Here is a 57,671-nt window from a genome sequence, read left to right on the forward strand (position 1 = left end):
AGCACACCACCCCCCCCCCCCCGGGGGGGGGGGGGGGGGCGGGGGGGCCGCCCCGCCCCCCCCCCCCGCCACCCCAGCTCTCGTTTGCCGCTGACAAGCCGGTCCCGGAGCAGGTCACGTCGCCCGCCGGCCAGCCTGCCGACCGTCAGCGTGGCGGACAAGGCGCGAGACTAGGAGCCGATCGAAACCCGGCTTGGCTGGTTTCCGGCGGGGGGGCGGCCGGCAGGTGTGGCACCGAAGCGGCACCGGGTGCAACATGACGGATTGCGGGCATGTGGTGTAACTCACCCACGGTTCGACCCGCCTGGAGGCGCCGGTGCGGCGAAGGCTGTCGAGGGGGTTGTGCATGGTGGCGACGAGAGTGGCCGCGGCGACCGGAAGCAGCCTGGCGTTGCTGGCGGAGCTCGCACGCGAGCGGGTGGGCGACAGCTCGCTGCTGGTGTTCGAGGACCAGCGCTGGACGGGCTCGGTGCTGGCGAGCCGGTCCAACCGGCTCGCCAGCGGGCTGATCAGCGCCGGCCTGCGGCCCGGCGACCGGGTGGTCGTGTGCATGGCGAACTGCCCCGAGGTGGGGATCTCCTACAACGCGGTCTGGCGGGCGGGCGGCGTCGTCGCCCCGGTGCTGTTCCTGATCGGTGAACCGGAGCTGCGGCATGTGCTCGCCGACAGCGGCGCCCGGCTCGTCATCACGACACCGGAGTTCCTGGCGAAGGTGCTCGGCGCGGCCAGGGGCATCCCCACAGTGACGGCGGTCGTGCTCGCTGGCGGTACCTCTGACGGCGCCAAGGACGACGGTGGCGGCAGCGACGGGGAGCCCGGCCCGGTGCCGCCGGTGCTCGACTTCGCCCAGCTCGAGGCAGGCGACGAGGCACCGCTGGTGGACACCTCGTCCGCCGAGATGGCCGCGCTGCTCTACACCGGGGGCACCACCGGGCGCTCCAAGGGCGTCGTGCTCAGCCATGACGCGCTGTCGGCCGCCGCCTGGGCCGCCCACCTCTCCCGGCAGCAGGACTCCCCGGATGACGGCCTGCCCCGGGTGGGCCTGTCGCCGCTCCCGCTCTCGCACGTCTACGGGCTCACCATCAGCGTCATGGGGCTGCACGCGGCCGGGCCATCCACGTCGGTGCTGATGCGCTGGTTCGACCCGGTCGGCTGGCTGACGCTCGTCGCCCGGCACGGCGTCCAGTCGAGCGCGCTGGTGCCGTCGATGGTCCGGATGCTGCTCGAGGTGCCGGTCGAGGAGTACGAGACCGGCAGTCTGCGCAAGGTCGTCAGCGGCAGCGCCCCGCTGCCCCGCGAGACCTCGCTGGAGTGGGCGCGACGGCTGCCGCACGCCACGCTGGCCGAGGGCTACGGCTGCACGGAGGTCGCGGCGATCGCCACGTCGACGCCGGGCAGCGCCGTGCGGCCGGGCAGCGTCGGGCGGCCGGCGGCCGGCGTCGAGGTGCGCGTCGAGCTGGCGGACGGGACGGAGGCTGCGACGGGCGGGACCGGCGAGATCTGCCTGCGCGGGCCGTCGCTGATGACCGGCTACTGGCATGCGCCGGAGGAGACCGCACGCGCCCTGCGCGGCGGCTGGCTGCACACCGGCGACGTCGGCCGGCTCGACGAGGACGGCTACCTCTACGTCGTCGACCGGATCAAGGATGTGATCATCCGCAACGGCTTCAACATCTACCCGCGCGACATCGAGGACGCGCTGCTCACGCACCCGGACGTGGTCGCCTGCGGCGTCGTCGGCCGGCCGGACCCGGCGCACGGCGAGGAGGCCGTGGCGTTCGTCCAGCTCGCGCCCGGCGCGACCGTGACGCCGGCGGACCTGGTGGCGTACGCGCGCGAGCGTATCTCGGCGGTCAAGTACCCGCGCGAGATCAGGATCGTCGACTCGCTGCCGCTCACGGGCGTCCTCAAGACCGACCGCAAGGCGCTGCGCGAGCTGCTCGACAACTGACGTCGAGGAGCGCCGGGGTCAATTCGGCACGGCCCTGACCAGGCACTTCCGTCAGGGTTCACGCGGGCCCTTACCAGGCACTTCCGTCAGGTTCACGCAGGCCCTTACCAGGCACTTCCGTCAGGGTTCACGCGGGCCAAAATCCTGGCCCGCCGCTGTCGACTAACCGACTGCCCGCTTTCGGCGCGCAATCCAGTCAGCCTACGATCGAATGTGAATTGTCGGATCGGCGCGGCGACTGGTGATCTTATGGATGATTATCGGGGTCAGACGGCTCTGATCACGGGCGCCTCGTCGGGGATCGGGCTCGCGCTCGCGGCCGGGTTCGCCCGCCGCGGGGCGGACATCGTGATCGCCGCGCTGCCGAACGAGAAGCTGGCCGCCGCGGCGGCCTGGCTGCGCGCGCGCCACCCGGTCACCGTCCACGAGATCGGGGTCGACCTCGCCTTCGAGGAGGGGCCGGACAAGCTGGCCGCGCAGGTCGCCGAGCTCGACCTCACGATCGACGTGCTGGTCAACAACGCCGGCTTCGGCGTCCACGGCAACTACCACACGCTCGACATGGAGCAGAACCATCGCGAGGTGATGCTTCTGTGCTCCGCCGTCGAGCGGATGACCCACCTGTTCCTGCCCGGCATGCTCGAGCGCGGGCGCGGCACGCTGATCAACCTCAGCTCGGTGCAGGGGTTCCAGGCCGTGCCGCACATGGCCGTCTACGGCGCGGCGAAGGCGTTCGTGCTGTCGTTCACCACCGCGCTGTGGGCGGAGTATCGCCGCAGCGGCGTGCGGATCCTGGCACTGTGCCCGGCGCAGACCGAGACGGACTTCTTCGAGGACCTCGGCTACCAGGTGGCCACCGGCGGGCGGATGCGCACGCCGGAGGAGGTCGTCGCCACCGCCTTCCGCGGCCTGCGGCGCGGCACGCCCTACGTGATCGACGGCTGGCAGTACCGGCTGTCGGCCAACGCCCCGCGCTTCCTGCCCCGGGGCCTCGTAGCCCGGATCACCGAGCGCGTCCTGCACCCGTCGAAGATGACCCGCCCCGCGCGCCCGCCCCGAGCGCGTCCCCTCGGCGATGTCGAGCGCGACGCCGCCTGAGCGGAGGCAGCCTCAGTCAACCCGGTGAGGGGCGAGGCGCTGTCAGCGGGAAGCGGCGGCGACCGAGGGGCGCGACGGGGGGGTCAGGTCTTTGGCGAGCTCGGCGAGCAGCTCGTAGGAACGGACGCGGTCGGCGTGGCCGTGGACGTTCGTCGTGACCATCAGCTCGTCGGCGCCGGTCGCGTCGAGCAGCCGCTGAAGCCCGGCGCGGACGGTCTCCGGCGAGCCGACGACGTGCGACGCGGTCGCCTGCCGGGCCGCGGACCGCTCCAGGTCGGTCCACGGGTAGGCGGCGGCCTCCTCAGGCGTCGGGTAGGCCGCCGGGCGGCCGGTACGCAGCCGCATCATCGTCAGCCGGATCGGTCCAGCGAGCCAGTCGGCCCGCTCGTCGGTGTCGGCGACCAGCACGGCGGTGGCGACCATCGCGTACGGCCGCTCCCGCCCCGGCGACGGGCGGAACGACGACCGGTAGAGGTCGAGCGCCGGAACCGTGTTCTGCGAGCTGAAGTGGTGCGCGAACGAGAACGGTAGCGACAGGATCCCGGCGACCTGGGCGCTGTAGCCGCTCGACCCGAGCAGCCAGATCGGCGGCACCTCGGCGCGTGGGAAGGCGCTCACCCCGTGCAGCCGGTGGCCGGCGGGGAACTCCGCGCCGGCGAGGAAGGTGGTCAGCTCGGCGAGCTGGTCGGGGAACTCGTCCTCGGTGAGGGCTCGACCCGTAAGGCGCCGTAGTGCCCGGGCGGTCGCCGGGTCGGTGCCGGGGGCGCGGCCGAGGCCGAGGTCGATCCGGCCGGGGAACATCGCGCCGAGGGTGCCGAACTGCTCGGCGACGACCAGCGGAGAGTGGTTGGGCAGCATGACGCCGCCGGAGCCGACCCGGATCGTCGACGTCGCCGCCGCGACCTGGCCGATCAGCAGCGCGGTCGCGGAGCTCGCGATCCCCGGCATGCCATGGTGCTCCGCCAGCCAGTAGCGGACGAAGCCCAGCTGCTCGGTATGCCGGGCCAGGTCGAGCGAGTTGTGAATGGCCTCGCCGGCCGTCACCCCGCTGCCCACAGGGACAAGGTCGAGCACGGACAGTGGCACCGGGAACGGCCCGGAAGACTGCGACGTCACGTCTGTCCCCAACCGCCAACCCGCCCCGGCCTCTTCCCGCGCCGGTCAGGTCGACAGGGCACGGCCGAGGAAGGCCAGCTGGGCGGGGAGCTGGCGGCGCCAGAAACCGAAGTCGTGACAGCCGGCGGGGAAGCCACGCTCGGCGGCGGCCAGCTCGTCGGCGAGCTCGTGGTCGACGCGGCTGAACGGGTCCGCGTGGCCGCAGTCGATCCGGTAGGCGACGCCGCGCGCGGGGCCGGCGCCGAGCACGCGGTGGTCGTCGAAGTCCGCCGCCGAGTCGAACGCGCCGGAAGCCGCGGCGCCGTAGGAGTGCCACACCGCCGGGCTGCTCGCGGCGACGGCCACCACCCGGGTCGGATGGCGCCGGGCGAGCAGCAGCGCGCCATACCCGCCCATCGACCAGCCGTACGCGGCGAACCGGTCCGTGCTCAGCCCCTGGGCGGCGAGCCTGGGCAGCACCTCGCCGAGCAGCATCGTCTCCGGGTCGTCGCCGTCCGCCCGCCGATGCCAGTAGGTCTCGCCGCCGTCGACCGCGGCGAGCGCGAACGGCGCCACGCCGGTGGCGGCCGCGGCCGCGAGAAAGGCCTGAGCCGAGAGCGGCCCGACGAGGGCTCGCGCCGCGTCACCTCGCCCGTGCAGCACCAGGCACACCGGCAGCGCGAGGCCGGCATCCTCGCCTGTCGCGTCGCCTCCGCCCGGCGTCTCGCCCCCGCCCGGCGTCTCACCCTCGCCGGCGGCGCGCGGCTCGTACCCGGGTGGGTAGGCGACGACCAGGTCGACCTCGCGGCGGCGGGCGGCGCTCCTGAACGACGTGACGCTGACCGGGCCCGGCTCGACCGCCGGCACGGCGCCCGGCTCGCCACAGCCCTCGACCGCCCGCACCAGCCGTTCCCGCCCCGGCAGCCAGCCCGCGTACACCGCGCCGCCGGCGGCCGCCGCCACCCCGGCCACGCCGGCGACCGCCCCGATCCCCGCGAGCACCACCCGCCGCCGGCTCGGCCGCCCGGCGGCCAGCCCGCGCCGCCGTTGCTCCAGGCTCGGCCGCGCCCGTGGGCCGTCCACCACACTCGGCCGCGCCCCAGGCCCGTCCGCCGGACCCGGCCGCGCCCCAGACCCATCCTCCAGACCCGGCCGCGCCCCAGACCCGTCCGCCGGATCCGGCCGCGCCCCAGACCCATCCTCCAGACCCGGCCGCGCCTCCGACCCGGCCGCCTCGCCCTCCACTTCCCCGGAAGCCATGTCCCGAATGTTCTCAGTCGCGCGCCCCAAAAACGCGGTTCTGGGCCGGTCATCCGTTCTGGATCGCCTCGCCGGGTCTGGCGGGCTACCGTGCCGACGTGGAGATCGGCGATGTTCAGCTGGTCTGGCTGGCGATCGGGGCCGTGGTCGGCGGCGGGGCGGCGCTCGGCGTCCTGTTCCTGCTGCGGACGGTCCGCACCCCCGCGGGGCTCGGGACCACCGCCGAGCGGGCCACGTTCGCCACCCTGCACACGGCGTCGCTCGCCGCGCCGCACCTGCGGGAGGGGCTCGGCCCGGCCGGCGCCGCGCGCGCCGTCCGCCACCTGCGCGCGCTGCTTGGCACATCGGCCGTCGCGATCACGGACTCGGCCAGGACGCTGGCCTGGGACGGCCCGGGCGAGTCGCGCCACCGCGCGGACGCCGTCCGTCATGCCGCGCCGGCACTCACCGCCGGCCGCGTCGCCGTCCTCACCGCGGGCCACATCCAGGCCGCCGCGGACGGCGCGGACGCCGGCGAGAGCGGGCCGGCCGGCGCGGCCCGTGGGAGCGGGCACTGCGACGATCCCGAGTGCCCGATCGGAGCGGCCGTGGTCGCGCCGATCACCAGCGGCGACGAGGTGGTCGGGGCGCTGCTCGCCTACGCGCCGGCGGTCGGCGCGGGGCTCGCGCGGGCGGTCGAGGAACTCGCCCGCTGGGTCTCCACCCAGGTCGAGCTCGCCGAGCTGGAGGCGTCCCGCACCAGGGCGGTCGAGGCGGAGCTGCGCGCGCTGCGGGCGCAGATCAGCCCGCACTTCATCTACAACTCGCTGGCCGCGATCGCGTCGTTCGTCCGCACCGACCCGGAGCGGGCGCGCGAGCTGCTGCTCGAGTTCGCCGACTTCACCCGCTACGCGTTCCGGCGCAGCGGCGAGTTCACGACGCTCGCCGACGAGCTGCGCAACGTCGAGCGCTACCTGGCGCTGGAGAAGGCCCGGTTCGGTGACCGGCTGGCCGTGCAGATCCTGGTCGCGCCCGAGGTGCTGCCGGTCGTCATCCCGTTCCTGGCGGTGCAGCCGCTGGTGGAGAACGCCGTCCGGCACGGCATCGAGGGGCGTCCCGGGGTCGGGCACGTCTCCCTCGGCGCGACGGACGACGGCGCGGCCGCGCACATCTGGGTCGAGGACGACGGCGCGGGCAGCGACCCGGAGGTCGTGCGCCGCGTACTCGCCGGAGCGCACGTGGGCGACTCGGTGGGCCTCGGCAACGTCGACGCCCGGCTGCGCTCGGTCTTCGGCGACGAATGCGGCCTGGTCGTCGAGACGGCCCTCGGCGCCGGCACCAAGGTCAGCTTCCGCGTCCCCAAGTTCGCGCCCGGAGTCCAGGTCCCCTAGCCGCGGCCGCGAGGCGGATCCGGCTATGGCTACCGGGCGCCCTGGCGGCTACTATTCGCGATCATGGGTGCGGGTGTCGCTTCCGCCCGGCCGGCGCCGCCGGACCCGGCCGCCGCCTTATCGGCCGCCGGGCCATCGGCCGCGTCGCCGCCGGCTCCGGGGCCGGGTGCGCTCGCGGTGCTGGTGGTGGACGACGAGGCGCCGGCCCGTGATGAGCTCGACTGGCTGCTGACCGCCGACCCACGGGTCCGGCTGGTGCGCACCGTCGACGACGGCGCCGAGGCGCTGCGGGCACTGGACGCCGAGGCGTTCGACGCGGTGTTCTGCGATGTCCGGATGCCCGGGCTCGACGGCCTGGACCTCGCCCGCGTGCTGGGCCGGTTCGCCGCTCCGCCGCAGGTCGTCTTCGTCACCGCGCACGAGGGGCACGCCGTCGACGCGTTCGACCTGCGCGCGACCGACTACCTGCTCAAGCCCGTGCGCCCCGACCGGCTGGCCGAGGCCGTGCGCCGGGTCGTCGAGACGATCCGCGCCGCCCGCCAGACGCCCGGAACGCTCGCCGCCATGACGCCCGCCCGGCCCGGCATCGCCCGCGCAGCCGGTTCTGTCGGCCCGTCGATCGAGGCACCGGCCGTGGCGGCCGGCCCGGCCGGTGGGCGAGCGGACGGCGGGACGACGGCCGCCGAGGACGAGACGTTCCCGGTCGAGCTCGGCGGCGTCACCCGGTTCGTCCACCGGTCCGAGGTGCGCTACGCCGTCGCCCAGGGCGACTACGTCCGGCTGCACACGGCCACCGGCGGCCACCTCGTCCGGGTGTCGCTTTCCACGCTGGAGGAACGCTGGGCGGCGGCGGGCTTCGTCCGGATCCACCGCAGCACCCTGGTCGCGCTAGCCCACGTGGACGAGCTGCGGATGGATGACGGCCACTGCACCGTCCGGCTCGGCGACCGGGTGCTGCCCGTCAGCCGCCGGCACACCCGCGCGCTGCGCGACCGGCTGGTCCGAGCGGCGAGCCTCACCCGTGCCCCCGGACGCCTCACCTGACCTGCCGGCCCCGAAGTCGGCGGCAGCGCCGCCGCGTCGGGTGCGGGTGACCAGTCCGCGGACCGCCTCCGCGCCGGGGTCCCCGGCGGATCGGCGAGGCCCGGGGGCCGTGCCGGATCGGCGACAGGGTTCCTGGCCGATCGGCGGCAGGGTTCCTGCCGGATCGGCGAAGCCGATCTGGGAGGTCGGCGATCGGGGAGGTCGGCGCTCGGGCTGGTCCGCTGGCAGATCCAGAGTGGCGGTGCGGGCGACGCGCGGCGCGGCCAGCCGGGACCTCGACGAGCAGACGGTCCTCGGTGACATCTACCTGCGTGGCCTGCTGCGCGACCAGCGGCGGCTCGCGATCGGCGTCCTCGTGGCGCTCGGGGTGGGGCTGGGCCTGCTGCCCGCGCTGTTCGCGTTCGTGCCCGACCTCGCCGGGACGCACGTCCCGAGGCTCGGAGTGGGCCTGCCGTGGCTGGTCCTCGGCGTCGTCGTCTACCCGGCGCTCGTCCTCGTCGCCAGGGCCTACGTGCGCGGCGCCGAGCGCACCGAGAGCGACTTCATCGACCTGCTGTCCGGGCGGCCGGTCGGCGGCGACCGGCCGCCGCCGCTGGCGCGCGTCCGCCGCTCGCCGCGCCGGCGGCGAACAGCCCGTCTGCTCAGGCTCCTCCGAGAGGCACGCGCGGGCCAGGAAGGCCGCGCGGGCGAGGAAGGCCACACGAGCCAGGAAGAGCACACGGGCCAGGAAGAGCATGTCGGCGAGGAGGTACCCGGGCGTAACAAGGTGCCCGGGGGCGGGGAGGCAGGCGGCGGCGCGGCCGGCGGCGGGCGGCCGTGACGGCGCCCGCCTGGCCGGCGGCGCTCGCCGTCGCCATGGTCTGCGTCGCCACCCTCGCCGTCGGCGCGCTCGGCCTGCGGCTGTCCCGGACGACGAGCGACTTCTACGTGGCCAGCCGTGTGGTCAGCCCGCGCTGGAACGCGTCGGCGATCGGCGGCGAGTACCTGTCGGCGGCGAGCTTCCTCGGCGTGGCCGGGCTCGTGCTCGCGGCCGGCGCCGACATGCTCTGGTACCCGATCGGCTACACCGCCGGCTACGTGGTGCTGCTGGTGCTGGTCGCGGCCCCGCTGCGCCGTTCCGGCGCGTTCACGCTGCCGGACTTCGCGGAGATCCGGATGGGTTCGGCGAGGCTGCGCCGGGTCGCCTCGGTGCTGGTCGTCGGGATCGGCTGGCTCTACCTGCTCCCACAGTTCCAGGGCGCCGGCCTCGCGCTGCGCGCCGCCACCGGCGCCCCGGCCTGGCTGGGCGCCGTGATCGTCGCCGGGGTCGTCGTGCTCAACGTGCTGGCCGGCGGGATGCGCTCGATCACCATCGTGCAGGCGTTCCAGTACTGGCTGAAGCTCACCGCGATCGCGGTCCCGGTGTTCTTCCTGCTGGCGGTGTGGTGGCGCGACGGTGCCCCGGCGGCGCCCGCCGACGGCCACCCGGTGACGGTCCGGCCGGTCACCGTCCGCCTCGTCGACACGGTCCGGGTCCGCGTCGACACCCCCACGACGTTCACGATGTACGGCGTCCTCAACGGACATCCGGTCGCGGGCCCCGTCCGGCTCGCCCCGGACGGGGTGCGGGACGGCTCCGGCCCCGCCGGCACCTCTGCCGAGGCAGACGCCACCGTGCGCGCCTCCGGAGGCGCGGGGCGGCTGCCTGCCCAGGCCGGGGAGACGGTCCGGCTGGGGACGGCGGGGACGGCGGTGCTCTCGGCTGGCAGCACGGTGACCCTGCCGGCCGGGACGCCGGTGCCGCGGGCCGAGGCGATCCTCAGCCGCGGCGGCACCGGCGCCGTACCGGCCGGTGCCGCCCGCCGCGACCACGCCCTCTACCGGACGTACTCGTTGCTGGTCGCGCTGCTGCTCGGCACGATGGGCCTGCCGCACGTGATCGTCCGCTTCTACACGAACCCCGACGGCGGCGGTGCCCGCCGCACGGCCGCGGCCGTCATCGGGCTGCTCGGCGCGTTCTACCTGTTCCCGCCGGTGTACGCGGCACTCGGCCGGGTCTACGCCCCGGACCTGCTGCTGACGGGGCGCACCGACACGGTGGTACTCGCGCTGCCGGCGCGGGTGCTGCCAGGGGCCGCGGGCGAGGCGCTGGCCGCGCTGGTGATGGGCGGCGCGTTCGCGGCATTCCTCTCGACCTCCAGCGGACTGACGGTCTCGGTCGCCGGGGTACTGAGCCAGGACCTGCTGCGCCGCCGCACCCGCACCGGCGTCGCCGGCTTCCGGGCCGGCGCGGTGCTCGCCGTCGCCGTGCCGGCGGCGGGCACGCTGCTGGCGACCCGGGTCGGCCTCGCCGACACGGTCGGCCTCGCGTTCGCGGTCGCAGCCTCCACGTTCTGCCCGCTGCTGGTGCTGGGCATCTGGTGGCGCCGGCTGAGTGTGGCCGGGGCGCTGTGCGGCCTCGGGATCGGCGGGCTGACAGCGACCTCCGCGGCGATGGTGACCATGCTCGGCTGGGCGCCCGCGGGGCTCGCGGGCGCGCTGCTGGCCCAGCCGGCCGCGTGGACGGTGCCGCTGTCGTTCGCGGTGATGCTGCTGGTCTCGCTGCGCACGCCCGCCACCGTGCCCGCGGGCGTCGGGCGGGTGCTGACCCGCCTGCACGTCCCCGAGGCGGTCCGCGCCGCCCGCGCCGCGCCGCCCGACAGCACGCCGGCCTTCGGCCTGTCGAGTCCGGCCGTCCAGCACGACCAGTCGGACGCCGCCCGTCACCCGTGAAGGCCGGCCGGCCCTGGAGGGCCGCTCGTCGGGGCGCCGCTCGTCGCGCGGAATCGACCGCTCGTCGCCCGGCCCGGCCGGCCGACCGCTCGTCGCGCCGCGCCGGCCCGCCGGGCGCCGGGTTCGCGCCGCCGACAGCAAGGTCCGCGCGGCGGGCTCCACCACGTCCGCACGTAGCCCTACGGTGACGCCCGTCACACCGATTGCCCGGCGTACCCCCAACGTCCGGGCCACACCGGGCCAGGGGCCGCGTGACCGCGAGGCGGAGACGTGGCCGGTGGCCTCCAGCGGAGTGGAGGCAGCCGCGTGAGCACCATCCAGTCATCCCCCGGCGAGGCCGCCCCTGGCGCGTCCGCCAGCGGGCCGGAGAGCTATCTCGACCTTCAGCGCAGTCCCGAGTTCGGCGAGCTGCGCCGCGGCTTCCGGCGGTTCGTGTTCCCGATGACCGCGCTCTTCCTGGCCTGGTACTTCCTCTACGTGCTGCTGGCCGCCTTCGCGTCCAGCTTCATGTCGCACAAGGTGGGCGGGAACATCAACGTCGGCCTGCTGTTCGGGCTCGGCCAGTTCCTGTCGACGTTCGTGATCACGGCGGTCTATGTCCGCTGGGCCGACCGCCGGCTGGACCCGGCGGCGTCCGCGCTGCGCGCTCGATTTGAGGGCACGCAGCTCGAGGGCACGCAGGCCGGGGGTGAGGCACGGTGAACCTTGCGGCTGACACGGTCGGCAGGCCGGCCGTCAACATCTCGATCTTCGCCCTGTTCGTCGTCGTCACCCTCGCGATCGTCATCCGATTCTCGCGGGCCAACCGCACCGCCACCGACTTCTACGCGGGCGGGCGCGCGTTCTCCGGCCGGCAGAACGGCATCGCGATCTCCGGTGACTACCTCTCGGCGGCGTCCTTCCTCGGCATCGCCGGCGCCATCGCCCTGCAGGGCTACGACGGGTTCCTCTACTCGATCGGGTTCCTCGTCGCCTGGCTGGTGGCGCTGCTGCTGGTCGCCGAGCTGCTGCGCAACACCGGCCGCTACACGATGGCGGACGTGCTGAGCTTCCGGCTGCGCCAGGGCCCGGTACGCACCGCCGCCGCCATCTCGACGCTCACCGTCAGCCTGTTCTACCTGCTCGCCCAGATGACCGGCGCCGGCGGACTGGTGAACCTGCTGCTCGGGGTCAAGGGCACGGCCTGGCAGGACCTGACGATCGCCATCGTCGGCGTCCTGATGATCGTCTACGTGCTCGTCGGCGGAATGAAGGGCACCACCTGGGTTCAGATCATCAAGGCCGTCCTGCTGGTGCTCGGCGCCGCGCTGATGACCTTCTGGGTGCTCGGCAAGGCCGGCTTCAACCTGTCGTCTGTCCTCGGCGACGCGGCCGCGGCCAGCCCCAAGAAGGACGCCGTGCTCAACCCCGGCGTCAAGTACGGCCTCACCACCACGACGAAGATCGACTTCATCTCGCTCGCGATGGCGCTGGTGCTCGGCACGGCCGGGCTGCCGCACGTCCTGATGCGGTTCTACACCGTGCCGAGCGCGATCCAGGCCCGCCGCAGCGTCGCCTGGGCGATCGGGATCATCGGGGTCTTCTACCTGTTCACGCTGGTGCTCGGCTACGGCGCGATGTACCTGGTCGGCGCGGACAAGATCAACGCGGCGCCAGGGAAGGTGAACTCGGCGGCGCCCCTGCTGGCCTTCGAGCTCGGCGGGACGCTGCTGCTCGGCATCATCGCCGCGGTCGCGTTCGCGACGATCCTCGCCGTCGTCGCCGGCCTCACCATCACGGCGAGCGCGTCGTTCGCGCACGACGTCTACAACAGCGTCGTGAAGAAGGGCGCGGCCGCGCCCGAGCAGGAGGTGCGGGTGGCCCGGATCACGGCGGTCGTCATCGGCCTGGTGGCGATCGTCGGCGGCATTCTCGCGAAGGACCAGAACGTCGCCTTCCTGGTGGCGCTGGCGTTCGCGGTCGCCGCGTCGGCGAACCTGCCGACGATCCTCTACTCGCTGTTCTGGAAGCGCTTCAACACCCGCGGCGCGCTCTGGAGCATCTACGGCGGCCTGATCTCCGCCATCGTGCTGATCGTCTTCTCCCCGGTGGTCTCCGGAAAGGCCGCCAACGCATCCATGATCAAGGACTCGTCGGTGGACTTCCACTGGTTCCCGCTGGACAACCCGGGGATCGTCTCGATCCCGCTCGCGTTCTTCCTCGGCTGGCTCGGCACAGTCACCAGCCGTGAACGGGTCGACGAGGCGAAGTACGCCGAGATGGAGGTCCGGTCGCTGACCGGCGCGGGCGCGGAGCGCGCGACCGTCCCGCCGCCCCGGTCCGAGGAGGACGCCCTACCCGAGCCGGTCTGACACCCCACGACCGCTCGGAGCCCGCGAACGCCGTAGACGTGAATGGGTGACGTGCAGCGGCGGGTGACCGTGCGGGCGCGGAGGCGCGCCTCGCGGAGGCCCGGCCCACGAGCGAAGCGAAGTGGGCCGGGCCGCAGCGAGGTCGCCGGAGCGCCCGTGAGCGGAGGAGGCGGACCTCCCAGATCGACTCCGCAAGCTCCGTCGATCCGGCAGGAACCCCGCGGCGCGGAGGTCCCTTGGGAGCGAAGCGAGTAAGGGGCCGGAGTGCCGTGCCCGCACGGAGCGAACCAGAAATACAGCTGTCGCGATCCGGACGATGCGCCGGAAGGTCCGGTCATGCGAACGTGACGGGCGCCACGGATCGCCGCCCGGTACCGGGACGGGTGGGTGAGCCGCGGCTACCGCACGACGGGCGGTGCGGACTCAAGGAGGAGCGCGGGATGGGCGACTACCAGCGGATCTACGAGCAGAGCATCGCCCGGCCCGAGGAGTTCTGGGCCGAGGCCGCACGCGCGATCGACTGGGCCCGCCCGCCGGAACAGATCCTCGACGCCAGCCGGCCGCCGTTCTACCGCTGGTTCCCCGACGCCGAGCTGAACACCTGCTTCAACGCGGTGGACCGGCACGTGGCGAACGGCCGGGGCGACGCGGTGGCCGTCGTCTACGACTCGCCCGTGACCGGCGCCCTGCGCCGCTACACCTACCGCGAGCTGCGTGATGAGGTCGCGCGCGCCGCCGGCGCCTTCGCCGCGCTCGGCGTCGGCCGCGGCGACCGGGTCATCGTCTACCTGCCGATGATCCCCGAGGCGGTCATCACGATGCTGGCCTGCGCCCGGCTCGGCGCGGTCCACTCGGTCGTCTTCGGCGGCTTCGCCCCCTCCGAGCTCGCCGCCCGGATCGACGACGCGCGCCCGACCCTCGTCGTCAGTGCCTCCTGCGGCATCGAGCCGACCCGGCTGGTCCCCTACAAGCCGATGCTCGACGAGGCGCTGCGCCTCGCAGCCCACCCGCCGGCGCGGTGCGTGATCGTCCAGCGGGAGCAGCAGCGGTGCGACCTGGTCGCCGGCCGCGACCACGACTGGGCGGACGTCGTCCCCGGTGCCGCCCCGGCGGACCCAGTCACCGTCGCCGCCACCGACCCGCTGTACATCCTCTACACGTCCGGAACGACCGGCCGCCCGAAGGGGATCGTCCGCGACAACGGCGGGCACGCCGTCGCGATGACCTGGTCCATGGCCAACGTCTACGACGTCGGCCCCGGCGAGACCATGTTCACCGCCTCCGACATCGGCTGGGCGGTCGGCCACTCGTACACCGTCTACGGCCCGCTGCTCGTCGGCGCGACGTCCGTCCTCTACGAGGGCAAGCCGGTCGGCACACCGGACGCCGGCGCGTTCTGGCGAGTGGTCGCCGAGCACGGGGCGAAGGTCGTCTTCACCGCCCCGACGGCGATCCGGGCGATCAAGAAGGAGGACTCGGCCGGCACGCACCTCGCCAAGTACGACGTGGGCGCGTCGCTGCGGGCGCTCTACCTGGCCGGCGAGCGGCTCGACCCGGCCACCTACGAGTGGGCGACGAGCATGCTCGGCGTGCCGGTCGTCGACAACTGGTGGCAGACCGAAACCGGCTGGCCGATCGCCGCGAACCCGCTGGGCCTCGAGCGGCTCCCGGTGAAGGCCGGCTCGCCGTCGGTCCCGATGCCGGGCTACGACGTCCGCGTCCTCGACCCGGCCCAGGCCCCCGCCGATCCGGGCCCGACTCCCGCGGCCGGCGTGGAGCTCCCGGCCCACACCGAGGGCGCGATCGCCATCCGGCTGCCGCTGCCGCCGGGCACCCTGCCGACGCTGTGGGGCGACGACGACCGCTACGTCTCGTCGTACCTGTCGACGTTCGACGGCTACTACCTGACCGGCGACGGCGGCTATGTCGACGAGGACGGCTACCTGTACGTCCTCGGCCGCACGGACGACGTCATCAACGTCGCCGGGCACCGGCTCTCGACCGGGCAGCTGGAGGCGGTGCTCGCGGCACACCCGGCGGTCGCCGAGTGCGCGGTCGTCGGGGTCGCCGACTCGTTCAAGGGCCAGGTCCCGCGCGGGCTGGTGGTCGTGAAGAGCGGCATGGACATCGACCCGGCGGTCCTCGCGGGCGAACTCGTTGCCCGGGTACGCGCCGAGATCGGCCCGGTCGCGTCCTTCAAGCGGGTCGACGTCGTCGCCGCGCTGCCGAAGACCCGCTCGGGCAAGATCCTGCGCCGCACCATGCGCGAGATCGCCGACGGCCGCTCACCGGCCATCCCGTCGACCATCGAAGACCCGGCGGTCCTCGACGCCCTGCGTCCCGTCTTGGCCCCCGACCCGGCCACCTGACCCCGACCACGGTTCTGTGTCAGCTCAGCCTGCCTATAGGCAGGCTGAGCTGACACACTTCGGGGCACCGCTGTCTGTGTGTGTTGGATGAGCAAGCCTATAGGCATGGTCATCTGACGCACTTCGCGCGTGGAGGGCGCCGGGCCTGTGACGGGCTCCAGGACGGGCTCCAGGACGGGCCAGGGCATTACCCCGGCCGCTCACGTTCGCCGGCCAGCGTCCGACTCAGCCGTGTGGGCATGGCTACCAGCTGTGACCTCGACGAAGCGGTCTGCCCGGGCTACTCGCCGACGGCGGCGAGGTAGTCGTCGGCCAGCTCGTCGAGGTCGTCCATCGGGTGGCCGAGCTCGACGCGGACGCGGCGGCGGCCGACGAGCAGAAGATCGATCATGAACTCGGGGACGTCGGCGTTCTCGCAGCGGTGGTAGCCCATGGTGAACCAGGTGTGCGCGTCGGCGAGCATCCCGCCCGCCTCCAGCGACTCGGCGACCGCGGAGTAGAGATCCGGGTCCTTACTGCGGCTGGCCTTCAGCTCGCGCAGCAGAGCCGCGGCGTCATCCTGCCGGCCGGCGCGCAGAAACGCGTCGTGCAGCCAGACCCGGGGATCGATCCCCTGGCAGCCGCCGTCGGCGATGGCTTCCTGGTAGCACCGGATCGCCGCGTCCCACTCGCCGGCGAGCCCGTGCTGGCTGCCTGCCTCGACGAGCAGCGCCGCACGGTTGACCTCCTCGCCGTGGCGCTCCGGCTGGCCGGCCAGTTCCTCGAACCGCGCCGCCGCGGCCCCATGCCGCCCGTCCCGCGCCGCCCTGGTCATGATCTCGTCAACATCGTCGTGACTGAGCATGCCCCATTCTCGCGACCGCCCCGCCACCACCGCACCGCAACCCCACGAGCCCGCACGGGAGCACTGTCCGATCCGGCCTCGTCCCTCATCCATGAGGACGCGAGCGTGCGCCCGGGCCGCCGTACGCGCATCTCAGAACGCGCGGTCAGAGCGCACGCGGCGGTCAGAGCGCACGAGTCAGAAGGCGCGGCTCAGAAGGCGCGGCCTTCGCCGCGGTAGGTCGGAACGGCCTGGATGGAGCCGTCGGCGTCGACGAGATGCAGCGCGTTGACGTGCTCGCACAGCTCGCCCGCCTTGGCGTGGCGGAACCAGACCCGGTCGCCGATCCGCAGGGTGTCGGCGGCCGGGCCGCGCAGCGGGGTCTGCACCTCGCCCGCCCCCTCCGTCCCGATCATCCGCAGGCCGGCCGGGTGGACCGGGCGGGGCACGCGGTCCGGACCGGCCGGGCCGGAGGCGATCCAGCCACCGCCGGCGACGGTGACGATGCCGGGCGCCGGGCGGCGCACCACCGGCAGCGCGAAAAACGCCGCCGGGGCGGGCGTGAACGCCTGGTAGATGTCGAACAGCGTCGGCCCGTACAGGCCGGAGCCGGCGGCGATCTCGGTGACGGCCGCCTCGGCAGTCGTCAGGTGCACGCTTCCGGTGCCGCCGCCGTTGACGAACTCCAACCCGGGCGCGACTTCCCGCACGGCCGCCACGGCCGCCGCCCGCCGCGCGGCGAGCTCGGCCATCGAACGTGCCTGCATCCGCCGGACCACCTCGGCCCGCGCCGACGCCGCCGCCCGCCGCGCGGGCTCGAGGCGGGGCGCCGAGCCGGAGCCGGAGCCGTCGGCGGGCTCGGCCGGCGGCAGGGGCGGGGGCGGTGCGTCGCCCATGCCGGCGATCTGCGCCTCGTACCCCATCAGGCCGACGAGCGCGAAACCCGGCCGGGTGGCGATGGCCTTGGCGAGCTCGCCCGCCTGCTCAGCGGTGTGCACCGGCGAGCGGCGCACACCGAGGTGCACCCGGCCGGCCGCCAGCCGTAGCGAGGCGTCCAGGTCTATGCAGACCCGCAGCGGCGGACGGGCCGCGCCGAGGACCGCGTCGATCAGGTCGAGCTGTTCCACGGAGTCGATCATCAGCGTCACCCGGCTCGCCGCGAGTGGGTGATCGGCGAGCGTGCGCAGCGCGGCCCGGTCGGCCGTCGGGTAGCCGACGACGACGTCGTGGAACTCCTCGGCGAGCCAGATCGCCTCGGGGAGGGTGTACGCGAGGATGCCGGCGAATCCGTCGGTCGCCAGCACAGCGCGCAGCACCGCCCGCGACCGTACCGACTTGCTGGCCACCCGGATCGGCTTGCCGGCCGCCCGCCGGACCAGGTCGGCCGCGTTCGCCCGCAGCGCCGGTAGGTCGACGACGGCGAACGGCGGGTCGAGCGCGGCGGTCGCCGCCGCGAGCCGGTCCCAGTCGGGCTGTGGCGGCTGTGGCGGCGGCTCCGCCTGGCCGGCTCGCGCCGGGACGGCCGGCCGCGTAAAGATCCCCACCAGGTTCTCCAGCGCTACCACATCCCTATCGTGTCCGCTGTCGGGCACGTTCGCCATACCCGCCCGACGGGAGCCGGATCACCCCACATCCGCCCAAGGGCGGGCAACTGATCGCGCGCACCCACCCCCGCGTCGCGCCGCGCGCGGGGTACGGGGAAGCTGGGGGCGGACATTCGGAGGTGGTCCGTGGGCTCTTCCGCCGGCTGGCGGCATACGCGGTCCGACGCGTCGGCGTCGTGGTCGAACTGGGCGGGTAACCAGGTGGCGACACCGATCGCGGTGGCGCACCCGACGGATGCCGACGAGGTCGCCGCGCTGGTGCGCAAGGCGCTCGACGACGGCACCAGGGTGCGCCCGATCGGCAGCGGGCATTCGTTCACGCCGGTCGGGCGGCCGGACGAGCGGACCATCCAGCTGGTCATGGACCGCTGCGCCGACCTGCTCGCGCTGGACGCGGGCAGCGGGCTGGTGACGGTCGGCGCCGGGATGACGTTGCGCCGTCTCAATCGGCTGCTCGCCGAGGCGGGGCTGGCGTTGACCAACCTGGGCGACATCGATCAGCAGACGATCTCCGGTGCGCTCGCGACCGGCACGCACGGCACGGGCGCCAGGTTCGGAGGCCTGGCCACCCAGGTGCGCGCGTTCGAGCTGGTGCGCGGCGACGGCACGATCGTGCTCTGCTCGGCGCACGAACACGCCGACCTGTTCACCGCCGCGCGTGTGGGCCTGGGTGCGGTCGGCGTGGTGACGTCGGTGACGCTGCAGGCGGTGCCGCTGTTCGCGCTGCGCGCCGAGGAGGGCTCGGCACGCCTGGACGACCTGCTCGACGGCTTCGACGAGTTCCTCGGCGGCGCCGACCACGCCGAGTTCTACTGGTTCCCGCACACCGACCGGACACTGACCAAACGCAACACCCGCGCGCCGCTGTCCGACGGGCTCGATCCGCTGCCCCGGCTGCGTGGCTGGTTCGACGACGAGTTCCTGTCCAACCGGGTGTTCGGCATGGTCGTCGCCACCGGCCGCCGCCTGCCGCGCACGATTCAGCCCGCGGCGAAGGTCAGCTCCCGCGCGCTCGGCTCCCGCACCTTTACGGACGTGTCATACAAGGTGTTCACCTCGGAGCGGCGAGTGCGGTTCAAGGAGATGGAGTACGCCGTTCCGAGAGCGGAGCTGGTCGGTGTCGTCCGTGAGCTGACGAGCGCGTTGGAGACATCTGGCCTGAACATTTCATTCCCGGTGGAGGTCAGAGTCGCGGCGGCCGACGAGATCTGGCTGTCGACGGCGCAGGGGCGCGAGACCGGATATGTCGCGGTCCATGTCGACCACCGTACGCCGCACGAGGAGTACTTCGCGCTCGCCGAAAAGATCATGATGAGTGTGGGTGGCCGGCCGCACTGGGGGAAGCTGCACACCCAGGATGCCGAGACGCTACGTCCCCGCTATCCGAAGTTCGACGAGTTCCTCGCCGTCCGGGCCGCCGCGGACCCCAGGGGCGTTCTGACCAACGACTACCTGGACCGGGTCCTCGGCCCGGTCCAGCCGTAGGCCAGCACCCGGCCCGGTTCAGCCGTAGGCCAGGACCGAGCCGCGCGCCCTGTAGCCGGGCCGGGTCGCCGGGTCAGTGTGCGCCGTGTCGCCAGGCGCGCTGTCACCCGGACCACTGTCACCCGGACCAGTCGTCGGTGGCCCAGTCGTCAGCCTGCCAGGGGGCGATGGCATCGGCGAGCTCGAGTTCCAGCCGGAGTGTGTAGCTCGGCCCGCGTGTCCAGCCGGACGGGGACCAGCCCTCGCCATGGGCCGACGCCGAGGCACGCGCCGACCGGTCGCCGGCCCTTCCGGTCATCGAGCGCTTTTCCCGGCTTACTCGCATTGCCCACTCACCGACCTTGAGAAAGGGTGGGAGATCAACGGCCCTCGGCAGCCTATCGTGATCAAACGAATGCGATCCCGCATTGTCCGGCGACGGACACCGCCCACCCGGCGGGCCGCGGCACCGACTACCGGGGCTCGACGCCGCCCTCGCCGCACCTGCCTACCTGCCTGTCTGGGTCCCTCTCAGCGACGGCAATCCAGGCGGGCCTGTCAGCCCTGAGGCCCCCCGGGACGCCCCGAGTGACCGGGCAGACCGGTGGTCAGCGCCACGACCACGAGCGTCACCAGTACGCCGATCAGAAGCGGCGCCGAGCAGATCTCGAGCGTGCGCCATGCTTTCGACGCTCGGTACAGCCACATGACACGCTCGCCGTTCTCAGATGTTCCCCGACAGCGGCATGTCGGTGTAACGCCGCCCGACGGATACGACGAAGATATAATGAAGAATGGTCCTCCGCGCGGCAGGCGAAACCCGCCGCGCGGCCAAGGCGCCGCCAGGACGGTCGCGTCGGATAGCCCTCGACCAAGCCGCCGGCGTCAGAACTCGTGGCGGATGTCGGCCCATTCGCCGCGGGTGATGGCGATGAGCTCGTCCGGATTGGTCGGGAAGACGGCGTTGGGGGTTCCGGCGGCGGCCCACAGTTCGGCGTGGGCGAGCAGGTCACGGTCGACGAGAATGCGCATCTCGGTGGCGTGAGCGACCGGCGGCACCCCACCGATCGCGTAGCCGGTGGCCTCGCGGACGGTCTTCGCGCCGGCGCGCCCCACCGGCTCGCCGAGCAGCTGGGCGATCTTCTCCGTGTCGACCTGGTTGTCACCCGACGCCAGCACCATGATCGGCTTTTTGTCGGCCAGGAAGACCAGGCTCTTCACGATCTGGGCGACGGACACGTCGAGCGCCTCCGCGGCCTCGGCGGCGGTGTGTGAACTGTTCGGCAGCTCCTTGGCCTCACCGGTGGCGCCCAGCTCCCGCAGGCGCCCCTGAAAACGCTCCACTGTCGGATGCATTACTGTCCCTGCTTCTTGATCCGAATATTCGTCTGTGCTACAGCGCTGGTGTACCAGGACTTGGGCCCGCGCGGGCCAGCATCGACGCGAACACCGCGTGCGCTGACCATCCGTCAGCCTTCCGTTGGCCGGCGATGGTCGCGCGGGGTGACGGCGCCCGCCAGTGGGCCGCGGGAAGACGTTTGGCGGCGGCCCACGGCGGCCCGGCTGACCTGGTCACACGCGTGCGCACGCCAGGTACCCGAATGATGACGGCCAGGCGATCGACTACGTCTTGTAGTCGGCGAGTCGCCGTAGGCCGCTGATCAACCAGCCTTGGCCGCCACCGCCGCCAGGACGGGCGCCGGCTGGACGCCACGCACGGGCACTACCGGCGGCACGGTCAGGGCGGAATTCGCGGCGGTCGTCAGCGCGCACAGCACGGCCGCGAGATGGGGCGCGCTCGCGGAGCCGCGCCGCAGCGACACCGAAAGCCGGCGCGCCGGCGCGTCGACCAGCGGCCGCAGCACGACCTGGTCCGTCGAGGCGAGGCCGGCGAGCCGCGGGATCAGCCCGATCCCGCAGCCTGCCCCGATCAGGCCGAGGACCGCGATGAACTCGTCCGTACGATGCCGGAGCCGCGGCGCGAACCCGGCCGCCGCGCACGCGGCCTGCATGATCTCCAGGCAGGCCGTCCCGGGCCGGCTCGCGATGAAGTCGTCGTCGGCGAGCTGGGCCAGGCGCACCTGGTCGAGCCCGGCGAGCGGATGATCCCAGGGCAGCGCGACGTCGAACAGGTCATCGACCATCTTGACCATCTCGAAGCGGCCGTCGTCCGGCCTGGTCGACACGAAGTCGAACGCCATGTCCAGCTCGCCGCTGATCAGCATGTCGTAGCAGTCCGGCGGTCCGACGTCGACGATGGTGATCTGCAGGCCGGGATGGGTTATCCGCAGCTCCTGGAGCGCGGGCGCGACGATCCCGGTGATCGCCGTCGCGAACGCGGCGATGGTCACCTCGCCGAGCCGGCCCTCGTCGAACGCGGCGAGGTCCGCCTCGGCCCGCTCCAGCTGGGCGAAGATCTCGTCGGCGTGCCGCAGGAGCACCTTGGCGGCCGGGGTGAGCCGTACCCGCCGGCCGACGGGATCCAGCAGCGGGACACCGGCCTCGCGCGAGAGCGCCGCGAGCTGCTGGCTGATGGCGGACGGGGTCAGGTGCAGCGCCGCGGCGGTCGCCGCCACCGTCCCCCGGTTGTCGAGCTCGCGGAGCAGCCGGAGCCGTCGAACATCGATCATGTAGAGCAGCTTAACGGTCTCGGCCACAAAAATTAGATGGACCGCGATAACCGAGTGGACGCACTCTCTTCACATGGTCATCGCAACCCTCACCGCCCTGGCGGTCCTGCTGCTCGTGGCCGGGGTCTGGCGCTTCGGCGCCGACTCCCGCGACGGCAGAGACTGGACGCCCACCGACGACATCGACCAAAGTCATCCCTGGGTCGCCGGATTCCACTCCCGCGACCACCGAGCCCCCGACCTCGCCACCCTCAAGCTGCCCGCCGAGCTGGGTGGCTGCCGTCCCATGGAACACCCCTGGTCACGGTCCTGACGCGGGAAAGGGCTCCGGCCCTCCCAGGCGTCACCCTCGCCGCGGCCTTCTCCGGGCACCACCAGGACCGCCGACCTCCCAGATCGCCGACCTCGTCGCCCATCTGGGAGGAACCCCGCCGCCGGTCCTGGCGGCCCGCCCGGCCGTCGAGTTCCCGACAGCGCCGACATTTTCTTTCTGCGCCAGCCCGGCCGCGGGGTCCCCGCCCATTGGCTGCCAGCCACGGAGGTGCCGGACGTGCCGATGGACGCTACGCCGCTACTTAGCCAACTGGTGGGGAAGGTCATGTTCGGGCACGGCCACATCCTCGCCCAGGTACGCCTGGCGGACCCGGTCGTCGGCGAGCAGGTCGCCCGACGGGCCGTCGAGCACGACCTGACCGGTTTCCAGCACGTAGCCACGGTTGGCGATCTTCAACGCCTGGGCCGCGTTCTGCTCGACCAGCAGCACCGCGACACCCTCGGCGTTGATCTGCGCGATCACGTCGAAGATGGTCCGCACCACCAGCGGAGCGAGACCCATCGACGGCTCGTCGAGCAGCAACAGCCGTGGCCGGCTCATCAACGCCCGGCCGATCGCGAGCATCTGCTGTTCACCGCCCGACAGCGTGCCGCCGGCCTGGGAGACCCGCTCCTGGAGCCGGGGGAACAGCCCGAAGACATGCTCAAGGTCCCGCGCGACGTGCTTGCGGTCGTGGAACGCGCCCATGAGCAGGTTCTCGCGCACGGACATCGCCGGGAAGATCCGACGGCCCTCCGGCGAGTGCGCGACCCCGCGCCGGACCAGCTGGTGGGCGGGGATCTTCGAGAGCGGCTCCCCGTCGAGCAGCACCTGCCCGGCCCGCGGCCGCAGCAGGCCGGAGATCGTGCGCAGCGTCGTCGTCTTGCCGGCGCCGTTCGCCCCGAGCAGAGTGACGATCTCCCCGGCGTCGACCGTCAGCCGGATTCCGCGCAGCGCCGTGACGGCGCCGTACGCGACCTCGACGTCGGCGAGCTCCAACAGCATCAGTGCTGGTCCCTTCCGGTACCGCCATTGCCAACGAGATCTCCCGCGGGCGCGTCACTCTCGCCGACGGAGTCGTCGTCCTGGGTGCCGAGGTACGCCTCCACCACGGCCGGGTCACGCTGGACCTCCGCCGGCGTGCCGTGCGCGATGACCCGCCCGAAGTTCAGCACAGTGACGTTCGCCGCGACCGACATGACCAGGCGCATGTCGTGCTCGATCAGCAGCACCGAGACACCCGTACCGGCGATCGTGCGGATCAGTTCCGCGAGCTCCAGCTTCTCCGACGGGTTGGTGCCGGCCGCGGGCTCGTCGAGCAGCAGCAGCTTCGGGCCGGTGCCGAGCGCGCGGGCGATCTCCAGCCGGCGCTGCTCACCGTACGGCAACGACGCGGAAAGCTCGTGAACCCGGTGGCGCAGCCCGACCAGCTCGAGCAGCTCGATCGACTTCTCGACCCCGGAACGCTCCTCGCGCCGCATCCGGGGCGTTCCGAGGATCGCGCCGATCGAGCCGTAGCGCTGGCGCATCTCGACGCCGATCTGGACGTTCTCCAGCGCGGACAGCGCGGGGAACAGGCGGATGTTCTGGAACGTCCGCGCGACGCCGAGCTTGGTGATCGAGTGCGGCGTCTTCCCGACGATGGAGTGCGACCTGCCCGGTTCCGGCGAGAACGCCACCGAGCCCTGCTGCGGCTTGTAGGCACCGGTCAGGCAGTTGAACAGCGACGTCTTACCGGCGCCGTTCGGGCCGATGACGGCGAGGATCTCGCCGCGATGATGCCGCAGCGTCACCCCGTCGAGGCTGGTCACGCCACCGAAGCGCAGCGTCAGGTCGCGCGCGTCGACCACCAGGTCGGCGCCGGGATCCCCGGCCGGGCTCTCGCCGCCGGGGCCACCGGGAACAAGAACGGCACGCCCGGGGCCCGCCGCGCGGTGCTTGCTCATCGGGCCCCGCTCTCCGAGGTCGGCGCGCTGCCCAGCGAGTCGGCATGACCGACGCCGTGCTCGGCGAGGCTGATCTCACGCTTGCGTCGTCGCGAGGGAATGATGCCCTGCGGACGGAAGATCATCATGACGATCACCACCGCGCCGAAGTAGATGAACCGGTCCGTCGCCGGCACCTTGTCACGCAGGTAGAAGGCGAGCCCCTGCAGGACGACCGAACCGACGACGACGCCCAGCCGGTTGCCCATCCCGCCGAAGATCACGATCGTGACGACCAGGAACGACGCCTGCAGGCTGAAGATCTGCGGGTTGAAGAACTGCTTGCTCGCGAACAGCACACCGGCGAAGCCGGACACCGACGCGCCGATCGCGAACGCCAGCAGTTTCAGCCGCAGCGTCGGCACACCCGTCGCCTCGGCCGCGATCTCGTCCTCCCGGATGGCCGCCCAGGCCCGGCCGATCCGCGACCGTTCCAGCCGGCCAAAGGCGATCATCACCAACACGATGATCGCCAGCAGCAGGTAGTAGTACGGCTTCGGATCGAGCTTCCAGGAGTAGTTGATCCCGAGGAGGTGGATCGACAGGTGCGGGACGCCGAACGCGCCGCGCGGCCCGTTGGTCCAGTGCGAGTTGTTCGCGATCAGCTGGATGATCTCGCCGAAGCCCAGCGTGACGATCGCCAGGTAGTCACCGCGCAGCCGCAGCGTCGGGGCGCCGAGGAGGACGCCGGCGACCGCCGCGAGGACGAACGCGATCGGGAAGACGAAGAACGGGTTGAGCGAGACCGGGAAGTGAGCCGAGATCGCGGTCTTGGAGGTGAAGTACGCCGTCGTGTAGGCGCCGATCGCGAAGAAGGCGATGTAGCCCAGGTCGAGCATGCCGGCGTAGCCGATGACGACGTTGAGGCCGAGCGCGAGCAGCGCGTAGATCCCGACGCCGTCGACCATCCACGTGACCGCCGCGTTCGAGAAGAACATCGGCATGATGATCGCCACGATCAGCAGCGCGAGGTTCAGGCCGAGCGGGGCGAAGCGCTGCTGGGCCACGGCCGTCACCGGCCCGCGGGCCGCCGCCTGGCCCATCGACCACAGAGGGCGAGCGAGCGGCCAGAGCGCGATGAGCAGCCACAGCACGGCGGCGATGATCAGGTAGGTGACGATCCGCGGCGCGAGGATGGCGTGCCGGACGGCGCCCAGTGGTTCCGCCGCCTTGCCGTTGGGGCCGGTCATGAGGGCGAGGGTGAGCCCGATCAGAACGCAGACGCCCAGCTGACGCAGCCCCGCCAGGCTGAACAGCGCCGCGGCGGCCGCGCGGCCGAGCGCCGCCGCGCCGCCCGGTTGTGACGGTGGCGGGGTTGGCGCCACCGACGGGGTGGCGGGAGTCGCCGAGGTCGTGCTCATGCCGCCCTCCCCAGCCGCTCGCCCAACAGGCCGGTCGGCCTGACCATAAGGATCAGTACCAGCACCAGGAAGGCGATGACGTCCTTGTAGGAGGCCTGGAAGACGTAGCCGCCGTAGCTTTCGACCAGGCCGAGCACGATGCCGCCGAGCATGGCCCCGCGCACGTTGCCGATGCCGCCGAGCACGGCGGCGGTGAACGCCTTGACGCCGGGGATGAAGCCCATGTTGTTCGAGGCGCTGAAGGTCATCGCATACAGGAATCCGCCGGCGCCGGCGAGCAGCCCGCCGATGATGAACGTCAGCAGGATCACCCGCTCGACGTTGACGCCCATGAGGGTCGCGGTGTCGGCGTCCTGCGCGACGGCGCGGATGCTCTGGCCGAGCCGGGTACGGGCGACGAGCGTGTCGAGCAGGACCAGCATCACCGCCGCCACCAGGATGATCACCAGCGTCTTGGTGTTGACCTCAGCGCTGAAGACGTGGAAGACGGTGCCGTTGGTGAACGGAAGCTCCATGGTCACGTTCTGGCGCTCCCACAGCTTGCCGGCCATGTTCACGGCGAACAGCGAGGCGCCGATGGCGCTGATCAGGTAGGCCAGCCGGGGCGCGTTCCGCTTGCGCAGCGGCCGGTAGGCGACTCGCTCGAGGGTGAACGCGGCGGCGGCGCCGCACAGCGCGCCGACAGCGAGGCCCACCAGGACAATCCCCACGGACGCCATGCCGGACGGGGTATCGCTGAAGTTGTTGACCAGCTCCCTGGCCGCGAACAGGCCGCCGAACGCGCCCAGCATGAACACTTCACTGTGCGCGAAGTTGATCAGCTGCAGAACGCCGTACACCAGCGTGTAGCCAAGCGCGATCACAGCGTACAGCGAGCCGGACATCAGCCCGTCGATGGTCAGCTGCCAGAACTGGTGGACGAAGCCCATGCATCCGCCTTGTCAATATCATCTGCCGCCACGGCGCGGCGGACCAGGGCCGCACAGCCCGAGGCAAGGTCGTTCCAACCTGCGTACCTGACCAGGACATGGCCGCGCACCAGGCAGGCAACATCATTACTCAGGATCCGGGGCTCGCGGCCGGAGCCGGCCGCCGCCACGCGGTCACTCGCTCCTCGATGGACCAGCGGGCCACCATGGCCGGTCACGGTGCCCGACCGCCGCGACGGGCCCGGTCAGCGGCGGGCCCACCAGACCAGGAGGGCCGCGCTGCTCACCGGCCTGCCGCGAACATCGGAGCGGGCGGCGGACGCATGCGCCCGCCGCCCGACCGCCGCGAACCTGCCGAGTGAGGACCCCCGCCGCGGGCGCGAGGCGCGCGGCGGGGGTCCTCACCGGTCGACCGATTGGTCAGCTGGTCGGGACCAGCTTCGACACCGGGCCGACCAGGCTGATCTCGCCGCTCTTCACGGTGTAGATGAAGACGGCCTGGTCGTTGACCTCGCCCTTGTCGGTGAACTTGATCTGCTTGGTCAGGCCCTTGTAGTCGGTGGTCTTGAAGGCCTCGGACACGGCGGCACGGTCAGCGCCGGGGCCGAGCTTCTTGAGGACCTCGATGATCGCGTTGGCCGCGTCGTACGCCTCGGCCGAGTAGGTGCCCGGGTCCTGGCCGTTGAGCGCCTTGTAGGCGCTGACGAAGCCAGCGGCGTTCGGGTCCGCCTGGGCCCAGAGGCACGGGCAGCTGATCAGGGCGCCCTCGGCGGCGGCCGCACCGGCCTGCGCGACGAACTGCGGGTCGAGCGAGCCGTCACCGGAGAGGATCTTGCCGGTGTAGCCCTTGTCCTTCAGCGCCTTGGTGAACAGCGCGAACTCCGCGTAGTAGCCGGAGTAGTAGATCACTTCCGGCTTCTCGGCGACGAGCTTGGTGGCCTCGGACGTGTAGTCCTTGGTCGGGTTCACGCTGTCGTGAACGTACGTGGTGCCGTTCGCCTTCAGCTGCCCCTCGATGACCTTGGACAGGCCGGTGCCGTACTCGCTGGCGTCATCCACCGAGTACACCTTGGTCGGCTTGAGCGCCTTGGAGATGTAGTTGGCGACGGCCTGGCCCTGGACGTCGTCGGACGGGATGACCCGGAAGAACGTCTTGAAGCCGAGCGAGGTCAGCGTCGGGTTGGTCGCCGACGGGCTCACCGACAGCAGGTTCGCCTCGGTGAAGAACTGCTCGCTGGCCTTCGTGGCGCCGGAGAACATCGGGCCGACGAGCGCGATGACGTCCTTGTTGTCGACGAGCTTCTGCGCCGCGGCCGGAGCCTGGTCGGGGCTGCCGACGTCGTCGGAGCTGACGGTCTTCAGCTCGAACGGAAGGTCGCCCTTCTTGTTCGCCTCGTCGATGGCGAGCTTGAAGCCGTCCTCGCCGTTGATGCCCAGCTGCTGGTTGTCGCCGGACAGCGGGCCCTGGAAGCCGATGGTGTAGCTCGGCTTGCCGCTGCCTGAGCCACCGTTCGAGTCTCCGTCATCGCTGCCACAGGCGGCGGCGGTGAGCGATACCGCCGTCGCGAGCGCCAGCGCGCCCAGGAGCCTGCGTCTTGCCATCAACTTCCTCCTACGTGTGCCGGACGACCCCGCCGGCGTGACGCCCCCGAACCGCGAGCCACGACGATCCGCCAGACGATTCCGGCGGGCTGTCAACGGCCGCGGAGGATGCGGGCACCGGTCATGGTGATCGGAACCGCTTCGGTCTCATTGCCTCGACGTGCGCCACCAGCGCGCCGAAGGTGACTTCCGGCGCCCCCTGGCATGACCCCGCCGAGTTGGCGGAAACCTAGCCCTCCCGCGACCGAACGGGTAGGTCCGTTGAGGTGTTGTTACATGCAGGACACAAACCAGGCACTTTGGCAACGCGTCCGTTCATCAAGCACGCCCGGCAACCGCACCCCGCAACACGCACCACACCAACCCTTCTCACCCACTTGAGCCATCCCAGCCCCACCCACGGCCCGCCCCGCGGGCCGCCCGCTCACGCGCGGCCGGGGCCCGGCCGGGGCCCGGCCATCGCCCTGGACCTCAACTACCGCCCAGAACAGCAAGCCGCCCGGCGCGGCCGGCCCTGGTCAGACCCTCGTTCGGCCCTCCAGACGAGGTCACCCACAGCCTCGTCGGCAGTGCGGACAGTCAGCCGCGAGGAACGGGGCGACGGTATGCCGCGCCTCCGTCCGTGACGGCGTACTCGTGCCTCCGTCAGTGGCAGCCGCAGCCGCCGCCGCAGCAGCCCCCACCGCCGCCGGTGGGAGCGGGCGCCCCGATCGGCGCGGCGGCTCCGCGGGAGACCGCCACGGCGGAGAAGACCCTGGAGGTCTCCGAGTGGCCGGCAGGGCAGGACACGGATGAGGCCGGCGCGTCCTCTTGGATGCCGCGACGCACCTCAAAGGAGGCGTCGCAGACCCGGCAGCGGTAGTCGTATCTCGGCATAACCAGAGGATAGGAAGACCGCGCCCCGCCACGCGCCGAAACTCAGCGCCCGCTCTGGTCCTCGGTGGCGTCGTGGTCGGTCGCGCGCGCCCCGGGACGGTCCACCGGGTGGGCGCGGGGGCGGTTCACAACGATGGCGGCGACCGGGGGGATCACCATCGCGACCAGGGCCATGGCGATCGCCGCCGGCACCGAGGCGGGGCGCACGACGGTGCCGGCCAGGATGAACAGGGTGAGGGCGACGCTCATCATCGCCAGGTAGCCGCGCCGCGCGGCGCGGCTCACTCCGGGGAAGCTCTCCGTCGAGCCAGGACGATCTGAGCCAGGACGATCGCCCGGTGGACGGTGCCGGCCGGCGGCGTCTCTCCTGGCCGCCGTGTCGGCGGGCCCGCCTGGCGCGGCACCCGTGCCCGGTGGGGCGCCCCGCCGCGGTCCCCTGGCGCTCCCGCCGGAGGCGGTGCCGCCACCGCCGGCGAGGTAGCTGTCGTAGTCGGAGCGGTACGCCGGGTCGGCGAGGATGTGGTAGGCGATGGTGAGCCGCTCGAAGGCCGCCGCCGAACCGCCGGCGTCCGGGTGCAGTACTCGGGCGGCTCGGCGGTAGGCCGCTCTGATCTCGTCGGAAGTCGCGGATGGGGACACACCGAGCAGGTCGTACAACGAGGTCCGCCTGGCCATGCGCTCTCCCTCCCGCGCGCATCGCGTCGCCGCCCGCCGGGCGGCCGAGCCTCTTCGACCGGCCTCCTTGGTGCCGCCCTCCTAGAGGGCCAAAGGAGGTGCGAAAATGCTCCTCCTTCGCACCTCCGGAGGCCCCCGTCCCCAGAAGCACTAAGTTCCTCCAGGCCCAACGCTCGGGCCGGCTTTTCGCCGAATTGGGTCCCCGCGGTCTCCCCGAGCACCACGAAAGCGCTTCCCCTCGTCATGATGGTCCTGGTTGGGCCGTTGTGCCGGATACTGTCGCAACTGATGCGATGCTGTGCGTGGCGAACCGCCCACTGTCGGACATCAGGTGCGGGGTAGACAGCGGTGATCCGGACGGGCGCTGAGGTGGGTGGGGAGATGGCGGACCAGCTGGATGAGCTACCGCGGCCGCGCGACGAGGCTCGCCCGGACTCAGCGGCCGTCGCGACCGCGACCGACGAGACCGCGACCGACGAGACCGTTGCGGGCGGCGCCACCACGGCGGACAACAACGTCTCGGACAGCGCCATCACGGCCGACCGCACCCTCGATGCCGACGACGGCACCCCGGCCGAGGACGGCGTCACCGGCGTGGGCGAGGCCGACGCGATGGACGGCGCCGCCACGGACCCCACCGACCCCACCGAAGCCACGGACCCCACCGAAGCCATCGACCCGGCCGAAGGCGCGGACAACGGCCAGGCCGACGGCATCGGCCAGGCGACGGCCACCGAGCCCGAGACAAACCAGGCCGACCAGCCAGTCGAGGCCGGCGCTGGCCAGACCGAGGCTGAAGCTGAGGACGAGGACGAGCCCGTAGACACCGGCCAGGCGGCGGCCGAGGCGGACACCGCGGATCAGGCACTCGCGACGGCCGGCGCGGACGAGTCCGGCGAACCGGACGAGGACGCCGACGCCCAGACGCTGCCCCCGGCTGCTCCGATTGCTCCGGCCGCAGTGGCCACGGCGGCCACGGCGGCCACGGCGGCCACGGCGGCCACGGCGGAGGATCACGACACGGAGGAAGATCATGAGACGGTCAGGGAGACCGCCGGGATCCTCACCGAGTTCGCCCACGTCGTCGGCGACCCACGCGCGGCCGCGCGCCTCACGGTCACCGGGCCGGTCGACGTCCTGCCGAGCCTCTACCGGGTGACCGCCGCGGCCACGATCTCCGTCGCCGCGGCCGCGCACGGCGCCGCCGAGCTGTGGGCCGCCAGGTCGGGCGAGGACGTCCCGCCGGTCAGCGTCGACACGCGGCACGCCGCGGCCGCGTTCCGCAGCGAGCGGTTGCTGCGGATCGCCGGCCGGCCAGCGCCAAGCCCATGGGACGCGCTCTCCGGCTACTACCGCGCCGGCGACGGCCGCTGGGTCCAGTTGCACTGCAACCTGCCGCACCACCGGGCCGGGGTGCTGGACCTGCTCCGCACGCACGCGGACCCGGTCGCGGTCGCCCGGGCGGTGGCCCAGTACAACGCGGCCGACCTGGAGGCCGAGCTTCAGGCGATGGGCATGTGCGCCTCGATGGCCCGCGAGGAGCGGGAGTGGTGGGCACACCCCGCCGGGCAGGCCGTGGCCGGGTTGCCGCTGGCGGAGACCTCGCGGATCGGCGACGCCGGGGACGTGCGCGGCGGGCCGTCCGCCGTGGGCCGGACGCGGGGGACGCGGGCGCCGGCGATGCCCGCGCAGGCGCTGTCCGCGCAGGCGCAGGCCCGTCCGTCGCCATCCCGCCCGGCAGCCGGCCTGCGCGTCCTGGACATGACAAGGGTGATCGCCGGGCCGGTATGCGGGCGGGTGTTGGCCTCGTTCGGGGCAGACGTGCTGCGGGTCGGTGCCGCCCACCTGGGGGATGCGCGCGCCCTGGTGATCGACACCGGCTTCGGCAAGCGGAGCACGTTCCTGAACCTGCGCGTCGCCTCGGACGCGCGCCGGCTACGGGAGCTGGTCGCGCAGGCGGACGTCGTGGTGCAGGCCTACCGGCCCAAGGCACTCGACCGCCTCGGGTTCGGGCCGGAGGCGCTGGCCAGGATCCGGCCGGGCATAGTCGTCGCGACGATCAGCGCCTATGGCCGGGTCGGCCCGTGGAGCGGGCTGCGTGGCTTCGACAGCCTGGTGCAGACCGCGTCGGGAATCGCGCTGGCCGGGGCCCGCGCGAGCGAGTCAGACCGGCCGGTGCCACTGCCCGCGCAGGCGTTGGACCACGCCACGGGCTATCTGGCCGCCCACGGCGTGCTGGCCGCGCTCGCGCGCCGCGAGGGCGAGGGCGGCAGCTGGCACGTGCGGATCTCGCTCGCGCAGACCGGCCGCTGGCTCGTGTCCTTGGGCGAACGCGACACGTTCGACCTGGCCGAACCCAAGGACGGCGAGATCGACCCGTACCGGCGCACGATGCGCAGTGAGTTCGGCGAACTCTCCTACATCGCGCCCGCCGGCTCCGTCGGCGGCGCTACTCATGGCTACGACCGCCCGCCGAGCTCACTCGGCGCTCATCAGGCTGGCTGGGCACCCATCCGCTGAATGCCGATACGCGTGGCCCGATGCGCTGAGCCGCCAAACGGCGTATCGGCAAATCCGCGCGCACGAGGCCGTATCGGCCGACCGATTTACTTTGCTCGATGCGGGTCGGCAACCGTGCTCGGACGACGTCACACGACCGACGGGCCTATCGGCAAACCGACATCACGGTAAGCGCCGTATTTGGGCTGTGATACGGCGCCCCGGCGCCTCCTCCCCTTGCGCCCGGCGGCTGACCGACGCGGGTTCAACGCTTGGGTTCGTCGGGGTTGTCCCGGCGGCGGCGCGCACGTGTGCGTGTGCCGACATCGACCTGGCGCTCGCGCTGCCCGGCCGCGGCGGCGGCCCTGTCGGCATAAAGACGCTGCCTGATCAGCTTGAGGGTCTGCTCCCGCTCCGCCTGATCCAGCCCCGCCGCGAGAGTCTGAAACAAACCACCAGAACCCGGTCGTCGGCCGTATTCACTCGTCGCACCCATACCCAGTGGCCTACCCGGTCATTCGACGGCTATTCCCCCGAACCACGGCCGGTTTCATGGCCGTGGCCGCGTGCTTTGGTCGGACCCGGCCCGGGTGGCCACCCCGACGCGGCGCCCACGGTGGCTTCGGACCTGGTGGCTTCGGACCTGGTGGCTTCGGACCTGGTGGCTTCGGACCCTGCGGCCCCGGACCGCGAGGCGCCGGACCGCGAGGCGCCAGGTCGGGAGGCGTCCGCTCGGACCGCTCCTGGGCCCATGGCCGCCGGCGGAGATGTCGGCGAGGGCAGCCGTCGGCGCGCCGCCGCGCCCCGGCCACGTCGGGCTTCGAGGTATCGGCGAGCACCGTCCCAGGGCCGGCGGCCGCCGGCACCGGACCTGGCCGATGACGTGGGCCCCCGGCGCCGCATGCCGGCTCGAACCCGGGGCCACAGGTCGGCGACGTCCCAGCCGGCGGGGAAGGCCCAGTCCTCGCCGTACCGTCCGAGGACCATCCTGGCCGCCACGCACAGCGCCCAAGCGCCGAGGATCGCGCCCACCGCGAGCATGTCCAACGCCCCGACCAGCCCGGACAGCACCAGGATGACCGTTCCGAGCGCCAGGCACATGACCACCAGTCCGCCGACGTCTCTGCGTCTGGCCTTGGCGCGGCCCCGCACACCCGCGTGTCGCTTCATGGCACCGCTCATGCCCAGCGGCGCGCCCGCTATGTCGACACCGGGACCTTCGGCCCTTGTTGCCACTCGCCAGGGCTGGACCAGACCTCGTTCCCACCGATTGGCCAAGAGCGGCTCATGGGCCAGGGAACGGTTCGACACGCCCTCCGGCGCCTCCGTCCGATGCTCCGGCAACAGATGCTCCGGCAACAAGGCGGCCGACCGCGCGGCTGCCCGCGGGGCCGCCGGAAGCCCCCGGGACCCCAGGAACCGCGGACAGGTCGGTGCGGAGGGATCGGATGCGCTGGGCGAAGACGGGATCGGTGGTCGACGACCGTCTGAGGGGGCGGGTTCAGTAACGCCTGGCCTCGACGTGTGCTCCGCCGTGCAGCGCCCGCCAGAGTTCGCCAAGCGACCCGAACAGCGCATCCGCTGGTGCGGCTCGAGTCTCCTCGACGATGTGGTCTGGGGCGTTCTGGCCGCGCAGGTGGTCCAGCACCTCGTCGCGGCGTGCGGGGAAGACCGCCCGGCCGAGCAGGCGGGCCAGCTCCGAGCGCTCCTCCACGTCGGTCAGGGACATGCCGGGCGGTGCGCTCCCCCGGCCGATCCCGTCCTGGCGATCAAAGGCCTCCGACACGTCGTCCGTGGGCGGCTCGGGTGACTTCCACTCGACCGCGTAAGGATCCCGGCGTGCCCGGACATATCCGCGCACCTCTCCGGCCATCGCCTCGTCGAGTTGCGGGCCGTGCTTGGCGCTGCCTCGGTCCATCGGCTGCTCCCGTCACCTGCGGCTGGTGCCGACTGCCTGGGCCCGGCCGGCGGCCAGGCTACGGATCGGACCTACCCGGACGGGTATCGGCAAAGCATGGAAGAGTCACCGAGGACGCTACCGGGCGGTCGATCCGACGCGCTCACCGAAGTTCCCACCGACGTTCACGTGGTCAGGACGGTCAGGCATCGCCGGCCTTGTCCGCACGCCGCAAGGGCGGCACTCGGTGTCAAATTGAGAGCATCCAGTCCGCCTGGGGCCCTGAAAGTGGAATGTTCGTACATTTTCGGCCGACATGCCACCTTCTCCAGGGTCGAGGCCCCCTTCTCCGGCGATTCCCCCACAGCACGACCTGATGCGGACGATTATGATCTCAACCCATCATGACCGCACGCCGCCGACCGCCGCCTCCGGCTCCGACCCGCTTCCCGTAAGCGCACCTGTCCAGCCACCTCACGGACCCCGAACCGGTACCAACCACCCGTCATATGCATCGACCCAAGACCGCGCTGTCGGGCGCGAAGCGCCCGACGACGGGCCGCTCCCCGCGTCCCGTCCCAGGTGCCCGAAGTGAACGGACGCAGACCCTGAACACGCAGATGCTTCCCGACCATTCGGCAGGGAATGGTGGACGGACCACCGTGTCGGTACCGTCCGGAACCGCCGACGACGGCGCGGCGGACCTGTCGGCCAACCCAGGGCACCTCGCCCGCCGCCTTCAGCAGGTGATCCACCAGCTGTGGACGGCCTCGGTCTCCACCGAGATCACCCCACCGCAGTTCGTCGTGCTCAACAGCCTGCGGGCGTCGCCCGACATCGACCAGCGCACCCTCGGCGAGCGCGCCTGCCTGGACCGCTCCACGGTCGCCGACGTGGTGGCCAGGCTCGTCCAGCGCGGACTGATCCGCCGGGTGCGCGACCCGCACGACGGCCGGCGCAACGTGCTTCGGCTGACGGTACGAGGAGAGAACACCCACTCCGAGGTGGCCGAGCGCGCCGAGGCGATGAACGAGCAGTTGCTGGCGCCACTGGCCAGCGAGGAGCGCATTGCCCTCGTATCCCTGCTGGGCCGCGTCGTCGAGGCGTTCCCGATGAGCCGAACCGGCTCCCAGCAGGCGGAGCCCGCCGACGAGACGTAGAAGGGAGCCACGCCCACCGGACCGGTGGGCATGGCTCCCTTCACGCTCTCCCCGACTAGGCCCGTCGCGCGCTCCCTGGCCGCCGTGGGCCGTGCCGCGCGTGTACCCGCGCGTGCGCGGTACCCCCGCGCACGCGCTACGCGTCCTGCTTGGCCTGTGCATCCTGGGTGGGCGTGGTGGCCGGCTTCGGCGGGTCCGGGCGCCAGAAGGTGACCAGCAGGCCGGCCGAGCCGACCACACCCAACACCAGGGCGATCAGGCCGCCGAGCCAGCCGTCGAGGTTGTCGTCGATCGTGATCGCGTGGTCGAGCGAGGCGTACCCGGGCCCGAAGGTGGCGATGGCCAGGCAGACGACCGCGATCATCAGGACGTACTCGTAGCCCTGGCCCGGCTTGAAGATGAAGAAACCGTTCTTGCGGTGCGCCGTCATCCCGGCAACGACCATGATGCCGATGATCGCACCGGCGCTGAACGGCGTGAGGAAACCGACGGCCAGGCCCACGCCGGCGGCCAGCTCGATCAGGCCGCTCGCCCAGGCGTGCATGATGCCCGGCTTGAGCCCCATGCTCGCGAACCAGCCCGCGGTGCCCTGGATGCCTCCCGGCCCGAAAATGTGGTTGTAGCCGTGTGCCACGATCGTCAGCCCGACGACGACCCGTAGCACGAGGTCCGCGGTGTCCGCTGCGGTCACGGGGATCTCTCCTTCCCTATGTGGTCAGCTGCCTCGCCAGGTCCGCCGCTGCCAGCCGTTCGCCGACGAGCGAGCCATCGCTGGGAGGAGCGAACACGACAACACGAGCCCATCTGCCGGGAATCTATAGTTTGTGGGCGCTCACTCGCTCGCGGTTGGAGCTGGGTTCATCTGGGCGCGACATGCCCGCTTCACCCCTTCCCGCCGATTGGCTAGTCGGGAGCTTGGCACGTCGCGCGGTCGGCGCGCCTACCAACCGGCAGTCATCACCGGCCTCAGAACCGATCCACCGACCAGGCAGGTATGCCAGATATCCCTTTCGCCCGACCCGTCCGCGGGGTCTCCCGGGGTCCCTGCCGGACCCGGGGTCCCTGCCCGATTGGCGACAGGGTCCCTGCCGGATCGGCGGAGCCGATCTGGGAGGTCAGCGATCGGGGAGGTCTGGGAGCCCGGGGTCCCCGCCTGGGAGGTCTGCTGGGAGGTCTGCGATCTGGGAAGTCTGCGATCTGGGAAGTCGGGATCGGCTGCCTGGTGGACAGGGACGCACGTGGCGGCAGGCGCCAGGCCGTTATCTAGCCGATCGGTGCGGAAGGAGGACTCCGAGCAGGTCGCGGACCTCCTCGTCGGACGTGGCCGCGAAGTCGTCGTAGAACTGGCCGACGGCCATGAAATCGGGCGGGTACAACGGGCAGACGAGCTCGTCCACCTCGGCGAGCACCGCGTCGGCGCCCTCGGGCGACGCGACGGGAACGGCCGCCACGAGCCGGGCCGCCCCAGCCGCCCGCGCGGCGCGCGCCGCGGCGACCATCGTCGCGCCCGTGGCCAGGCCGTCGTCGACCAGCACCACCGTCCGGCCGGCGAGCGCCGGCGCCGGGCGGCCGTCCCGGTAGGTGTGCTCGCGGCGCGCGAGCTCCGCCATCTCCCGGGCGACGAGCGTCTCAAGCTCGGCGTCGGTCAGGCCCAGCCGGCCTACGACCGCCTCGTTGACCACCCTGATCCCGCCGGTCGCGATCGCGCCGAGGGCGAACTCTGGCTGCCCCGGCGCACCCAGCTTGCGCACCCCGAACGCTTCCAGCGGCGCGGACAGTCGACGCGCGACCTCCGCGGCCACCGGAACACCGCCGCGCGGCAGGCCGAGCACGATCACGGGCTCTCCCTCGGGCACCGCGGGAACCACCCGGCCCGCCAGGGCACGTCCCGCCGCCCGACGATCCGCATAGCCGGTCATGCCCCACTCCCTGCCCGATCGATCTGCCCGATCTGTTCTTGTTCCGGAGATTGACGCCGGTGGGGAGCCGGGGATGGCAGATCGCGGACGCCGGCGGACCTGCCGGCCGGAGGACCCCGGGCCTCTCCGATCCGGCGAGGCGGCGAGGCGGCGGACCGGGCACGCGCACCTGGTGACCGCACAGCCCCGACTCGGTGTGAGCGCGGGACGACGCTGACATCCCGCTACCCGCCACTGAAGGCTCTTATCCCCCTCCAGGCTCTTACCCCCTCCCCGCCGATCCACCTGCGGGGCTCCGGTCTCCATCCGGAGGATCGGCGGCGGCAGCACCCGCGCCCGGCGCGGGCACCGGGCGCGGGTCGGGCGTTCGCACCCCTATCCGTGGCCGCCGGCCAGCGCCTGGTGCGCGCCCAGGTAGGCGGTGGTCTGACGGCCGGCGAGCTCGACCAGATCTCCGAGCGTCAGGGAGAACTCGGCGAAGTGCAGCCCCCAGGACGGTGGTGATTCGATGACCGGCAGCGACCGGAGGTCACCGCCCGGCACCGGCCTGGGCGTCACCGCGAGCCAGGCCCGGCCGCCCGCCTGCCGGCACTCGGCGGTGAGGAACTCCGGATAGGTGACGAAGCCGGTGTCGGCGGCCGGCAGGTTCTCGGGCGACAGCCCGGGCAGGAGGGCGCCGACGAGCCGGGCGGTGGGCAGGTAGGGCTCGAGCTCCGCCTCCCCGCCCCCGAGCGCGGCCGGGTTGGTGCACAGCGTCCGCAGGTCGGAGGGGTCGTCCGTGAGGTCGGCCGTGGCCGCGACGCCGCGCGACGGCGCGGACGGCAGGCCGAACTGGGCGTCGGCCGGTGCGTCGCCCTGGTAGGCGGAGTACGCGACGACGCAGCCGAACTCGTCGTGCCGCTGGCAGGCGGGGATCTTCGTCAGATCGCCGCCGGTGAGCGCGCCGGCGCGAACCCGCACGTCCGCGCCGACCAGCAGCGCCGACACGAGCAACGCCCGCTGGCCGGCGTCGGGCTCGATCTCCTCGCGCAGGAGGCGCAGCAGCATCTCGGCGCCCTGGTCATCGCCGACGAGCACGACCGGCCGGCCCTGGTTGTCGTTGAGCAGGTAGTCGTTCCAGGCCGACTGGACGTCGGCGAAGGCGACGGCGCGGGAGAGGTCGTCCGGCCCGTCCGGCTGCAGCCGGGACACCACCGTGTACTGCTGGTAGGCCGGCGCGAACACGCGGCAGACCGACGCGAACCGGGCAGCTTGAGCCCGGACCATCGCGATCTCGGCATCGGTCGCCTTCAGCGGCGCATTGCCGAGCCCCACTCCTGAGATGGTCGGGTAGACGTAGAAGCAGTCGGCGGGCGGATTCGCTGCCGGCTGGAACGGCAACGCGAACGTCGGTCCGGACGGGCCGACGATGGTGACGTCCAGGCCGCCGGCACAGTCGTCGTCGACCGTCCCCGGCCGGCACACCCAGACGGTCGGATGGTTGACGGCGAGGGCGCTGGTGTCGACCGCGGGGTTCGTCGGCGAGCCTGGCGCGGTGGCCGGATCCGATGCCGGGGTCTGACCGCACGCGGAACCTAGCAGCAGAGCGAGCAGCAGCGTGGTCAGGACGGTGGGCGGACGGGCCGGGCATCGGCGCATCGAGACCTCTGAATCGTCGACGAAGGTCGATCGTGCCGGTCCCCGCGGCGGGCGACAAAGGAAATTGGCGGCCCTTGGCCGTCCGTCGGCCACCGCGTTACCGGACAGATCACCGCGTTGCGGGACAGTATGCACCGGTTGTTCCATCGCTTTCGACCGGATGCCCGCGGATGCCCTCGCGAGAGCCGGCGGGCTTCCCGTAACACGACGCGGCGGGCGTTGCGCCGGGCGCGGGCATCCCCGCGCGGCGCCGCCGGTAGTCCACGGAAAAACGGCATCGGCGATCCCAGGAATGGACGATCGCGGGAGTGGGGCCTCGACTACACGCGTGCCTGGGGCGTCACCGCGGCGACCGGGCCGACCCACCAGCTGAGGGCTCACCCCTGCCCGCCCAGGTGAACCGGCCTGTCATCCCGCCACGTCGGCGGAGACGCCGTGAATGCGGCCGTCCGTGCGGCGCAGCGGCGTACCGGTGCCACCCCACATCGTCTGGATGATCTCGGCGGCGATCGAGACCGCGGTCTCCTCTGGGGTTCGCCCGCCGATGTCCAGGCCGATCGGGGAGCGCAGGCGGGCGAGCTCTTCGTCGGTGAGCCCGTCCGTGCGCAGGCGGTCCAGCCGGTCCTCGTGCGTTCTGCGGGAGCCCATCGCGCCGACGTAGCCCGCCGGGGAACGCAGCGCCGCGCGCAGCAGCGGAACGTCGAACTTCGAGTCGTGCGTCAGCACGCAGACCACCGTCCGCTCATCCACACAGACCCGGGCGAAATACCGCGCGGGCCATTCGCACACCACCTCGTGCGCGTCGGGGAAGCGCCGGGGGGTCGCGAAAACCGGGCGCGCGTCGCAGACCGTCACCCGGTACCCGAGGAAACGGCCCATCGAGACCACCGCGGCGGCGTAGTCGATCGCGCCGAACACGAGCATCCGCGGCGGCGGCGCGAACGACTGCACGAACACCGTGACCGCGTCCGCCGGAAGGCCCGCGGCCTCCGCCGCGATGCCGACGGCGGCGGTCCGCGGCTCCCGCTTCTCGCCGGTCGGGCCAAGGCCGGAGGGAGTGGTGGCGGCGGCGTCCACCGGGGAGCGCTGACCCGAGGGACCGTAGTGGCGCAGGCCGGTGCGGCCGGCGGCGAGCATGCCGCGGGCGTCGTCGATGACGGCGTGGTCGAGCCCGGGCGCACCGAGGCTGCCCGCCACCCGGTCCGCCCACACGGCTATCTGCCGGCCGACCGGCACTGGGCCGGCCGGCCAGCCGGCCGATGGGGCGGCCGAGCCCGCGAGGACGGTGACAAGGGCGACCGGGAGGTCCGCCGCGATCGCGTCCAATACCTCGAAGAGCGGCTCGCTGGCCGGTGAGACCAGCACGTCGATGACACCGCCGCAGGTCAGGCCGACGGAGAACGCATCGTCGTCGGAGATGCCATAGGTCTCGAGCACGGCCGTGCCGGTGGCGAGCACCTCGGTCGCCACCTCATAGACGGCGCCTTCGACGCACCCGCCGGACACGCTGCCGAGCGCCTCGCCGACGGCGTCGACGGCCATCACCGCGCCCGGCTGGCGTGGCGCGCTGCCGCGTACCCCGACCACCGTCGCGACCGCGAACGGCGTCCCGGCGTCACGCCACCCGCGCAGGTGCTCCGTCAACTCCCGCATCCTGGCGTCACCCTCCGCCATCGCATCGTCAGCCTGGGTGTCTCAAGGGTTGCGCGCCCACCCGGTGCGCGCATCCGTCTCCACACCGAAGCCGCCAAATTTGGGCTATCGCCCAACAGTAGCGAGGCATCCCGGCATGAGCGGAGATATCCGCGTTTCGGGGCGGCCGTCGGCATGGAACGCCTGCCGCGCGTCCGGACAAAGGCCACGCTAGCGGCGGCCAGGATCCCACTCCCTCGACGGCCGGCCTGGCACGCCGATCGGCGCCCGGACGCAGGGCCAGGCGTTCCTCTGCCCAGCCCGCGATCAGAGGCACTCGAGCCGGGGCGGGGGAGGACGACGATCACCTGGCCGGAACGTGCGCCAACCGGGGCCGCGAGGATGGTGCCGAGGTAAGAACCACGTGTGCGGGTAGCGGGGCTTTTGTTGGCGGCGGGAGCCGGCCGACGCATGGGGACGCCCAAGGGGTTGCTGACGGTGGACGGCGAGCCGCTGGTGGCGCGAGGCGTCCGCCTGCTCGCCGCCGGCGGCTGCTCGCCGCTGACGGTGACGGTCGGGGCGGCGGCCGAGGAGGTCGCCGCCGCCCTGGACGGCGCGGGCGCCACCGACGGCGGCCCGCCGGCCGCCTCGTCCCCGGAGGAGGCGGTGCCGACGCGGGTCGTCCGGGTGGCCGACTGGCCCGAGGGCATGGGTGCATCGCTGCGCGCGGGCCTCGCCGCGCTCACGGCGGACGACCTGGCCGGGGTGGTCGTCGCGCTCGTCGACCAGCCACTCGTCAGCCCCGCGCTCATCCGCCGCCTCATCGACGCGGCACACACAGATCTGGATGGTCCGGACAGACAGCCACAGCTGGCGGCGGTCGTCGCCAGCTATGCGGGCCAGCCACGGACCCCGGTGCTGCTTCGTCGCGAGATCTGGCCGGACGTCGCCCGGCTGGCCCGCGGTGACGTCGGCGCCCGCGCCTGGCTACGCGCCAACCCGGACCGCGTACTCCAGGTGCCTTGCGAGGACGTCGGGAGCCCGGACGACATCGACACCCCCGCCGACCTGATCCGCCTGAAAGACGCCGGGCGCCAGGTCTAGTGCTTCTGAGGCGGGGACCTCCGGAGGTGCGAAGGAGGAGCATTTTCGCACCTCCTTCGGCAGTGCTTCTGGGACGTGGGCCTCCGGAGGTGCGAAGGAGGAGCATTTTCGCACCTCCTTTGGCCCGCTACGCGGGAAGGCCCGCCGCGCGGCGGCGGCCCGCACGGGTGCGGCGCGGGTCAGGGCTGACGGCGTCCGGGAAGCGGCGCAGGTACTCGCGCTCCAGCTCCATCATCCGCCGGGTGTGCGTCTCGAATGCGTCCTCACTACCTTCGAGGAACGTCGCATGTCGGGTTCGGTGCAGTTGACGCACTTCGCGAACCAGAGCCGCGTCGGACAGCTCGCGGCCAGGGATGCCGTCTGGGCGGTGGCTCATACCGCGGACGTACCCGCTCGCCCATCCACCAACCTTCCCGCCAGCGCCTTCACCCACCGGCGTCTGAGCCGATCAACCGTTCGGCACTGGCACTCTGGGGTCTGGGGGTCTGGGTGTCCTGGTGTCAGAGCGGTTCCGGCGTGGGGATGGGCGGGACGGGAATGTCGGGGCCCGGTACTGGCGGCGGGTACGGATCCGGCATCGGGGACGGCGGGACCGGGTCGGGATCGGGGGCCGGCGGCTGGGGGTCCGGGATCGGCGCCGGAGGAATCGGTTCGCCGGGGCCCGGCGTCGGACCGGGCGACGGCGGCGGCATCACCGAGCGGTGCGAACGCGGTGATCCCGCCCGCACCGCCCAGACCACTCGCACAGCCCGGGTCGCGAACGTCGTGCGGCTTGGGAGCGTTGTGGGGCTCATCTCGGCCTCCTTCACGGCACCTACTCAGCGTGCCCGTACCACCACCGCGCTGTCTCACACATGCCACCGAACGGAGTGAGATATGACGCCTCGGTCGGTCGCGCCCCCTTCCTCGGCAGGCTCGGCAGGCTCGGGGCCGGTAGTCGGCGGCGGCGACGGCCCGGGCTCGGGTTCCGCCGGATCGGCGAGACACGGGGATCCAGCCGGCGGGTCGACGACCACCCCGACCCCGCCGCCGGCGGAGCTCCAACGGAAACCGGCCAGGCGGATCGACGGGGAAGGCGCGTTCGGTAAACGCTGGCACAAATCGGCCACGTTGAGCGAGATGATCAACACGGGAGAGGGGCGGCTACCCGCGCGAAGGGGCCCACGAGGCACTCGGCTAGGATCGATCGGACAAGTCGACCGCTTGGCGATGATGCCGGCCGGCGACCACGGGGCCACCCGTAGCGGATGGTGGGCCGGCCTTGTGCCGGCGATGGGTGAAGGTCGGACCGGCGAAGCCGATCCGGGAGGAGCCCGAACCGCGACGGGTTGGAGGGCACACAGCGGCCCGGAGCGGATGGCGCGCTGATACCAGGCGGCAGACGCGACGGGTCACCGGTATTTGTTCGATCACCGGCGGCTCGCTCGCGAGGCCCGGCAAGACAGACGGAGGGCGCGGTGGGTGAGCCGATCCTCGCGATCGACTACGGCACCTTCCGAGCGTCCGCGGCATACGTGGTCGACGGTCAGGTCGAGCTGGTCAGGGAGTCCGCCAGCGGAGCGGTGTCCTGGCCCTCGTCGGTGTTCGCGGACGGCGAGAACCTGATCGTCGGCACGCTCGCCGAGCGTCGCAAGCGGATCTGGCCCGCGGCATACCGCGGCGAGGTCAAACGGGACCTGCGCCGTGAGGCCCCGGTGGTGCTCGACGGGCGGACCTACCCGCCGGCCAGGCTGGTCACCGCGACGATGGCCGCGCTGAAGTCCGAGGCGGAGGCCCAGCTCGGCGGGGCGCTGCCGCGCGCCGTCGTCACCATCCCCGCGGTGTACGACCCCGCCGGCCCGCTGCGCCGACTCATGATCGGCGCGGCCGAGGCCGCCGGTTTCGTCGACGTCGACCTGCTCGCCGAGCCGGTCGCGGCCGCATGGGCGCCGCTCGGCGCGGGCCGCCCGCACCCCGGCGACCTGATGCTCGTCTACGACCTCGGCGGCGGCACATTCGACGCGGCGCTGATCGCGGTCGGCTCGTCCGGCCGGCACGAGGTGATCGGCCACTCCTCGCTCTACGACTGCGGCGGACGCGACCTCGACCAGCTGCTCTTCGACGAGATCCTCGGCATCCACGGCCCGAGCCTCGAGCCGCTGCTCAACCCGACGGGCCCGGGCGAGGTGTTCCAGACCGCCGCGCGGCGCACCCGCCACGAGCTGATCGATTTTGCCCGCCAGCTCAAGCACCAGCTCACCGACGTGCCGATGGTCGAGGACGTGTTCGGCCCCGCCGGGCTGCTCGTCGGCATCGACCGTGAGCGCTTCGTCCAGCTCGCCTCGCCGACGCTGGCCCGCACGATGGCCTGCTGCCAGCACCTGCTCGACGCCGCCGACGTCCCGGCGGAGAAGTTGGGCGGGGTGCTGCTCGTCGGCGGCGGCTCGCGGATGCCGGTGGTCGCGGACATCCTGTCCGGGAAGCTGGGCGTCGCCACCGACTGGCCGCCCCAGGAGCTGTTCGTCCCGTTGGAGCCGGAACTCGCGGTCGTGCGCGGCGCGGCGGCCTGGGCCGCCTCGGTCTCCACCCGGCGCACGGTCGCGGCCAGGCCCAGCCCGGTCGTCCAGCCGGCCCGCTGGGAGATCCCCGGCGGCACCGCGACGATGGTCCGCTGGCTCGCCGAGCCCGGCGCACGGTTCGAGGCGGGCACCGTGCTCGCCCGGGTGCGCCTGACCGACGGCTCGCTGTTCGACCTGGCCGCGGAGGCCTCCGGCAGCCTGCTGCACACGCACGCCAGGCCGGGCACGTCCATCACCGAGCATGACTGGATCGCCACCACCCTGCCGACCTCGCCCATACCGCTCGGCCAGTCGCGCGGCAACGGTGGCGGTGGCGCCGACCTGCGCGGCGGCGCGACGATCGAGCGCTCGCACCGGCCGGCGCACCTCGTCGAGGTCAGCTTGCGGGCAACCCTGACCGGCCACGAGCGCGACGTGACAAGCTGCGGGTTCTCTCCCGACGGCCGGCTGCTGGCCACCACCAGCAAGGACGGCATCCAGCTCTGGGACGTGAACACCGGGCGGTCGGTGGACGAGCTGGCCGTTCCCGGCCGCAAGAGCTCGATCCCGAACAGTTGCGCGTTCTCCCCGGACGGCAAGCTGATCGCCATCACCGGCAGCGACAAGACGATCCGGATCTTCGACGTCGCGACCAGGGCCGAGACGGCGGCGTTCTCCGGCCACAAGGGCCCCGTCTACGGCGTCGCGTTCTCCCCCGACGGCACCCTGCTGGCCACCACCAGCACCGACCGGACCGTCAAGCTGTGGGGTGTCTCGACCGGCAAGCAGATCGCCTCCCTCACCGGCGACCACCGCGGCTCGATCTACGGCTGCGCGTTCTCGCCCGACGGGCGGCTGCTGGTCTCGGCCGGCGCCGAGGCAATCTTCCTGTGGGACGTCGCGCTCGGCGAGAGCATCATGAAGGTGCCCGGGCACACGAACTTCGCGAACGGGTGCGCGTTCTCGCCCGACGGCCTGCTGCTGGCCACCACCAGCAACGACGGCACCCGGGTGACCGACGTCCCGACCGGCACGACGACGATGACGCTCGGCGGTTCGGCGCAGAGCTGCGCGTTCTCCCCCGACGGCCAGCTGCTCGCGACCGCGAGCACCGACGACGTCGCCCGCCTGTGGGACGTCAGCACCGGGGTCGAGGTCGCGACGCTGTCCGGTCACAGCGGCACCGTCATGAGCTGCGCGTTCGCCCCGTTCGGCCTGCTGCTCGCGACGACGAGCACAGACGCCACGGCCCGCCTCTGGGAGATCATCTACACCCGTTAGTGATCCTGGGGGCAACGGCCGCCGGGCGTGCGAAGGAAGATCATTTTCGCACGCCCTTTGGCCATCTAGTGATCCTGGGGACAACGGCCGCCGGGCGTGCGAAGGAAGATCATTTTCGCACGCCCTTTGGCCCTCTAGTGATCCTGGGGACAACGGCCGCCGGGCGTGCGAAGGAAGATCATTTTCGCACGCCTTTTGGCCCTCTAGACGCCCTCGCCTGAGCGCCCTCGCCAGTGGTGGCAGGGCTGAGCGAGCCGCGTGCCGCGGGCGTGCGCGCGGCGCTTGACCGGTTGCGGGCGGATGGCCGATCGTTGACCCTCCGATGGCCAGGTCTCGACGCCCGAACCCTCTCTGTGTCCCGATGACTACGTGGTGTGTCGCTCCGCTGTGGTGAGTCACCCCACGTTGCCCTGGTCCCCCCTCCCAGAGCCCGCCAGAATGGACCGCTAACCGCAGGTTCCCCGTCCGTCTGTCCGACGCTGGTGCCCACACGGCGCCGGAGACGCTAAGCCCGGTGAGGAGCACGCGTGCACAAGGTCCTGGTCGCCAATCGCAGTGAGATCGCGGTACGGGTGTCTCGTGCGGCCCATGAGCTGGGTTTGCGGACGGTCGCGGTGTACACGCCCGAGGATGTTTCGTCGCTGCATCGGACGAAGGCCGACGAGGCGTACGAGCTGGGCGAGCCCGGGCATCCGGTGCGGGGCTACCTGGACATCGACGAGTTGCTGCGGGTCGCGAAGCACGCGGAGGCGGATGCGCTGCATCCGGGGTATGGGTTTCTGTCGGAATCCGCGGCGCTCGCGGAGGCGTGCGCGACGGCGGGGATCACGTTCGTCGGGCCGCCGCCGGCGGTGCTGCGGCTGACGGGGGACAAGGTCGCGGCGCGGAACGCGGCGATCACGGCGGGGTTGCCGGTGTTGCGGGCGTCGGTGCCGCTGCCGGATGGGGCTGGTGCGCTGGCGGCGGCGGAGGAGGTTGGTTTCCCGCTGTTCGTGAAGGCGTCGGCGGGTGGTGGTGGGCGGGGTCTGCGGCGGGTGGCGCGGGCGGCGGACCTGGCGGATGCGGTGGGCTCGGCGGTGCGGGAAGCGGCGGCGGCGTTCGGTGACGGGACGGTGTTCCTGGAGCAGGCGGTGGACCGTCCGCGTCACATCGAGGTGCAGGTCCTCGGGGATGCGACCGGGGCGGTGATCCATCTGTTTGAGCGGGACTGTTCGGTGCAGCGCCGTCATCAGAAGGTCGTGGAGATCGCGCCGGCGCCGCGGCTGGATCCGGCGGTGCGCGACGGGTTGTGCGACGCGGCGGTGCGGTTCGCCCGGCATGTGGGCTATGTGAACGCGGGGACGGTGGAGTTCCTGGTCGGGGCGGATGGCCGGTACACGTTCATGGAGATGAACCCGCGGATCCAGGTCGAGCACACGGTGACCGAGGAGGTCACCGGTGTGGATCTGGTGGGTGCGCAGCTGCGGATCGCCGCGGGAGACACGTTGGCGGATCTGAACCTGCCCCAGGAGGCGGTCACGATCCGCGGCGCGGCGATCCAGTGCCGGGTGACGACGGAGGATCCGGCGCAGGACTTCCGTCCGGACACCGGTCGGATCTCCTACTACCAGTCGCCGGGCGGTCCGGGGGTGCGCCTGGATGGTGCGACCTACTCCGGCGCCGAGGTCAGCCCGTATTTCGACTCGTTGCTGGTGAAACTGACGTGTCGGGGCGGCACGGTGGAGAAGGCGTCGCGGCGGGCGCGCCGGGCGTTGCGGGAGTTCCGGATCCGCGGGGTACGGACCAACATCGAGTTCCTGTCCCGGCTGCTCGCCGACGAGGCGTTCCTGGCCGGTGGGGTGACGACGTCCTTCATCGACGAGCGGCCGTGGCTTTTGGCCGGTGACGGTGGCACCGACAAGACCAGCCGGATGCTGGCCCGTCTCGCGCACGCGACGGTCAACGGCCACAGGCGGCCGGCCGGCGCGGCGTTCACCGACCCGCGCCGGCTGCTACCCGCGCTGGAGGCGGCTGACGGGCCGGGCGAGTCCGACGGGCCGGATGGGCTGGTGGCGGGGTCGCGTCAGCTGCTCGCCGAGGTCGGCCCCGCCGGGTGGGCGTCCCGGCTGCGGGCGCGGACGACACTCGCGGTGACGGACACGACGTTGCGTGACGCCCACCAGTCGCTGCTGGCGACCCGGCTGCGCAGCTTCGACATCCTGGCCGCCGCCCCGGCGTTCGCCCGCCTCACCCCGAACCTGCTCAGTCTGGAGTGCTGGGGCGGGGCGACCTACGACGTGGCGTTGCGGTTCCTGTCCGAGGACCCGTGGGACCGGCTCGCCGCGCTGCGCGAGGCCGCGCCGAACATCTGCCTGCAGATGCTGCTACGCGGCCGTAATGCCGTCGGCTACACCCCCTACCCCGACGAGATGGTCCAGACGTTCGTCCAGGAGGCCGCGGCGACCGGGATCGACCTGTTCCGCATCTTCGACGCGCTCAACGACATCGAGCAGATGCGCCCCGCCATCGACGCCGTCGTCCAGGACACGGCGGCGATCGCCGAGGGCACCCTGTGCTACACCGGCGACCTCACCGACCCGGGCGAGCGGATCTACACCCTCGACTACTACCTGCGCCTCGCCGAGCAGCTCGTCGGTGCTGGCGTGCACGTGCTCGCGATCAAGGATATGGCCGGTCTGCTGCGCCCCCCGGCCGCGACCCGGCTGGTCACGGCGCTGCGGGAACGCTTCGACGTGCCGGTCCACCTGCACACCCACGACACCGCCGGCGGCCAGCTCGCGACCCTGCTCGCCGCGGCGAACGCCGGCGTCGACGCGGTGGATGCGGCGGCGGCGCCGATGTCGGGCGGCACCAGCCAACCGAACATGTCCGCGCTGGTCGCCGCGACCGACCACACCCCGCGGGCCACTGGCATCCCGCTCGCGGCGCTCTCGGCGCTGGAGGCCTACTGGGAGGCGGTCCGCGACCTGTACGCGCCGTTCGAGGCCGGTCTGCGGGCACCGACGGGGGCTGTGTATCGCCATGAGATCCCCGGCGGCCAGCTGACGAACCTGCGCCAACAGGCCATCTCCCTCGGCCTCGGTGACCGCTGGTCGGAGGTGACCGAGTGCTACGCGATCGCGAACGAGCTCCTCGGCAAACCCATCAAGGTCACCCCGACGAGCAAGGTCGTCGGCGACCTCGCCCTGTTCATCGCCGGCGGCAACATCGACCCGAAGACCCTGCGCACCGAACCGGAGAAGTTCGACCTGCCCGCGAGCGTGCTGGGCTACCTGGCCGGTGAGCTCGGCACCCCACCCGCCGGCTTCGCCGAGCCCTTCCGCGAGCGCGCCCTCGCCGGCCGTCGCCCCGCCCCGCCCGCGGTCGACCTCGCCCCCGATGACCAAGCCGCGCTTGCCGGCCAGGACCGCCGGGCCGCGCTGTCGCGGCTGCTGTTCCCCGGCCCGTGGCGCGACTACACCAAAGCCGTCGAACTCTACGGCGACAGCTCCGTCATCCCAACCGAGGCCTTCCTCTACGGCCTGCTACCCGGCGAGCCCGCCAGCGTCTTCCTGGAACCGGGTGTCGAGATCATCGTCGAGCTGGAGACGATCGGCGAACCGGACCGCGCCGGGATCCGCACCCTGTACCTGCGCGTCAACGGCCAGCCCCGACCGGTCCGAGTCCGCGACGAGTCGATCACCTCGGTCTCCGCCGCCGCCCGCCGCGCCGACCCGAACAACCCCGGCCACATCGGCGCCGGCCTGCCCGGCATCGTCACCTACACCGTCAAGGCCGGCGACACCATCGAAAAGGGCGACCGCCTCGCCGTCATCGAGGCCATGAAAATGGAAGCCGCCGTCACCAGCCCGGTGGCCGGCACCATCACCGAACTCACCCACACGACCGGCGACTCCGTCGAAGTCGGCGACCTCCTCGCCACCATCCAACCCTGACCCACGGGCCGCGGCCCACAGCCCGCGGGTCGCGGCCCACGGGTCGCGGCCCGTGGGCCCGGCGGCCCGAGCCGCCGCCACCCACACGATCTGGTGGAACCGGAAATTCTTTCGGCGGCCAACTCCGAAGCGGAATTGAGCTTTCCTCAGGTCACTGTCGTTCCACCGTTGACCGCACCATCACCGTTGTCCGTTGCCTCACCGGCGACGGCGGTCAGGTCGTAGATGCTGACGCCGCCGACCGTGGTGGGCGTGAAATTCTCCTGGACCCAGGCGGTGATCGCGGAAGCCTGCTGACTACCGCCGTTTCCGCGGCCGGAAAGCCCGCCACCGATGAAGTAGTGAATCTTTCCTTCGGCGACGTACTTCTGGAACTGCGCGAGTGTGGGCGACGGGTCGGTGCCGTTGAAGCCGCCGATCGCCATGACCGGCTCGTCGGCCGCCAGCTGGTACCCGGCGGCATTGTTCGAGCCGACGGCGGCCGCGGCCCAGGTGTACGCGGAGCTGTTCTGCCTCAGCAACGCCACCAGGTCCGCGCCCGGGTCCGTCGCGCCGAGCAGGCCGCCCATGCCGCCACCCTGACCACCAGTACCGCCCTGGCCGCCGGGGAGGCTGGGCGTCCCACCGCCGAAACCACGGCCGAGTCCGCCACCGGGCATCGTTCCGCCCTGCCACGGGAAGCCGCCCTGGCCCTGCTGCCCCTGTCCCTGGCCCTGGCCTAGTCGGCCCTGGCCACCGGGGAAGCCGCCGGCGGCGGGACGGGCGTTGCCCCCACCGGCCGACGGGCCCGCGCTCGGGAGCGCTCCCGTATGCGGCGAGTCCGCGGTCGCCAGGGCATAGCTGGTCGGGCCGAGCAGGCAGCCGGCCAGAGCCAGGCCCGCGACGGCGAGGCCCGCGCGGGCCGGCAGCCGGGACACGCCCAGGAGCAGTACCGCGCCCGCGAGCCCCACCACGAGCACGGCGGGGCGCAGCCACTCGTGCCAGCCGGCGGTACGGTCGAGCAGATGGGCGCACCACCACGCCGTGAGGGCCGTGACAGCGGCGAGCGTGACGGCGGCCGCCGGGTGCTCGCGACGCTCCCAGAGCGCGACCGACCCCATGCCGACCAGCGCGCCGATCGCCGGGGCCAGCGCGACCGTGTAGTAAGGATGGAAGATCCCCTGCATCTCGCTGAACACGATGCCCGTCACCAGCAGCCAGCCGCCCCACACCAGGAACGCCGCGCGCGCCCGGTCGGTGCGCGGAGTCCATCGCGGCTGGCGGACCGGCTCCTGGCCGGTTGCTGAGTGCGTCGCGGAAGGCGCCCAGGACGGCTGGCCCGGCGGCTCATGGTCGGCCGCGGACGGCATCGGCGACGGAGTTGCCCAGAGCTGCCGGCGGGCGGGCTCCGCGCCGCCCGACCAGAACGGCATGACCCGCGACGTCACCCACAGACCGGCGACGAGCAGCGCGAGCGCGGCCGGCAGCAGCCAGGCGACCTGGCCGCCGATCTCGGTGTTGAACATCCGGCCCCAGCCGGTCTGGCCCCAGCCGCCGCCGGCCGTCGGCGGCCCGAACACCCGTCCGGCCGCGGCCCCGGCGCCGCCACCCCCGCCGCCGGGGCCACCGCCCACGCTGCCTGTCTCGTCGCCGGTCAGCCGGCCGAAGCCGTTGTAGCCGAGGGTGAGCTCCAGGATGCTGTTGTGCTGGGAGCCGCCGATGTACGGGCGGGCGGAGGCTGGGACGAGCTCCACGACGGCGATGTACCAGCCGGCCGACGCGACCAGCGCGAGGCCGGAGAGCAGTACGTCACGCACCCGCCGGCCGATCCCCGTCGGCGCCGCGACCAGGTACACCACCGCGAGCACCGGCACGATCAGGAATGCCTGCAGCATCTTGGTCAGGAAGCCGAACCCGACCAGCACGCCGGCGAGCGCGAGCCAGCGCGCGCTCGCCCGTTCGACGGCCCGCAGCGTCGCGTACGCCGCGCCGATGAGCAGCAGCACCAGCAGTGCGTCCGGGTTGTTGAACCGGAACATCAGCACGGCCACCGGCGTCGTCGCGAGGACGAGCCCGGCGATCAGGCCGGCGGCCGGGCTGAAGGCCCGCCGGACGGTCGCGTACAGCAGCCCGACGGAGGCGACGCCGCACAGCGCCTCCGGCACCAGAATGCTCCACGAGCTCAGGCCGAAGATCCGCACCGACAGGCTCATCAGCCACATCGCGACCGGCGGCTTGTCGACGGTGATCGAGTTACCGGCGTCCGAGGACCCGTAGAAGAGCGCCTTCCAGCTCTGCCCGCCGGCCTGGGCCGCCGCCGAGTAGAAGGCGTTCGCCCACCCGGACCGGCCCAGCCCCCACAGGTAGAGCACCGCCGTCGCCGCCAGCAGCACGAGCAACGCCGGTCGGGCCCACCGCGGGTCGTCCGCCGGTCCCCTGGCCACCCGCGCGAGCCGCCCGCGCCATCCCGGGCCGCCGTCTCCCGGGCCGCCGTCTCCCGGGCCGCCGTCTCCCGGGCCGCCGTCCGCCGGGCCGCCGTCCGCCGGGCCGCCGTACGGCCCTGCCAGACCGGCCAGGTCCGCGGCTCCCGGCTGGCCGACCGGCTCGCGCGGACCAGCCGGCGCGGGCGGAGCGGCCACGGCGATGGTCCCTGCCGCGCCCACCGCGGCAGGGACGCTCTTGGACGTGCCAAACGTGCCGGCCGCGGCAGTCGGGCCGGTCGCGGCGCCGACGGCCTCGGCGTCGTCAGGGACGGCTCGCTGCCCCGGCAGGTCCGCCGCGGTGGCGCGCGACACCGGCTCGTGCGTTGTCATGTGTTCAGGGTCGCCGGGGCGTCTGTGGTTTTCCTGAACGGGTTCCTAAACGCTGCCAGCAGCCAGCGGGCCGCGGCGTGCTGGCAATCGGCCCCAGGGCGTCGCCCTTGCCGGTCCCGCGCGCGACGCTGCTCCATGATCTGGTGGAATTTTTCCGAGCTATAGGTCGAATACTCCACCAGATCATCGGATCGGGTCCGCCGGGCGCGGAGGCTCAGCGCCTCCCGAGATCCGCGTAAGCCGAGACGCGGAGTCCACTGATTCGCGCGCCGCCCGCCGCCGGGCATGCGCCGCCTGGCATGCGCCGCGCGCCGCCGGGCGTGGCCGCCGGGCCGAGGGGGCTGGGCCGCGTTCGCGAATCAGCCCGGGATGGGATCAGCCCATGGTGCGGGCGCCGTCCAGGGACTCGCGGATGATGTCGGCGTGGCCGGCGTGCTGGGAGGTCTCCGCGATGAGGTGCAGGAGCACGCGGCGGGCCGACCAGCTCGCGCCCGGCTCGAACCAGGGCGCCTCCGGCAGCGGATGGCCGGCCCCGAGGTCCGGGATGCCGGCGACGATCTCCTCCGTACGCCGGGCGACCTCCTCGTAGCGCGCCAGGACGCCGGCGAGCGTCTCACCCTCCACCAGGCGGAACTCCGCCTCACGCTCACTGAAGCCGTTCGCGAACGCCTCCCCGCCGCGAACCACGAAGTCCATCCACCTCCGCTCGGTGAGGGCGACGTGCTTGACCAGCCCGCCGAGGGTCAGCTCACTCACCGTGGTGCGGGCGGCGGCCTGCTCGTCGGTCAGGTCCTTGGTGGTGAAGCGCAGGAAGAACCGGTGGCGCGCCAGTGTCTCCAGCAGGTCGGTGTGCTCGCCGGTGAGCGCGGGAGCGCCGGCGCCGGCCTCGCTGGCCGCCGCCGCGGCCTCGCCGGCGTTGGCCGGGGCCTCCGCACCAGGCTCGAGGGTTGCGGTGTCGGTGGCCGAGCTCGTGGTGGTGATGATCGCCGTCATCGTCGATGGTCCTTCCTGCGCGGCTGTCAGGGGATGACGTTCGATGCCGCGGGGTCCCGCCTTCCGGGGCCTGGCGGTGGATCCGCCGCCGTCGTCCGTCGGATTCGACGCTAGAAGCGATAGCGGCCAGATCTCGTCCGCAATGGCCGCGGATTTCCCGGACCCGGGCGTCGGGCCGGCGCGCTCTTCCGCGTGTCGGTACCCCTGGGCCGGTTTCCGCGCTCCGTCGCCGACGAGACATATATCCGCGCAAGGGCGGCCGCCACGTCGGCGCGATCGTGCGCTTAGGGTTAGACGGTGGCCATCCGCGTACTGCTCGCCGAGGACGATGCGCTGCTACGGCATGGCCTCGCGACGCTGATCGAGCGGACCGACGGAGTGGAGCTGGTCGGCGCCGTCACGGACCGGCCGTCGGTGGAGCAGGCCGTCCGCGAGCTGTCCCCGGACGTCGTCGTCACGGATATCCGGATGCCGCCGACGCGGACCGACGAGGGCATCCAGGTCGCCGCCTGGCTACGCCGGGAGCACCCGGGTGTCGGCGTCGTCGTGCTCAGCCAGTTCGCCGAGGCCACCTACGCGCTCGCGCTGTTGGAAGGCGGCTCGGCCGGGCGTGCCTACCTGCTCAAGGAACGCGTCGCCGGGCTGGACGAGCTGCTGCGGGCGATCCGCGCGGTGGCGGCCGGCGAGTCGGTGATCGACCCGGCTGTCGTCGAGGGCCTCGTCGCCGCCAACACCAGGCGCACCCATTCCGAGCTCGACCGGCTGACCCCGCGGGAGCGTGAGGTGCTCAGCCACATGGCCCAGGGCTGGAGCAACGCGGCGATCGCCGCGAGCCTGGTGCTCTCGGAGCGCGCGGTCGAGAAGCACAGTAACTCGATCTTCGCCAAGCTGGGCCTGACCGACGAACCGGACCTGAACCGCCGCGTCAAGGCGGTCCTGCTTTACCTCCACTCGGGCCAGCAGAACGCCGCGGGCACGCCCGACGGCTCGCCGACCACCCGCCAGGCCCGCCCAGGCGCCGGCCGCGCACCCCGCGGCGGCTGAGAAACAACCACGACTCCCAAGGCCAACGCCAGCCACCTCTGACACCCACCGCTATCGACGCCCGCCGTCTCAGTCACCTCAAGGTCTTGGTCGTCCAGAGGCAGCCGGGATGTGACGTCCTCCTGATAACCGGCAAGCGCGACTCAGCCATCACGACCCTGGACGTCCAGCGACAGACAGGAATGTCATGTCGTACCGGTACCAGCAAACGCAACTCGACCACAAATAGTGACGGCGCATCAGCGCTACGTCAACGCAACCATCTCGTCGGTCCCGACTGGTCGGACCACCCTCATCTGCCTCGGCCCGGAACCACGTTGGGAGCAGGGTCCCTGCCGGATCGGCGACAGGGTTCCTGCCGGCTCGCGAAGCGATCTGGGAGGTAAGCGATCTGGGAGGTCAGGCTCAGCGCCCGACAGACATCCCATGGGCTTGGATGTCCAGCCACAGCTGGTGACGGCGCATTGGCGCAATACCTACCCAGCCACCTCGTCAGCCCGGTCCCAGCCAGACCACCGCCATATGCCAGGGCCCGGAACCACGCGGGGAGGGCGCCCAGCGCCCGACACGGGGCGAGCGCGTCCAGCGTCTCGCCCCGGCAGGGGGGTTAGCCACACCCTGCGACGTGGGTGGTCGCATCCTGGGTTAGAACGGGACAGGCGGACACACTGGATTCATGACCTCCCCCTCCGCCGTCTCGGTCCTTGTCGTGGACGACCAGCGACCCTTTCGCATGGCGGTACGCGCCGTTGTCCGGCGCGCGCCGGGATTCGTCCTGGCCGGCGAGGCGGACACGGGCGAGGCTGGCGTCGCCGCCGCCGAGTCGCTGCGCCCAGACCTCGTCCTGATGGATGTGAACCTGCCCGGCATCGACGGTGTCGCCGCCGGCAGCCGGATCCGCGACGCCGACCCGCACACCGTCGTGGTTCTCTGTTCCACCTACGGCAAGACCGATCTTCCGGCGACCGTCGCCACCAGCGGCATGGACTACCTCCACAAGGCGGACCTCGCGCCCGCCGTCCTGCGCGCTCTCTGGGAACGCCGCACCTCCGACGACGACTAGCCACCCACCGCCGGTCGGCGGCACGCGCCCAGCCGCCTCAGGAAGGTCGCGGAGGTTCCGGTACCGGCCGACGGGGTGGCGGCATCGCGCGGCGCTGGGCGACCGCGGCCTAACCGGATCGCGAGTGGACCGAGGGCCGCAGCCAGGCGTTGCGCGGGGCCGGGATGAGCGCCGCGAGAGCTCCGATGACCAGGGCCACCGGCGGCAGCGCCAGCAGCAGCAGGCCCGGGACCGCGACGTCGCCCCCGACGCCGGTGGCGCTCGCGATCTCCCACCACACCAGGCGCCCGACACCGAGGCCGAGGGGAATCCCGACGCCGACCGCGCCGAGCGCCGTCACGCAGGCCGCCGTCACCGAGGCCGCGGCCGTCTGCGCCGGGGTGCTCCCGAGCGTGCGCAGTACGCCGGCCTCGCCGGCGCGCCGGCGCCAGCTCGTCGTCACCGAGTGGACCAGCGCGATGGCCGCGAGGCCGCCGAGCACGATCTCGAGCACCTCGGGCAGCCTGCCGATGCCGCCGAGGTTCGCGACCTCCGTCGGCGGCTGCCGGGGCGCCACCTCGTACTCGTCGCCGAGGTCCCCGACGAGCGACGACACCGGCACGCCGTCGGCGGCGGTGACCAGGCCGTCCCACCAGGGAGCCGTCCGCTGGGTCTGCTCGAGCACGCCTGGTTCGAGCAGCAAGTTGTCGCCGAGTCGTTCCCCGCCGACCGGCGGCCCGAGCCCGACGCCCACCACGGTGACCCGCGCCCCGTGGTCGCCACCCGGCCTGGGCGCCAGGTCGAGGACGTCACCGACCTCGACGCCCAGGTCCCGGGCGGCATGCGTCCCGACCACCACCTCACCCGGGCCGCGGCCGAGCCGCCCGGAGAGAATCGTCCAACGCTGCTCACCGGTAGACGAATGGACGGCGTACGCGGTGACCTCGACGCAGCCGGGACCCGGCCTCGCCGCGGGCGCCGCCTGGATCCGCCGGCTGGGGCTGTCATCGGCGGTACCCGTCGCGCCGCAGTTGTCGCCCGCGAGCACCGTCGAGCGGGCGACCAGGCTGACGGCGGCTATCCAGGGGTCCACCTTCAGCCGCGCGACGATGTCCGGCCGGGCGTCGAGGAGGTCGAGGTCGGCCGTCCAGCCGTAGCGGTTGGGATCTCTCATCAGCCGATCGACGCCGTGCGCGACCGTCGCCGCGGCCACCAGCGCCGCGACCGAGATCATGGCGGTGATGACGGAGGGACGGCGGCCCGACGACGGCCGGTGCCCGGTGAGCGCGAACCGCGCGCCCACCCACAGCCAGGCCGGGCCCACCCAGGCCGGCCCGGGACGCGGCCAGCCGGCGCGCACCGGGCCGGCGGCGCGCGCGGCCCCGGCGGCGGCCCGGCCGCGGCCCGCACGCGCGGCCGACCAGCCCGCGAACGCCAGGACGAGACCGACGGCGCCCACCGCGGTGATCCCCGCGATCGCGAGGTTGGGCGCGTAGCCAGGATGGGGCTCAAGGTCGGCCACCGGGCCGATCGGCTCCAGCCGCCCGGCGAGCAGCGGCCCCATCGCGGCGACCAGCCCGGCGAGCGCCGCCGCCGGGACGGCCGCGAGTACCCGCGCCGCCGCCCTTCCGGCCGGTGTCACGCCGAGCACGGCCTCGATCCGCTGCTCCGTCACGCGCGCGTAGTGGTGTCGCGCGAACGCCACCGCCGCGGTGGCGAGCCCGGTCACCCCGACGACGACGGCGAACGCCACCAGGCCGGTCAGCAGCACCCGGGTCGTGGCCCCGACGCGGGCGTCCGAGTCGGTCGCCGGATGGTTCACCTCGAGAATCGGGAACTCGGCCGCCTGGGGGTCCTGCTCGTCACCGGCCGCCGCGGCGGCGCGGGCGAGCGCCGCGTCGGCACGCGCCACCGCGTCCGGAGCCGGCACCAGCTTGATCATGACGGTGATGCCGACGGCGGCGAGGTCCTGGGCGACGGCGGGCGAGACCAGCAGCGGTGTCTGCTGGGCCGTCGCGCCAGCCATCCGGACGAGGCCGGTCACCCGCACCGTTATCCGTGGCCCGTGCGGCATCCCGAAGCCGGTGTCGAAGCTGAAGAAGTCCTCCCTGGTCAGCGTCCGCAAGGTCAGGACATCGTCGACCCCGACCCCGAGCGACCTGGCCGTTCGCTCGTCGAGAACCGCCTCCGCCGCGGTCGGGTCGTAGTCCCGGCCCTTCACGACGACCGGGGTGTAGACGCCTACCTCCGAGCCGACCGGGTGGCCGGCGAGCATTCCGAGGTACACGACTCCCGGCCGGTTCTCCACCCGGGCCGCGGACCCCGCGGTGATCCAGACGGACCGCAGGCCGGGAACCACCGACGCGGCCCTGGCCGCGAGCCCCGGTCCGCCGGGCACTGTGATCTGCAGGTCCGGCACCGCCGTCGCGCGTTCGAGCCGGGCGGGGGCGGTCCCGGTGCGCCGGGTCAGCGCGGCCGCGCCGCCGACGACCGCGCCGACCAGTCCTACGAGCAGTCCGAGCGCGACCAGGCTGAGCCAGCGACGCCGCAGCTGCCCGAGGGCGATCATGCGGACGGCGCCGAACACCGGGGCTGCCATGTCTCAGCCGCCGTTCCCGCCGGGCTCGCCCGGCACGGGCGCCACGCG

General features: G+C 72.7%; 43 protein-coding genes (1 of these 43 running past the window's edge). 18 read left to right on the forward strand and 25 right to left on the reverse strand.

The window, feature by feature from the left end; genetic code table 11:
- Positions 1-346 precede the first annotated feature (346 nt).
- Together QOZ89_RS08385 and QOZ89_RS08390 are read left to right on the forward strand one after the other, a co-directional pair.
- Positions 347-1,951, forward strand: coding sequence for a class I adenylate-forming enzyme family protein (locus QOZ89_RS08385; RefSeq protein WP_312623467.1), 1,605 nt, complete (start codon positions 347-349; stop codon positions 1,949-1,951).
- Between the two features lie 249 nt (positions 1,952-2,200).
- Positions 2,201-3,049, forward strand: coding sequence for an SDR family NAD(P)-dependent oxidoreductase (locus tag QOZ89_RS08390; protein ID WP_071054526.1), 849 nt, complete (start codon positions 2,201-2,203; stop codon positions 3,047-3,049).
- 42 nt (positions 3,050-3,091) lie between these two features.
- Here the strand turns inward: QOZ89_RS08390 and QOZ89_RS08395 are convergent, their stop codons facing one another.
- Complete coding sequence (locus QOZ89_RS08395; protein WP_312623468.1) at positions 3,092-4,165, reverse strand: LLM class flavin-dependent oxidoreductase; 1,074 nt, start codon at positions 4,163-4,165, stop codon at positions 3,092-3,094.
- A 45-nt stretch (positions 4,166-4,210) separates the two neighbouring features.
- Entirely contained in the window at positions 4,211-5,227 is a 1,017-nt protein-coding gene (locus tag QOZ89_RS08400) for an alpha/beta hydrolase (RefSeq protein ID WP_397428704.1), read from the reverse strand.
- A 275-nt stretch (positions 5,228-5,502) separates the two neighbouring features.
- Between QOZ89_RS08400 and QOZ89_RS08405 the strand changes: the two genes are divergently transcribed.
- The 7 genes from QOZ89_RS08405 to QOZ89_RS08435 all read left to right on the forward strand — a co-directional run bounded on the left by QOZ89_RS08405 (position 5,503) and on the right by QOZ89_RS08435 (position 15,289).
- Entirely contained in the window at positions 5,503-6,774 is a 1,272-nt protein-coding gene (locus tag QOZ89_RS08405) for a sensor histidine kinase (protein WP_198543643.1), read from the forward strand.
- Between the two features lie 63 nt (positions 6,775-6,837).
- Positions 6,838-7,818 (forward strand): LytR/AlgR family response regulator transcription factor, encoded by a 981-nt coding sequence (locus QOZ89_RS08410; RefSeq protein WP_312623469.1) that lies wholly within the window; start codon positions 6,838-6,840, stop codon positions 7,816-7,818.
- Between the two features lie 241 nt (positions 7,819-8,059).
- A complete protein-coding gene (locus QOZ89_RS08415; protein WP_198543642.1) occupies positions 8,060-8,638 on the forward strand; it encodes a DUF485 domain-containing protein in 579 nt (192 codons plus the stop codon).
- A complete protein-coding gene (locus QOZ89_RS08420; protein WP_071054501.1) occupies positions 8,635-10,569 on the forward strand; it encodes a sodium/solute symporter in 1,935 nt (644 codons plus the stop codon). Before QOZ89_RS08415 ends, QOZ89_RS08420 begins: the two co-directional genes overlap by 4 nt.
- A gap of 306 nt (positions 10,570-10,875) precedes the next feature.
- Complete coding sequence (locus tag QOZ89_RS08425; protein WP_083420112.1) at positions 10,876-11,271, forward strand: DUF485 domain-containing protein; 396 nt, start codon at positions 10,876-10,878, stop codon at positions 11,269-11,271.
- Complete coding sequence (locus tag QOZ89_RS08430) at positions 11,268-12,920, forward strand: monocarboxylic acid transporter (protein ID WP_071054499.1); 1,653 nt, start codon at positions 11,268-11,270, stop codon at positions 12,918-12,920. The genes QOZ89_RS08425 and QOZ89_RS08430 overlap by 4 nt, the downstream gene beginning before the upstream one ends.
- Positions 12,921-13,360: 440 nt before the next feature.
- Entirely contained in the window at positions 13,361-15,289 is a 1,929-nt protein-coding gene (locus QOZ89_RS08435; RefSeq protein ID WP_071054497.1) for an AMP-binding protein, read from the forward strand.
- Positions 15,290-15,569: 280 nt separating this feature from the next.
- On the opposite strand, the gene QOZ89_RS08440 is transcribed toward QOZ89_RS08435, so the two are convergent.
- Positions 15,570-16,133 (reverse strand): hypothetical protein, encoded by a 564-nt coding sequence (locus QOZ89_RS08440; RefSeq protein ID WP_071054495.1) that lies wholly within the window; start codon positions 16,131-16,133, stop codon positions 15,570-15,572.
- Between the two features lie 191 nt (positions 16,134-16,324).
- A complete protein-coding gene (locus tag QOZ89_RS08445) occupies positions 16,325-17,677 on the reverse strand; it encodes an amino acid deaminase/aldolase (RefSeq protein ID WP_071054493.1) in 1,353 nt (450 codons plus the stop codon).
- 165 nt (positions 17,678-17,842) lie between these two features.
- Here QOZ89_RS08445 and QOZ89_RS08450 point away from each other — a divergent pair, with 165 nt between their 5' ends.
- Positions 17,843-19,201: a D-arabinono-1,4-lactone oxidase gene (locus QOZ89_RS08450; protein ID WP_312623470.1), complete on the forward strand. Its 1,359-nt coding sequence runs from the start codon at positions 17,843-17,845 to the stop codon at positions 19,199-19,201.
- A gap of 118 nt (positions 19,202-19,319) precedes the next feature.
- On the opposite strand, the gene QOZ89_RS08455 is transcribed toward QOZ89_RS08450, so the two are convergent.
- The 3 genes from QOZ89_RS08455 to QOZ89_RS08465 form a co-directional block, all read right to left on the reverse strand.
- A complete protein-coding gene (locus tag QOZ89_RS08455) occupies positions 19,320-19,499 on the reverse strand; it encodes a hypothetical protein (RefSeq protein ID WP_131804239.1) in 180 nt (59 codons plus the stop codon).
- Between the two features lie 566 nt (positions 19,500-20,065).
- Positions 20,066-20,536, reverse strand: a complete 471-nt coding sequence (locus QOZ89_RS08460) for a YbaK/EbsC family protein (protein ID WP_071054487.1) — start codon at positions 20,534-20,536, stop codon at positions 20,066-20,068.
- A gap of 305 nt (positions 20,537-20,841) precedes the next feature.
- The gene (locus tag QOZ89_RS08465; RefSeq protein WP_083420110.1) at positions 20,842-21,837 is read right to left on the reverse strand and encodes a LysR family transcriptional regulator; all 996 of its coding nucleotides are present in this window, start codon (positions 21,835-21,837) and stop codon (positions 20,842-20,844) included.
- A gap of 46 nt (positions 21,838-21,883) precedes the next feature.
- Between QOZ89_RS08465 and QOZ89_RS08470 the strand changes: the two genes are divergently transcribed.
- Entirely contained in the window at positions 21,884-22,123 is a 240-nt protein-coding gene (locus QOZ89_RS08470) for a hypothetical protein (protein WP_071054485.1), read from the forward strand.
- Positions 22,124-22,381: 258 nt separating this feature from the next.
- Here the strand turns inward: QOZ89_RS08470 and QOZ89_RS08475 are convergent, their stop codons facing one another.
- From QOZ89_RS08475 to QOZ89_RS08505, 7 genes are all read right to left on the reverse strand, one after another.
- Positions 22,382-23,128: an ABC transporter ATP-binding protein gene (locus QOZ89_RS08475; protein WP_071054483.1), complete on the reverse strand. Its 747-nt coding sequence runs from the start codon at positions 23,126-23,128 to the stop codon at positions 22,382-22,384.
- A complete protein-coding gene (locus QOZ89_RS08480; protein ID WP_071054481.1) occupies positions 23,128-24,069 on the reverse strand; it encodes an ABC transporter ATP-binding protein in 942 nt (313 codons plus the stop codon). The genes QOZ89_RS08475 and QOZ89_RS08480 overlap by 1 nt, the downstream gene beginning before the upstream one ends.
- Positions 24,066-25,469, reverse strand: a complete 1,404-nt coding sequence (locus tag QOZ89_RS08485) for a branched-chain amino acid ABC transporter permease (RefSeq protein WP_312623471.1) — start codon at positions 25,467-25,469, stop codon at positions 24,066-24,068. The genes QOZ89_RS08480 and QOZ89_RS08485 overlap by 4 nt, the downstream gene beginning before the upstream one ends.
- Positions 25,466-26,398 (reverse strand): branched-chain amino acid ABC transporter permease, encoded by a 933-nt coding sequence (locus QOZ89_RS08490; RefSeq protein WP_071054477.1) that lies wholly within the window; start codon positions 26,396-26,398, stop codon positions 25,466-25,468. The genes QOZ89_RS08485 and QOZ89_RS08490 overlap by 4 nt, the downstream gene beginning before the upstream one ends.
- Before the next feature lie 420 nt (positions 26,399-26,818).
- Entirely contained in the window at positions 26,819-28,000 is a 1,182-nt protein-coding gene (locus QOZ89_RS08495; RefSeq protein WP_071054475.1) for a branched-chain amino acid ABC transporter substrate-binding protein, read from the reverse strand.
- Positions 28,001-28,645: 645 nt separating this feature from the next.
- Entirely contained in the window at positions 28,646-28,876 is a 231-nt protein-coding gene (locus QOZ89_RS08500; RefSeq protein WP_083420109.1) for an FmdB family zinc ribbon protein, read from the reverse strand.
- Between the two features lie 42 nt (positions 28,877-28,918).
- Positions 28,919-29,551, reverse strand: a complete 633-nt coding sequence (locus tag QOZ89_RS08505; protein ID WP_312623472.1) for a J domain-containing protein — start codon at positions 29,549-29,551, stop codon at positions 28,919-28,921.
- A gap of 381 nt (positions 29,552-29,932) precedes the next feature.
- Between QOZ89_RS08505 and QOZ89_RS08510 the strand changes: the two genes are divergently transcribed.
- Complete coding sequence (locus QOZ89_RS08510; RefSeq protein ID WP_312623473.1) at positions 29,933-32,071, forward strand: CoA transferase; 2,139 nt, start codon at positions 29,933-29,935, stop codon at positions 32,069-32,071.
- Positions 32,072-32,315: 244 nt separating this feature from the next.
- On the opposite strand, the gene QOZ89_RS08515 is transcribed toward QOZ89_RS08510, so the two are convergent.
- Positions 32,316-32,546, reverse strand: a complete 231-nt coding sequence (locus tag QOZ89_RS08515; protein WP_071054469.1) for a hypothetical protein — start codon at positions 32,544-32,546, stop codon at positions 32,316-32,318.
- A gap of 1,005 nt (positions 32,547-33,551) precedes the next feature.
- Entirely contained in the window at positions 33,552-33,968 is a 417-nt protein-coding gene (locus QOZ89_RS08520) for a DUF2795 domain-containing protein (protein ID WP_071054465.1), read from the reverse strand.
- 641 nt (positions 33,969-34,609) lie between these two features.
- Here QOZ89_RS08520 and QOZ89_RS08525 point away from each other — a divergent pair.
- Complete coding sequence (locus QOZ89_RS08525) at positions 34,610-35,107, forward strand: MarR family winged helix-turn-helix transcriptional regulator (protein WP_071054463.1); 498 nt, start codon at positions 34,610-34,612, stop codon at positions 35,105-35,107.
- Positions 35,108-35,243: 136 nt separating this feature from the next.
- On the opposite strand, the gene QOZ89_RS08530 is transcribed toward QOZ89_RS08525, so the two are convergent.
- From QOZ89_RS08530 to QOZ89_RS08545, 4 genes are all read right to left on the reverse strand, one after another.
- On the reverse strand, positions 35,244-35,798 hold the full coding sequence (locus QOZ89_RS08530) for a DoxX family protein (protein ID WP_071054461.1): 555 nt from the start codon (positions 35,796-35,798) through the stop codon (positions 35,244-35,246).
- A 568-nt stretch (positions 35,799-36,366) separates the two neighbouring features.
- Positions 36,367-37,026 (reverse strand): phosphoribosyltransferase, encoded by a 660-nt coding sequence (locus QOZ89_RS08535; protein ID WP_071054459.1) that lies wholly within the window; start codon positions 37,024-37,026, stop codon positions 36,367-36,369.
- Between the two features lie 375 nt (positions 37,027-37,401).
- Positions 37,402-38,664, reverse strand: coding sequence for a DUF3089 domain-containing protein (locus tag QOZ89_RS08540; RefSeq protein WP_312623474.1), 1,263 nt, complete (start codon positions 38,662-38,664; stop codon positions 37,402-37,404).
- 408 nt (positions 38,665-39,072) lie between these two features.
- Positions 39,073-40,317 (reverse strand): XdhC family protein, encoded by a 1,245-nt coding sequence (locus QOZ89_RS08545; protein ID WP_071054512.1) that lies wholly within the window; start codon positions 40,315-40,317, stop codon positions 39,073-39,075.
- 450 nt (positions 40,318-40,767) lie between these two features.
- Here QOZ89_RS08545 and QOZ89_RS08550 point away from each other — a divergent pair, with 450 nt between their 5' ends.
- Entirely contained in the window at positions 40,768-41,400 is a 633-nt protein-coding gene (locus QOZ89_RS08550; protein WP_241842442.1) for a nucleotidyltransferase family protein, read from the forward strand.
- A 127-nt stretch (positions 41,401-41,527) separates the two neighbouring features.
- Here the strand turns inward: QOZ89_RS08550 and QOZ89_RS08555 are convergent, their stop codons facing one another.
- Positions 41,528-41,776 carry a DUF6158 family protein gene (locus QOZ89_RS08555; protein WP_071054452.1) on the reverse strand — a complete coding sequence of 83 codons (249 nt, stop codon included), beginning with the start codon at positions 41,774-41,776 and terminating at the stop codon, positions 41,528-41,530.
- 1,081 nt (positions 41,777-42,857) lie between these two features.
- On the opposite strand from QOZ89_RS08555, the gene QOZ89_RS08560 reads away from it, so the two are divergent.
- Positions 42,858-45,218, forward strand: a complete 2,361-nt coding sequence (locus tag QOZ89_RS08560; protein ID WP_071054450.1) for an Hsp70 family protein — start codon at positions 42,858-42,860, stop codon at positions 45,216-45,218.
- Positions 45,219-45,745: 527 nt separating this feature from the next.
- Positions 45,746-49,153, forward strand: a complete 3,408-nt coding sequence (locus QOZ89_RS08565; RefSeq protein ID WP_312623476.1) for a pyruvate carboxylase — start codon at positions 45,746-45,748, stop codon at positions 49,151-49,153.
- A 146-nt stretch (positions 49,154-49,299) separates the two neighbouring features.
- On the opposite strand, the gene QOZ89_RS08570 is transcribed toward QOZ89_RS08565, so the two are convergent.
- Both QOZ89_RS08570 and QOZ89_RS08575 read right to left on the reverse strand, forming a co-directional pair.
- Positions 49,300-51,945: an ArnT family glycosyltransferase gene (locus tag QOZ89_RS08570; RefSeq protein WP_312623478.1), complete on the reverse strand. Its 2,646-nt coding sequence runs from the start codon at positions 51,943-51,945 to the stop codon at positions 49,300-49,302.
- Between the two features lie 375 nt (positions 51,946-52,320).
- Positions 52,321-52,938 (reverse strand): DinB family protein, encoded by a 618-nt coding sequence (locus QOZ89_RS08575; protein WP_397428706.1) that lies wholly within the window; start codon positions 52,936-52,938, stop codon positions 52,321-52,323.
- 297 nt (positions 52,939-53,235) lie between these two features.
- On the opposite strand from QOZ89_RS08575, the gene QOZ89_RS08580 reads away from it, so the two are divergent.
- A complete protein-coding gene (locus QOZ89_RS08580; protein WP_071054446.1) occupies positions 53,236-53,982 on the forward strand; it encodes a response regulator transcription factor in 747 nt (248 codons plus the stop codon).
- 676 nt (positions 53,983-54,658) lie between these two features.
- Positions 54,659-55,045 (forward strand): response regulator transcription factor, encoded by a 387-nt coding sequence (locus QOZ89_RS08585; protein ID WP_071054444.1) that lies wholly within the window; start codon positions 54,659-54,661, stop codon positions 55,043-55,045.
- A 109-nt stretch (positions 55,046-55,154) separates the two neighbouring features.
- Here QOZ89_RS08585 and QOZ89_RS08590 read toward each other — a convergent pair whose 3' ends face one another.
- Positions 55,155-57,623 carry an FtsX-like permease family protein gene (locus QOZ89_RS08590; protein ID WP_312623479.1) on the reverse strand — a complete coding sequence of 823 codons (2,469 nt, stop codon included), beginning with the start codon at positions 57,621-57,623 and terminating at the stop codon, positions 55,155-55,157.
- Between the two features lie 3 nt (positions 57,624-57,626).
- Positions 57,627-57,671: the 3' portion of a sensor histidine kinase gene (locus QOZ89_RS08595; RefSeq protein ID WP_312623480.1), read on the reverse strand. 1,959 nt of this gene lie beyond the right edge of the window; 45 of the gene's 2,004 nt are visible here — the last part of the coding sequence; its start codon lies off the right edge, out of view — the gene reads right to left on this strand; it ends in the stop codon at positions 57,627-57,629.

The sequence above is a fragment of the Pseudofrankia coriaricola genome, assembly GCF_032027725.1.
GTDB lineage: Bacteria > Actinomycetota > Actinomycetes > Frankiales > Frankiaceae > Pseudofrankia.

What these genes read in the sequence shown, in the direction of transcription:
- QOZ89_RS08385 (WP_312623467.1), top strand. Translation starts at nt 347, where the DNA reads ATGGTGGCGACGAGAGTGGCCGCGGCGACCGGAAGCAGCCTGGCGTTG.
- QOZ89_RS08390 (WP_071054526.1), top strand. Translation starts at nt 2,201, where the DNA reads ATGGATGATTATCGGGGTCAGACGGCTCTGATCACGGGCGCCTCGTCG.
- QOZ89_RS08410 (WP_312623469.1), top strand. Translation starts at nt 6,838, where the DNA reads ATGGGTGCGGGTGTCGCTTCCGCCCGGCCGGCGCCGCCGGACCCGGCC.
- QOZ89_RS08435 (WP_071054497.1), top strand. Translation starts at nt 13,361, where the DNA reads ATGGGCGACTACCAGCGGATCTACGAGCAGAGCATCGCCCGGCCCGAG.
- QOZ89_RS08440 (WP_071054495.1), bottom strand. Translation starts at nt 16,133, where the DNA reads ATGCTCAGTCACGACGATGTTGACGAGATCATGACCAGGGCGGCGCGG.
- QOZ89_RS08455 (WP_131804239.1), bottom strand. Translation starts at nt 19,499, where the DNA reads ATGACCGGAAGGGCCGGCGACCGGTCGGCGCGTGCCTCGGCGTCGGCC.
- QOZ89_RS08460 (WP_071054487.1), bottom strand. Translation starts at nt 20,536, where the DNA reads ATGCATCCGACAGTGGAGCGTTTTCAGGGGCGCCTGCGGGAGCTGGGC.
- QOZ89_RS08470 (WP_071054485.1), top strand. Translation starts at nt 21,884, where the DNA reads ATGGTCATCGCAACCCTCACCGCCCTGGCGGTCCTGCTGCTCGTGGCC.
- QOZ89_RS08475 (WP_071054483.1), bottom strand. Translation starts at nt 23,128, where the DNA reads ATGCTGTTGGAGCTCGCCGACGTCGAGGTCGCGTACGGCGCCGTCACG.
- QOZ89_RS08480 (WP_071054481.1), bottom strand. Translation starts at nt 24,069, where the DNA reads ATGAGCAAGCACCGCGCGGCGGGCCCCGGGCGTGCCGTTCTTGTTCCC.
- QOZ89_RS08485 (WP_312623471.1), bottom strand. Translation starts at nt 25,469, where the DNA reads ATGAGCACGACCTCGGCGACTCCCGCCACCCCGTCGGTGGCGCCAACC.
- QOZ89_RS08490 (WP_071054477.1), bottom strand. Translation starts at nt 26,398, where the DNA reads ATGGGCTTCGTCCACCAGTTCTGGCAGCTGACCATCGACGGGCTGATG.
- QOZ89_RS08495 (WP_071054475.1), bottom strand. Translation starts at nt 28,000, where the DNA reads ATGGCAAGACGCAGGCTCCTGGGCGCGCTGGCGCTCGCGACGGCGGTA.
- QOZ89_RS08500 (WP_083420109.1), bottom strand. Translation starts at nt 28,876, where the DNA reads ATGCCGAGATACGACTACCGCTGCCGGGTCTGCGACGCCTCCTTTGAG.
- QOZ89_RS08505 (WP_312623472.1), bottom strand. Translation starts at nt 29,551, where the DNA reads ATGGCCAGGCGGACCTCGTTGTACGACCTGCTCGGTGTGTCCCCATCC.
- QOZ89_RS08510 (WP_312623473.1), top strand. Translation starts at nt 29,933, where the DNA reads ATGGCGGACCAGCTGGATGAGCTACCGCGGCCGCGCGACGAGGCTCGC.
- QOZ89_RS08515 (WP_071054469.1), bottom strand. Translation starts at nt 32,546, where the DNA reads ATGGGTGCGACGAGTGAATACGGCCGACGACCGGGTTCTGGTGGTTTG.
- QOZ89_RS08520 (WP_071054465.1), bottom strand. Translation starts at nt 33,968, where the DNA reads ATGGACCGAGGCAGCGCCAAGCACGGCCCGCAACTCGACGAGGCGATG.
- QOZ89_RS08535 (WP_071054459.1), bottom strand. Translation starts at nt 37,026, where the DNA reads ATGACCGGCTATGCGGATCGTCGGGCGGCGGGACGTGCCCTGGCGGGC.
- QOZ89_RS08540 (WP_312623474.1), bottom strand. Translation starts at nt 38,664, where the DNA reads ATGCGCCGATGCCCGGCCCGTCCGCCCACCGTCCTGACCACGCTGCTG.
- QOZ89_RS08545 (WP_071054512.1), bottom strand. Translation starts at nt 40,317, where the DNA reads ATGCGGGAGTTGACGGAGCACCTGCGCGGGTGGCGTGACGCCGGGACG.
- QOZ89_RS08550 (WP_241842442.1), top strand. Translation starts at nt 40,768, where the DNA reads ATGGGGACGCCCAAGGGGTTGCTGACGGTGGACGGCGAGCCGCTGGTG.
- QOZ89_RS08555 (WP_071054452.1), bottom strand. Translation starts at nt 41,776, where the DNA reads ATGAGCCACCGCCCAGACGGCATCCCTGGCCGCGAGCTGTCCGACGCG.
- QOZ89_RS08570 (WP_312623478.1), bottom strand. Translation starts at nt 51,945, where the DNA reads ATGACAACGCACGAGCCGGTGTCGCGCGCCACCGCGGCGGACCTGCCG.
- QOZ89_RS08575 (WP_397428706.1), bottom strand. Translation starts at nt 52,938, where the DNA reads ATGACGGCGATCATCACCACCACGAGCTCGGCCACCGACACCGCAACC.
- QOZ89_RS08585 (WP_071054444.1), top strand. Translation starts at nt 54,659, where the DNA reads ATGACCTCCCCCTCCGCCGTCTCGGTCCTTGTCGTGGACGACCAGCGA.
- QOZ89_RS08590 (WP_312623479.1), bottom strand. Translation starts at nt 57,623, where the DNA reads ATGGCAGCCCCGGTGTTCGGCGCCGTCCGCATGATCGCCCTCGGGCAG.